Source organism: Klebsiella sp. 18074 (assembly GCF_902705905.1).
Lineage (GTDB): Bacteria > Pseudomonadota > Gammaproteobacteria > Enterobacterales > Enterobacteriaceae > Klebsiella > Klebsiella terrigena.
Map to the genome: position 1 here is coordinate 57,010 of NZ_CACSIS010000009.1, position 57,671 is coordinate 114,680.

At 58.0% G+C, this 57,671-nt stretch carries 51 protein-coding genes and 1 pseudogene (2 of these 52 only partly in view); 18 read left to right on the forward strand and 34 right to left on the reverse strand.

What is annotated here, in order from left to right; genetic code table 11:
• On the forward strand, nucleotides 1-843 hold the 3' portion of the coding sequence (gene tkt / locus GVK32_RS10970; RefSeq protein ID WP_159867820.1) for a transketolase. It extends 1,152 nt beyond the left edge of the window; 843 of the gene's 1,995 nt are visible here — the last part of the coding sequence; the start codon falls outside the window, past its left edge; it ends in the stop codon at nucleotides 841-843.
• Here the strand turns inward: tkt and GVK32_RS10975 are convergent.
• The 3 genes and pseudogenes from GVK32_RS10975 to aegA all read right to left on the reverse strand — a co-directional run bounded on the left by GVK32_RS10975 (nucleotide 833) and on the right by aegA (nucleotide 4,583).
• Complete coding sequence (locus tag GVK32_RS10975) at nucleotides 833-1,879, reverse strand: DUF1176 domain-containing protein (protein ID WP_159867823.1); 1,047 nt, start codon at nucleotides 1,877-1,879, stop codon at nucleotides 833-835. The genes tkt and GVK32_RS10975 overlap by 11 nt on opposite strands.
• Before the next feature lie 66 nt (nucleotides 1,880-1,945).
• Nucleotides 1,946-2,543 (reverse strand): annotated as a pseudogene (nudK, locus tag GVK32_RS10980) (GDP-mannose pyrophosphatase NudK).
• Nucleotides 2,544-2,600: 57 nt separating this feature from the next.
• Nucleotides 2,601-4,583 (reverse strand): formate-dependent uric acid utilization protein AegA, encoded by a 1,983-nt coding sequence (gene aegA, locus GVK32_RS10985; RefSeq protein WP_159867826.1) that lies wholly within the window; start codon nucleotides 4,581-4,583, stop codon nucleotides 2,601-2,603.
• 412 nt (nucleotides 4,584-4,995) lie between these two features.
• Between aegA and acrD the strand changes: the two genes are divergently transcribed.
• Nucleotides 4,996-8,109: a multidrug efflux RND transporter permease AcrD gene (gene acrD, locus GVK32_RS10990; RefSeq protein WP_159867829.1), complete on the forward strand. Its 3,114-nt coding sequence runs from the start codon at nucleotides 4,996-4,998 to the stop codon at nucleotides 8,107-8,109.
• A 134-nt stretch (nucleotides 8,110-8,243) separates the two neighbouring features.
• Here acrD and ypfM read toward each other — a convergent pair whose 3' ends face one another.
• Entirely contained in the window at nucleotides 8,244-8,303 is a 60-nt protein-coding gene (gene ypfM, locus GVK32_RS10995) for a protein YpfM (protein WP_115193902.1), read from the reverse strand.
• Nucleotides 8,304-8,777: 474 nt separating this feature from the next.
• Between ypfM and GVK32_RS11000 the strand changes: the two genes are divergently transcribed.
• The 3 genes from GVK32_RS11000 to GVK32_RS11010 are packed head-to-tail and all read left to right on the forward strand — an operon-like array spanning nucleotide 8,778 to nucleotide 10,516.
• Complete coding sequence (locus GVK32_RS11000; protein ID WP_045856235.1) at nucleotides 8,778-9,134, forward strand: ArsC family reductase; 357 nt, start codon at nucleotides 8,778-8,780, stop codon at nucleotides 9,132-9,134.
• 3 nt (nucleotides 9,135-9,137) lie between these two features.
• Nucleotides 9,138-10,265 (forward strand): succinyl-diaminopimelate desuccinylase, encoded by a 1,128-nt coding sequence (gene dapE, locus GVK32_RS11005; RefSeq protein ID WP_041146672.1) that lies wholly within the window; start codon nucleotides 9,138-9,140, stop codon nucleotides 10,263-10,265.
• 50 nt (nucleotides 10,266-10,315) lie between these two features.
• Nucleotides 10,316-10,516 (forward strand): YpfN family protein, encoded by a 201-nt coding sequence (locus GVK32_RS11010; RefSeq protein ID WP_128877456.1) that lies wholly within the window; start codon nucleotides 10,316-10,318, stop codon nucleotides 10,514-10,516.
• A 94-nt stretch (nucleotides 10,517-10,610) separates the two neighbouring features.
• On the opposite strand, the gene ypfH is transcribed toward GVK32_RS11010, so the two are convergent.
• The 6 genes from ypfH to dapA form a co-directional block, all read right to left on the reverse strand.
• A complete protein-coding gene (ypfH, locus tag GVK32_RS11015) occupies nucleotides 10,611-11,309 on the reverse strand; it encodes an esterase (RefSeq protein ID WP_159867832.1) in 699 nt (232 codons plus the stop codon).
• Nucleotides 11,310-11,385: 76 nt separating this feature from the next.
• Nucleotides 11,386-13,386: a tRNA(Met) cytidine acetyltransferase TmcA gene (locus GVK32_RS11020; protein ID WP_159867835.1), complete on the reverse strand. Its 2,001-nt coding sequence runs from the start codon at nucleotides 13,384-13,386 to the stop codon at nucleotides 11,386-11,388.
• Between the two features lie 12 nt (nucleotides 13,387-13,398).
• Nucleotides 13,399-14,271: a neutral zinc metallopeptidase gene (locus GVK32_RS11025; RefSeq protein ID WP_159867838.1), complete on the reverse strand. Its 873-nt coding sequence runs from the start codon at nucleotides 14,269-14,271 to the stop codon at nucleotides 13,399-13,401.
• Nucleotides 14,272-14,392: 121 nt separating this feature from the next.
• Complete coding sequence (gene purC / locus GVK32_RS11030; protein WP_041146677.1) at nucleotides 14,393-15,106, reverse strand: phosphoribosylaminoimidazolesuccinocarboxamide synthase; 714 nt, start codon at nucleotides 15,104-15,106, stop codon at nucleotides 14,393-14,395.
• Nucleotides 15,107-15,215: 109 nt separating this feature from the next.
• Nucleotides 15,216-16,250, reverse strand: a complete 1,035-nt coding sequence (bamC, locus tag GVK32_RS11035) for an outer membrane protein assembly factor BamC (RefSeq protein ID WP_123710318.1) — start codon at nucleotides 16,248-16,250, stop codon at nucleotides 15,216-15,218.
• A gap of 16 nt (nucleotides 16,251-16,266) precedes the next feature.
• Nucleotides 16,267-17,145: a 4-hydroxy-tetrahydrodipicolinate synthase gene (gene dapA, locus GVK32_RS11040; protein ID WP_041146679.1), complete on the reverse strand. Its 879-nt coding sequence runs from the start codon at nucleotides 17,143-17,145 to the stop codon at nucleotides 16,267-16,269.
• A 153-nt stretch (nucleotides 17,146-17,298) separates the two neighbouring features.
• On the opposite strand from dapA, the gene GVK32_RS11045 reads away from it, so the two are divergent.
• Nucleotides 17,299-17,868 carry a glycine cleavage system transcriptional repressor gene (locus tag GVK32_RS11045; RefSeq protein WP_041146680.1) on the forward strand — a complete coding sequence of 190 codons (570 nt, stop codon included), beginning with the start codon at nucleotides 17,299-17,301 and terminating at the stop codon, nucleotides 17,866-17,868.
• A gap of 3 nt (nucleotides 17,869-17,871) precedes the next feature.
• Complete coding sequence (gene bcp / locus GVK32_RS11050) at nucleotides 17,872-18,342, forward strand: thioredoxin-dependent thiol peroxidase (RefSeq protein ID WP_041146681.1); 471 nt, start codon at nucleotides 17,872-17,874, stop codon at nucleotides 18,340-18,342.
• A 79-nt stretch (nucleotides 18,343-18,421) separates the two neighbouring features.
• Here the strand turns inward: bcp and GVK32_RS11055 are convergent, their stop codons facing one another.
• On the reverse strand, nucleotides 18,422-19,489 hold the full coding sequence (locus GVK32_RS11055) for an AI-2E family transporter (RefSeq protein WP_041146682.1): 1,068 nt from the start codon (nucleotides 19,487-19,489) through the stop codon (nucleotides 18,422-18,424).
• Between the two features lie 225 nt (nucleotides 19,490-19,714).
• Between GVK32_RS11055 and bepA the strand changes: the two genes are divergently transcribed.
• Complete coding sequence (bepA, locus tag GVK32_RS11060) at nucleotides 19,715-21,178, forward strand: beta-barrel assembly-enhancing protease (protein ID WP_159867841.1); 1,464 nt, start codon at nucleotides 19,715-19,717, stop codon at nucleotides 21,176-21,178.
• A 9-nt stretch (nucleotides 21,179-21,187) separates the two neighbouring features.
• Nucleotides 21,188-21,547, forward strand: coding sequence for an arsenate reductase (glutaredoxin) (gene arsC, locus GVK32_RS11065; RefSeq protein ID WP_041146684.1), 360 nt, complete (start codon nucleotides 21,188-21,190; stop codon nucleotides 21,545-21,547).
• A 44-nt stretch (nucleotides 21,548-21,591) separates the two neighbouring features.
• On the opposite strand, the gene GVK32_RS11070 is transcribed toward arsC, so the two are convergent.
• The 5 genes from GVK32_RS11070 to bglK form a co-directional block, all read right to left on the reverse strand.
• Entirely contained in the window at nucleotides 21,592-22,293 is a 702-nt protein-coding gene (locus GVK32_RS11070; RefSeq protein WP_217698328.1) for a DnaA inactivator Hda, read from the reverse strand.
• A gap of 94 nt (nucleotides 22,294-22,387) precedes the next feature.
• Nucleotides 22,388-23,686, reverse strand: a complete 1,299-nt coding sequence (uraA, locus tag GVK32_RS11075) for a uracil permease (RefSeq protein WP_159867844.1) — start codon at nucleotides 23,684-23,686, stop codon at nucleotides 22,388-22,390.
• 95 nt (nucleotides 23,687-23,781) lie between these two features.
• Nucleotides 23,782-24,408, reverse strand: a complete 627-nt coding sequence (gene upp / locus GVK32_RS11080) for a uracil phosphoribosyltransferase (protein ID WP_041146687.1) — start codon at nucleotides 24,406-24,408, stop codon at nucleotides 23,782-23,784.
• 182 nt (nucleotides 24,409-24,590) lie between these two features.
• Complete coding sequence (locus tag GVK32_RS11085) at nucleotides 24,591-26,021, reverse strand: 6-phospho-beta-glucosidase (protein ID WP_159867847.1); 1,431 nt, start codon at nucleotides 26,019-26,021, stop codon at nucleotides 24,591-24,593.
• A 10-nt stretch (nucleotides 26,022-26,031) separates the two neighbouring features.
• The gene (gene bglK, locus GVK32_RS11090; protein WP_159867850.1) at nucleotides 26,032-26,925 is read right to left on the reverse strand and encodes a beta-glucoside kinase BglK; all 894 of its coding nucleotides are present in this window, start codon (nucleotides 26,923-26,925) and stop codon (nucleotides 26,032-26,034) included.
• A 264-nt stretch (nucleotides 26,926-27,189) separates the two neighbouring features.
• Here bglK and purM point away from each other — a divergent pair, with 264 nt between their 5' ends.
• The 4 genes from purM (at nucleotide 27,190) to ppx (ending at nucleotide 32,747) form a co-directional block, all read left to right on the forward strand.
• On the forward strand, nucleotides 27,190-28,227 hold the full coding sequence (purM, locus tag GVK32_RS11100) for a phosphoribosylformylglycinamidine cyclo-ligase (protein ID WP_159867853.1): 1,038 nt from the start codon (nucleotides 27,190-27,192) through the stop codon (nucleotides 28,225-28,227).
• Nucleotides 28,224-28,865: a phosphoribosylglycinamide formyltransferase gene (gene purN / locus GVK32_RS11105; protein WP_159867855.1), complete on the forward strand. Its 642-nt coding sequence runs from the start codon at nucleotides 28,224-28,226 to the stop codon at nucleotides 28,863-28,865. Before purM ends, purN begins: the two co-directional genes overlap by 4 nt.
• Before the next feature lie 285 nt (nucleotides 28,866-29,150).
• A complete protein-coding gene (gene ppk1, locus GVK32_RS11110) occupies nucleotides 29,151-31,211 on the forward strand; it encodes a polyphosphate kinase 1 (protein WP_123710323.1) in 2,061 nt (686 codons plus the stop codon).
• 3 nt (nucleotides 31,212-31,214) lie between these two features.
• Complete coding sequence (gene ppx, locus GVK32_RS11115) at nucleotides 31,215-32,747, forward strand: exopolyphosphatase (protein WP_123710324.1); 1,533 nt, start codon at nucleotides 31,215-31,217, stop codon at nucleotides 32,745-32,747.
• Nucleotides 32,748-32,787: 40 nt separating this feature from the next.
• Here the strand turns inward: ppx and GVK32_RS11120 are convergent, their stop codons facing one another.
• Nucleotides 32,788-35,025 carry an EAL domain-containing protein gene (locus GVK32_RS11120; RefSeq protein WP_159867858.1) on the reverse strand — a complete coding sequence of 746 codons (2,238 nt, stop codon included), beginning with the start codon at nucleotides 35,023-35,025 and terminating at the stop codon, nucleotides 32,788-32,790.
• A gap of 352 nt (nucleotides 35,026-35,377) precedes the next feature.
• Between GVK32_RS11120 and GVK32_RS11125 the strand changes: the two genes are divergently transcribed.
• Entirely contained in the window at nucleotides 35,378-35,569 is a 192-nt protein-coding gene (locus GVK32_RS11125) for a YfgG family protein (protein WP_072051827.1), read from the forward strand.
• Between the two features lie 32 nt (nucleotides 35,570-35,601).
• On the opposite strand, the gene GVK32_RS11130 is transcribed toward GVK32_RS11125, so the two are convergent.
• Nucleotides 35,602-36,486 carry a LysR family transcriptional regulator gene (locus GVK32_RS11130; RefSeq protein WP_159867861.1) on the reverse strand — a complete coding sequence of 295 codons (885 nt, stop codon included), beginning with the start codon at nucleotides 36,484-36,486 and terminating at the stop codon, nucleotides 35,602-35,604.
• Between the two features lie 98 nt (nucleotides 36,487-36,584).
• Between GVK32_RS11130 and GVK32_RS11135 the strand changes: the two genes are divergently transcribed.
• The gene (locus GVK32_RS11135) at nucleotides 36,585-37,775 is read left to right on the forward strand and encodes an MFS transporter (protein WP_159867864.1); all 1,191 of its coding nucleotides are present in this window, start codon (nucleotides 36,585-36,587) and stop codon (nucleotides 37,773-37,775) included.
• Here the strand turns inward: GVK32_RS11135 and GVK32_RS11140 are convergent.
• Nucleotides 37,739-38,557: an AraC family transcriptional regulator gene (locus GVK32_RS11140; RefSeq protein ID WP_159867867.1), complete on the reverse strand. Its 819-nt coding sequence runs from the start codon at nucleotides 38,555-38,557 to the stop codon at nucleotides 37,739-37,741. The genes GVK32_RS11135 and GVK32_RS11140 overlap by 37 nt on opposite strands.
• A gap of 89 nt (nucleotides 38,558-38,646) precedes the next feature.
• Here GVK32_RS11140 and GVK32_RS11145 point away from each other — a divergent pair, with 89 nt between their 5' ends.
• Nucleotides 38,647-39,363 (forward strand): class I SAM-dependent methyltransferase, encoded by a 717-nt coding sequence (locus tag GVK32_RS11145; RefSeq protein ID WP_159867870.1) that lies wholly within the window; start codon nucleotides 38,647-38,649, stop codon nucleotides 39,361-39,363.
• Nucleotides 39,364-39,515: 152 nt separating this feature from the next.
• Here GVK32_RS11145 and GVK32_RS11150 read toward each other — a convergent pair whose 3' ends face one another.
• Nucleotides 39,516-40,280 (reverse strand): SDR family oxidoreductase, encoded by a 765-nt coding sequence (locus GVK32_RS11150; protein ID WP_159867873.1) that lies wholly within the window; start codon nucleotides 40,278-40,280, stop codon nucleotides 39,516-39,518.
• 97 nt (nucleotides 40,281-40,377) lie between these two features.
• Between GVK32_RS11150 and GVK32_RS11155 the strand changes: the two genes are divergently transcribed.
• Entirely contained in the window at nucleotides 40,378-41,283 is a 906-nt protein-coding gene (locus GVK32_RS11155) for an AraC family transcriptional regulator (protein ID WP_159867876.1), read from the forward strand.
• A 269-nt stretch (nucleotides 41,284-41,552) separates the two neighbouring features.
• Here the strand turns inward: GVK32_RS11155 and GVK32_RS11160 are convergent, their stop codons facing one another.
• From GVK32_RS11160 to guaB, 4 genes are all read right to left on the reverse strand, one after another.
• Entirely contained in the window at nucleotides 41,553-41,885 is a 333-nt protein-coding gene (locus GVK32_RS11160) for a type II toxin-antitoxin system RelE/ParE family toxin (RefSeq protein ID WP_159867879.1), read from the reverse strand.
• A gap of 30 nt (nucleotides 41,886-41,915) precedes the next feature.
• The gene (locus GVK32_RS11165) at nucleotides 41,916-42,149 is read right to left on the reverse strand and encodes a type II toxin-antitoxin system Phd/YefM family antitoxin (RefSeq protein ID WP_004853132.1); all 234 of its coding nucleotides are present in this window, start codon (nucleotides 42,147-42,149) and stop codon (nucleotides 41,916-41,918) included.
• A 360-nt stretch (nucleotides 42,150-42,509) separates the two neighbouring features.
• Nucleotides 42,510-44,087 (reverse strand): glutamine-hydrolyzing GMP synthase, encoded by a 1,578-nt coding sequence (gene guaA / locus GVK32_RS11170; RefSeq protein ID WP_159867882.1) that lies wholly within the window; start codon nucleotides 44,085-44,087, stop codon nucleotides 42,510-42,512.
• A gap of 65 nt (nucleotides 44,088-44,152) precedes the next feature.
• Complete coding sequence (guaB, locus tag GVK32_RS11175; RefSeq protein WP_159867885.1) at nucleotides 44,153-45,619, reverse strand: IMP dehydrogenase; 1,467 nt, start codon at nucleotides 45,617-45,619, stop codon at nucleotides 44,153-44,155.
• 158 nt (nucleotides 45,620-45,777) lie between these two features.
• On the opposite strand from guaB, the gene xseA reads away from it, so the two are divergent.
• Entirely contained in the window at nucleotides 45,778-47,148 is a 1,371-nt protein-coding gene (gene xseA / locus GVK32_RS11180) for an exodeoxyribonuclease VII large subunit (RefSeq protein ID WP_159867888.1), read from the forward strand.
• Here xseA and GVK32_RS11185 read toward each other — a convergent pair whose 3' ends face one another.
• The 10 genes from GVK32_RS11185 to ndk all read right to left on the reverse strand — a co-directional run.
• On the reverse strand, nucleotides 47,149-47,364 hold the full coding sequence (locus GVK32_RS11185; protein WP_159867891.1) for a zinc ribbon domain-containing protein: 216 nt from the start codon (nucleotides 47,362-47,364) through the stop codon (nucleotides 47,149-47,151).
• 50 nt (nucleotides 47,365-47,414) lie between these two features.
• Nucleotides 47,415-48,506, reverse strand: a complete 1,092-nt coding sequence (locus GVK32_RS11190; protein WP_159867894.1) for a Gfo/Idh/MocA family oxidoreductase — start codon at nucleotides 48,504-48,506, stop codon at nucleotides 47,415-47,417.
• 131 nt (nucleotides 48,507-48,637) lie between these two features.
• On the reverse strand, nucleotides 48,638-50,116 hold the full coding sequence (gene der, locus GVK32_RS11195; RefSeq protein ID WP_159867897.1) for a ribosome biogenesis GTPase Der: 1,479 nt from the start codon (nucleotides 50,114-50,116) through the stop codon (nucleotides 48,638-48,640).
• Nucleotides 50,117-50,230: 114 nt separating this feature from the next.
• Complete coding sequence (bamB, locus tag GVK32_RS11200) at nucleotides 50,231-51,409, reverse strand: outer membrane protein assembly factor BamB (protein WP_041146707.1); 1,179 nt, start codon at nucleotides 51,407-51,409, stop codon at nucleotides 50,231-50,233.
• Between the two features lie 10 nt (nucleotides 51,410-51,419).
• On the reverse strand, nucleotides 51,420-52,040 hold the full coding sequence (locus GVK32_RS11205) for a YfgM family protein (protein ID WP_159867900.1): 621 nt from the start codon (nucleotides 52,038-52,040) through the stop codon (nucleotides 51,420-51,422).
• A gap of 34 nt (nucleotides 52,041-52,074) precedes the next feature.
• Nucleotides 52,075-53,349 (reverse strand): histidine--tRNA ligase, encoded by a 1,275-nt coding sequence (gene hisS, locus GVK32_RS11210; protein WP_159867903.1) that lies wholly within the window; start codon nucleotides 53,347-53,349, stop codon nucleotides 52,075-52,077.
• Between the two features lie 91 nt (nucleotides 53,350-53,440).
• Nucleotides 53,441-54,562 (reverse strand): flavodoxin-dependent (E)-4-hydroxy-3-methylbut-2-enyl-diphosphate synthase, encoded by a 1,122-nt coding sequence (ispG, locus tag GVK32_RS11215; protein WP_076947808.1) that lies wholly within the window; start codon nucleotides 54,560-54,562, stop codon nucleotides 53,441-53,443.
• Nucleotides 54,563-54,588: 26 nt separating this feature from the next.
• Nucleotides 54,589-55,578, reverse strand: a complete 990-nt coding sequence (gene rodZ, locus GVK32_RS11220; RefSeq protein ID WP_159867906.1) for a cytoskeleton protein RodZ — start codon at nucleotides 55,576-55,578, stop codon at nucleotides 54,589-54,591.
• Nucleotides 55,579-55,850: 272 nt separating this feature from the next.
• The gene (locus tag GVK32_RS11225; protein ID WP_159867909.1) at nucleotides 55,851-57,017 is read right to left on the reverse strand and encodes a bifunctional tRNA (adenosine(37)-C2)-methyltransferase TrmG/ribosomal RNA large subunit methyltransferase RlmN; all 1,167 of its coding nucleotides are present in this window, start codon (nucleotides 57,015-57,017) and stop codon (nucleotides 55,851-55,853) included.
• A 360-nt stretch (nucleotides 57,018-57,377) separates the two neighbouring features.
• On the reverse strand, nucleotides 57,378-57,671 hold the 3' portion of the coding sequence (ndk, locus tag GVK32_RS11230) for a nucleoside-diphosphate kinase (RefSeq protein ID WP_041146713.1). Its footprint extends 138 nt past the window's final position; 294 of the gene's 432 nt are visible here — the last part of the coding sequence; the start codon falls outside the window, past its right edge; its stop codon occupies nucleotides 57,378-57,380.

Genomic DNA, 57,671 nt, shown 5'->3' on the forward strand with positions numbered 1-57,671 from the left:
AACCTGACCATCTGGTCCGGGTCGACCTCAATTAAGGACGATCCCGCCGGCAACTATATCCACTATGGCGTCCGCGAGTTTGGCATGACCGCCATCGCCAACGGCATTGCCCTGCACGGCGGATTCATTCCCTACACCTCAACCTTCCTGATGTTCGTGGAATACGCCCGCAACGCCGCGCGCATGGCCGCGCTGATGAAGGCCAGGCAGATCATGGTTTACACCCATGACTCCATTGGTCTGGGGGAAGATGGCCCCACCCACCAGGCGGTTGAGCAGCTGGCCAGCCTGCGGCTGACGCCCAACTTTAGCACCTGGCGCCCCTGCGATCAGGTAGAAACCGCGGTCGCCTGGCGGGCGGCCATCGAGCGGCAAACCGGCCCGACCGCGCTGATCCTGTCGCGGCAGAACCTGGCGCAGATGGCGCGCACGCCGCAGCAGGTGGACGATATTGCGCGCGGCGGCTACGTGCTGAAAGATGCCGGAGGCAAGCCGGATCTGATCCTGATAGCCACCGGCTCGGAGGTAGAGATCGCCGCCCTGGCGGCGGAGAAGCTGCTGGCGAAAGGAGTCAACGTGCGGGTGGTGTCGCTGCCGTCAACCGACGTGTTTGATGCCCAGGATGAGGCATACCGGGAATCCGTGCTGCCGTCTGACGTCAGCGCCCGCATTGCCGTTGAGGCCGGGATTGCCGACTACTGGTATAAATACGTCGGCCTGAAGGGGGCCATTGTCGGCATGAGAAGCTACGGCGAATCGGCGCCGGCGGAAAAGCTGTTCCCGTTCTTTGGCTTTACCGTCGAAAATATCGTCAGCACCGCCGAAGGGCTGCTTAACGGGTGATCCACAGCGTAGGCCAGGCATCTGGCCTCTGCCAGTTATCGCACTGCGGCTGCTGAGCAAAACGCACCAGGCTAAATCGCTGGCCGTCATACCGCCAGCGGGTCTGGGTGCCGCAATCCCCCGGGCTGCGTCCCTTCTCAAGGGTCACCAGCTCGTGGCGCTGTTCGTCGATGCTGGCATTCATCAGCTCAATTTCTCGCCCTGCGCCGCCGGGCGGCTGGAAAGGCAGGGTCAGGCGCAGCGGACGCGCGACGTACGGCTGCTGGCGCGAAACCAGCCACGCCAGCCATACGGTGTTGTAGGCCCCCGCTTCGCAGCTGAACATCAGCAATACCTTCTCATCGGTCAGCGCGGTCACCCGCACTTCCCGCAGGGAGGGATCCAGCGAGCATGCGCTGTTGCTCATGCGCTCGTTGCCATAGTCCATGAGGTCATTCAGCTCATCGCGGCTCAGCGGTGATTGCGATACGTCAACTTTCGCCACCGTGCGCAGCGCCGGCGCCGGCGGGACGCTGAGCGGCGGCTCTTCGCCTTTGCCAATCCACGCCGTTTCGCTGCCGACTCGCTTCTGGCGGCTGTCGATAAACAGCAGCGCCGCCTTCAGGCCCTGCAGCGAAATGGTCTGTAGGCCGTCCACCAGGCTTATCGCCTGCCCTTCCTGCACCTGCTGAAGAAAAGCGTCGATGGTGGCGCTATCGCCGGTTTTGAGCAGCTTATCGGCAACCTGCCAGCGCTTGTCCACCAGCGCCAGAGGTTTACCGTCCAGCAGCAGACGAGGGCCGATCGGCGCCAGCGCCGCGACCGGATTGCCGACCCCGCCCAGCTCAATGCGCAGGCTGGCATCGGTTGCCGCACCGGCGCTGCGGCTGAGGGTCATCACCAGGCCATAGTGCAGCCCGACGTTGCGGGTTACGCAAAAGTTTTGATTATTACAGGTCACCAGCCAGTCGCTGAACGTCTGCTGCACTGGCACCGCCCACGCCAGCGAGGCGGGGAACAGACCGAAAAGCAGAATCAAGATAAGCCGATAAAACATGCGTGGTACAACCCCGGAAGCTAGCGCGAAAAACAGCCGCTATCTTCGCCAGCACCGGAGGTTTACTCAATCGGATTTATCAGATATCCCCGGCCATCAGCCCCGAAGCGTGGAGATACTGCAGGAGGATAACCGCTTTTCCGTCGCGGATCTCGCCGCCGGCCACCATCGCCAGCGCCTGGCTGAATGGCAGCTCCAGGACCTCAATCTCTTCATCATCCACCCCGCCACCGCCGTTTTTGCGCTGAGCATCGCTGTATTCGGCGATAAAGAAGTGGATAAGCTCGGTAACGCCGCCGGGAGACATATACAGTTCGAACAGCTTGCGAACCTCGCCCACCTCGTAGCCGGTCTCCTCGATCGCCTCCTTGCGAATGCAGGCTTCCGGCTCGTCGTTATCCAGCAGCCCGGCGCAGGTCTCAATGAGCATGCCGTCTTCGTTACCGTTCACCCAGGTGGCGACGCGGAACTGGCGCACCAGCACCACGCTTTGCTTACGCCGGTTGTAGAGCAGAACCGTTGCGCCGTTGCCGCGATCGTAAACCTCGCGCTTGTGGCGCACCACGCTGCCGTCACCGCGCGTCAGCTCATAGGTCATGTTGCGCAAAACGAACCAGTTTTCAGAGAGGATTTTATCTTTAATGACGTTGATATTGAGTGGCATACGGCCCCGCAGCAGAGAATGACGCAGTCATACTACGCCGCGGAGCGCGCTTTGTCGTTAACAGGGCGGAATCGATTTTAGGCCGAGGAAATCGACGATCCCCCGCGCGGCATGGCGGCCTTCCGCCATCGCCGTCACCACCAGGTCAGCGCCGCGAACCGCATCCCCGCCGGCGAAAATCTGTGGATGGCTGGTCTGATAGCGGTAGCCGCTTTCCACGTGCGCGCGGATCCGCCCGCGGCTGTCCAGCTGTACGCCGACGGACTCCAGCCACGGCATGCCGTGCGGGTGAAAGCCAAAGGCCATAATCACCGCATCCGCCGGCATCACGAATTCGCTGCCCGCAATCGGCGACGGCGCGCGGCGCCCCTGCGCGTCCGCTTCGCCGAGCCGGGTTCGCAGGAAGCGCACTCCGCTGACCCGGCCGTTGGCATCCAGCTCCAGGGTCACCGGCTGAACGTTGAATTCAAATATCGCCCCCTCTTCGCGGGCATTTTTGACCTCTTTTTTCGACCCCGGCATATTGGCCTCGTCCCGGCGATAGGCGCAGGTGACCCGCTTCGCGCCGTGACGCAGCGCGGTGCGCACGCAGTCCATCGCTGTATCGCCGCCGCCCAGCACCACCACCTCCAGCCCGTGGGTATCGATATAGGGCTCCGTCGCCAGCTCGCTCAGCCCCATCACCTGCTTAGTGTTGGCAATCAGAAACGGCAGCGCGTCGTACACCCCGGGAGCCTCCTCATTCGGCAAATCCGCCTTCATTGAGCGATAGGTCCCGGCACCGATAAACACCGCGTCGTAGTCGTTCAGCAGCGCGCTGAGGGGAATATCTTTGCCCACCTCGCAGTTCAGCTCAAAGCGCACGCCCATTGCGCTAAAGATCTCCCGCCGCCGGGAGAGCAGCGATTTATCCAGCTTAAAGGCGGGAATACCGAAGGTGAGCAGGCCGCCGATTTCCGGGTGACGGTCAAACACCACCGGCTGCACGCCGTTGCGTACCAGCAGGTCCGCGCAGGCGAGCCCGGCCGGGCCGGCGCCGACAATCGCCACCTTTTTGCCGCTGGCAACCACCTGCGACAGATCCGGCCGCCAGCCGCCCGCCAGCGCCTGGTCCGAAATATAGCGTTCGATATTACCGATGGTGACGGCGCCATGTTCATCATGCAGCGTGCAGGCCCCCTCGCACAGGCGATCCTGCGGACAGACGCGGCCGGTGATTTCCGGCAGGCAGTTGGTCTGGTGAGAAAGCTCAACGGCGGCGGCGATATCCCCGGCCTTTACCTTTTCAATCCACTGCGGGATATGGTTGTGCAGCGGGCAGGTCCATTCGCAGATGCTGTGCTCGCCGCACTTCAGGCAGCGCCGGGCCTCCTGCTGCGCGTGGGCCGCAGAAAGCGGCAGGTAGATTTCAGAAAAATGCGTTTTACGCAGCGCCGGCGCGAGCCTCTCGGCCTCCGCGCGCGGCGGCGTTGCCGCCATCTGCTCGACCTTATCGTTACGCTCTGCCGGCATGAGGTCTGCAGGATGGCTATGCCACGGCTGCGCCTCCATGCGGGCCGCCCGCAGGCGTCGTCGTTTCGCCAGGCCGAGCAGCGTTCCTTCGTCGGCCAGCTGCAGCGCCTGCGCCGGACAGTTTTGCACGCAGGCCGGACCCGCTTCGCGCTCTCGACACAGATCGCACTTGTGCGCGATGGCCTTGACTTTTCCCGCCGCCAGCGGCGTAAGCACGATTTGCATTACCCCAAACGGGCAGGCCACCATGCAGGATTTACAGCCGATACATTTTTCCTGGCGCACCTGTACGCTGCCGTCAACCCGGCTTATCGCACCGTTCGGGCAGCTGCGGGCACAGGGCGCGCCTTCACAATGGTGACACGTTATGGGGTTACATTTTTGCTCGCCTTTGATGAGCACAATCCGTGGCAAAAAACGCCGTTCGGTCAGGACGTGCTGCTCATCGTTATGCGCCATGACGCAGGCCACTTCGCAGGCCCGGCATCCGATGCATTGGTGACTATCGCTCAAAATAAAGTGGTTCATGACATCCTTCCGTCTTCCCGGTAAATAACCATGCGGTTAGCATAACTATTAATTACCGGACAAGATGGGGCGGAAACAATGTTCATTTGCCCAGAATAGCGCTTATATGGCGATAATCCGTTTTGGATCAAATTTTCTTGACTTAAATGAAATGATGTTTTACTTACTCAACAGATACTCAGGCCCGGCATAAAAGCGATAAAACATGTTTACTTCCGGCAGCAATTGCGAAAGGGTAACGCAATGAAGCGACCTTCGGTAAAGGGGCAGGACACTTCTTTACCGTGCCGTAAAAGGCACACGATAAATTACACTATCTCCTTAATTTCTCCACGATTGCCTGCAGGCTTACCGCTAGAGTGTCACAGGCTGCGCAATAACAAAAAATGTACAAAATGAGGTCCTAATTCTGATGGCGAATTTCTTTATCGATCGCCCCATTTTTGCGTGGGTACTGGCTATTATTTTATGCCTGACCGGAACGCTCGCAATTTTATCGCTTCCCGTTGAGCAATATCCCGAGCTGGCGCCGCCGAACGTGAGGATCTCCGCCAACTACCCCGGTGCCTCCGCGCAAACGCTGGAGAATACCGTTACCCAGGTTATCGAGCAGAATATGACCGGCCTCGATAACCTGATGTACATGTCATCGCAGAGCAGCGCCACCGGTCAGGCGACGGTCACCCTGAGCTTTACCGCCGGAACCGACCCCGATGAAGCGGTCCAGCAGGTGCAAAACCAGCTGCAGTCGGCGATGCGTAAGCTGCCGCAGGCAGTGCAGAATCAGGGCGTCACGGTGCGTAAAACCGGTGATACCAACATTCTGACCCTCGCTTTTGTCTCCACCGACGGCAGCATGGACAAGCAGGATATTGCCGACTACGTCGCCAGTAACGTCCAGGACCCCCTAAGCCGGGTTAACGGCGTCGGTGATATCGATGCCTATGGCTCCCAGTACTCGATGCGTATCTGGCTCGACCCAACGAAGCTCAACAGCTATCAGATGACGGCGAAAGACGTTACCGACGCCATCGAATCGCAGAACGCCCAGATTGCCGTGGGCCAGCTGGGCGGCACGCCGTCGGTTGATAAGCAGGCGCTTAACGCCACCATCAACGCCCAGTCGCTGCTGCAGACGCCGGATCAGTTCCGCGATATTACGCTGCGCGTTAATCAGGATGGCTCGGAAGTGACGCTCGGTGACGTTGCCAGCGTTGAGATGGGGGCCGAAAAGTACGATTACCTCAGCCGCTATAACCGCCAGGCGGCATCAGGGCTGGGTATTAAGCTCGCCTCCGGCGCCAACGAAATGGCCACCGCCGAGCGGGTCATCACCCGCCTGAACGAGCTTTCGCAATATTTCCCCCACGGCCTGGAGTATAAAATCGCCTACGAGACCACCTCGTTCGTTAAGGCGTCGATTACCGACGTGGTGAAAACGCTGATTGAAGCGATCGCTCTGGTGTTCCTGGTGATGTACCTGTTCCTGCAAAACTTCCGCGCCACGCTGATCCCGACCATTGCCGTCCCGGTGGTCTTAATGGGCACCTTCGCGGTGCTCTATACCTGCGGCTACAGCATCAACACCCTGACGATGTTTGCCATGGTGCTGGCGATCGGCCTGCTGGTGGATGACGCCATTGTGGTGGTGGAGAACGTCGAGCGGATCATGAGCGAGGAGGGACTTTCGCCCCGTGAGGCGACCCGCAAATCGATGGGCCAAATACAGGGCGCGCTGGTGGGTATCGCCATGGTGCTGTCGGCGGTGTTTATCCCGATGGCCTTCTTCGGTGGCACCACTGGCGCCATTTACCGTCAGTTCTCAATCACCATTGTGTCCGCGATGGTGCTATCGGTGCTGGTAGCGATGATCCTCACTCCGGCGCTGTGCGCCACCCTGCTCAAACCGATTCAGAAAGGTGAACTGCACGGTCAGAAAGGCTTCTTTGGCTGGTTTAACCGCATGTTTGACCGTAACGCCAGCCGCTACGAATCTTCGGTCGGGAAAATTCTGCACCGTTCGCTGCGCTGGATAATGATCTACGTCCTGCTGCTGGGCGGGATGGTATTCCTGTTTATGCACCTGCCGACCTCGTTCCTGCCGCAGGAAGATCGCGGAATGTTCACCACCTCGGTGCAGCTGCCCGCCGGCTCTACGCAGCAGCAGACGCTGAAGGTGGTGCAGAAGGCCGAAGACTACTTCCTTAAGAACGAGAAGACCAACGTCGAATCGGTGTTCGCCACCATCGGCTCCGGCCCGGGCGGCAACGGCCAGAACGTGGCGCGAATGTTCGTGCGCCTGAAGGACTGGGACCAGAGGGACCCTACCAGCGGCTCCGCCTTTGCCATTATCGAACGGGCGACCAAAGCCTTTAACAAGATTAAAGAGGCGCGCGTCTTCGCCAGCAGCCCGCCGGCCATTAGCGGGCTGGGCAGCTCCGCCGGCTTTGATATGGAGCTTGAGGACCACGCCGGCAACGGCCACGACGCGCTGATGGCCGCCCGCGACTCCCTGCTGGAGCTGGCCGCCAACAATCCTCAGCTGACCCGCGTGCGCCACAACGGCCTTGATGATAGCCCGCAGCTGCAGGTTGATATCGATCAGCGCAAAGCGCAGGCGCTGGGGATATCGATTGATGACATCAACGATACGCTGCAAACCGCCTGGGGCTCGAGCTACGTGAACGACTTTATGGACCGCGGCCGCGTGAAAAAAGTCTACGTCCAGGCGGCGGCAAAATATCGCATGCTGCCGAACGACATTAATCAGTGGTACGTGCGCAACAGCAGCGGCACGATGGTTCCCTTCTCGGCCTTTGCCAGCTCACGCTGGGAAACCGGCTCGCCGCGCCTGGAACGCTATAACGGCTACTCGGCGGTCGAAATCGTCGGCGAAGCCGCGCCGGGCGTCAGTACCGGTACGGCGATGATGATTATGGAAGAGCTGGCGCAGCAGCTGCCGAACGGCTTCGGCCTCGAATGGACGGCGATGTCCTATCAGGAACGCTTATCCGGCGCCCAGGCCCCGGCGCTGTACGCGATCTCCCTGCTGGTAGTCTTCCTGTGCCTGGCGGCGCTGTATGAGAGCTGGTCGGTTCCGTTCTCCGTGATGCTGGTGGTGCCGCTGGGGGTCATCGGCGCCCTGCTGGCAACCTGGATGCGCGGTCTTGAGAACGATGTTTACTTCCAGGTCGGGCTGCTGACGGTTATCGGCCTGTCGGCGAAGAACGCCATCCTGATCGTCGAGTTTGCCAACGAGCTCAATGAAAAAGGCGAGGATCTGCTGGTTGCGACGCTTTCGGCCTGCCGACAGCGCCTGCGGCCGATTCTGATGACCTCTCTGGCCTTTATTTTCGGCGTGCTGCCGATGGCGACCAGCACCGGCGCGGGCTCGGGTAGCCAACACGCGGTCGGCACCGGGGTGATCGGCGGTATGATTTCCGCCACCATTCTCGCTATTTTCTTCGTACCGCTGTTCTTTGTGCTGGTGCGCCGCCGCTTCCCGCTGAAAGAGCGGCCGCAATAAACCGCGGCCAGCGCGAGGGGTTATCGTCGCGCTGGAATAACAAAAAGGCGGCCACAAGGGTCGCCTTTTTTATGTGTTCAGATCCACTGCATCGTTATTTTCGCAGTCAGACTACCCTGCCCACATTGCGGAATTTATTTACGAAGCATGCCTTCGATAAAATCTTTCCAGTTCCCTAGTTCATGATCAATCATAATAGCCTCTCTTATTATTATGGGTGATTTTATGTAAATTCATCGGTGATGGGAAGTTGCCTGCCCCTATTGCTTTGATTACCTGATGGCCACTGTCAGGATAGCTATCGCTGATTTACCGCTACTATGGCCCTGCCACTGTCAATTTAATGTGATAGACAGCAACATTTTGCAACATTAGGTTCGTTCTTATGGGTTGACCGTCCACGGCAGAAAGGGCCAGGATTTCAGCATGCGAGCGCCGTCACAATCCTGCGGCGAGAGATGAATATTTAACCAACATATAAGCATGGTTATATATTCCCGGCAAAAAATTACATTTATTAAACCGATTAACGTATTATTCCCTATCGGCTTATATATCCCCGAAATAACTCAAGTTTCAGGATGCTAACGGACAGGCCGCCGGGTGCGTCGCGAGTATATTCGGAAAAATCTGCGTTCCGCGCTTAATTCAATGAAAAAGGTTTCATTATGCTGACCATGTACGGGATAAAAAACTGCGACACCGTTAAAAAGGCCCGCCGCTGGCTGGAAGCTAACCAGATTGAATACCGCTTCCATGATTATCGCGTCGATGGGCTGGAGCGTGAATTATTAGATACGTTTATTGCTGAACTGGGTTGGGAAGCCCTGCTCAACACCCGCGGCACCACCTGGCGTAAGCTGGATGAATCGGTTCGCGCCCGCATCGATAACGCCGATGCCGCCGCCGGGCTGATGCTCGAAATGCCGGCAATCATCAAACGCCCATTGCTCTGCGCGCCCGGTCAGCCTATGCTGCTGGGCTTCAGTGAACTCACTTATAAGAAGCTTGTTAACGAGGTATAGTCTATGTCTTGCCCGGTCATTGAGCTGGCTCAGCAGCTTATTCGCCGCCCTTCCCTCAGCCCCGATGATGCGGGATGTCAGGCGTTAATGATTGAACGTCTGCGGGCGATTGGTTTTACCGTTGAACCGATGGATTTCGGCGATACCCAAAATTTCTGGGCCTGGCGCGGACGCGGTGAAACCCTGGCCTTCGCCGGTCATACCGATGTTGTCCCGGCGGGCGATGCGGACCGGTGGATTAACCCACCGTTTGAACCGACTATTCGCGACGGCATGCTGTTTGGCCGCGGCGCGGCGGACATGAAAGGTTCGCTGGCGGCGATGGTAGTGGCCGCCGAGCGCTTCGTCGCCCAGTATCCGAACCATAAAGGCCGACTGGCCTTTTTGATCACCTCCGATGAAGAAGCCAGCGCCCACAACGGCACGGTGAAAGTCGTCGAAGCCCTGATGGCCCGCAAGGAGCGTCTCGACTACTGCCTGGTGGGCGAGCCATCCAGCACCGAAGTTGTTGGGGACGTGGTGAAGAACGGCCGCCGCGGCTCGTTAACCTGCAATTTAACCATTCACGGCGTGCAGGGCCACGTCGCCTATCCCCACCTGGCGGATAACCCGGTGCACCGCGCCGCGCCGATGCTCACCGAACTGGTGGGAATCGAATGGGACAAAGGCAACGAATTCTTCCCGCCGACCAGTATGCAGATTGCCAACGTCAAGGCGGGCACCGGCAGCAATAACGTCATTCCGGGCGACATGTTCGTGCAGTTCAACTTCCGCTTCAGCACCGAACTGACCGACGAGATGATCAAAGCCCGGGTTGTCGCGCTGCTGGAGAAATATCAGCTGCGCTACTCCCTTGACTGGTGGCTCTCCGGCCAGCCGTTCCTGACCGGCCGCGGTAAGCTGGTTGAAGCGGTGGTGAATGCCATTGAGCACTATAATGAGATCAAACCGCAGCTGTTGACCAACGGCGGTACCTCCGACGGGCGGTTTATCGCTCGCATGGGAGCACAGGTGGTTGAGCTGGGACCGGTGAATGCCACGATCCACAAAATTAACGAGTGCGTGAACGCCGCCGACCTGCAGCTGCTGGCGCGGATGTATCAACGGATCATGGAACAACTGGTCGCCTGACAACATCGACAGATACCCTGAACGATGACGGGTATGAAAGAGGAAGCAGCATGGAATGGCTAAGTAAATACTGGTGGATTCTGGTGTTAGTCTTTTTAGTGGGCGTCATGATTAACGTGATTAAGGACCTTAATCGCGTCGACCACAAAAAATTTCTCGCCAATAAGCCGGACCTTCCCCCTCATCGTGACTGCAACGATAAGTGGGATGATGACGACGACTGGCCGAAGAACGACCAATCGAAGAAGTAGGATTTATGCCCCCTCTCCCCGGTGAACGTCACGTCGCCGGGGAGTCTCCCGGATAACGGCGCTATGCGCCTTATCCGGGCCAGATAGCGCCTGATTACAGCAGTTCGATAATATCGTCATCTTTCGGCGTGCTGCCGCTTAGCGCTTCGTCAAAATAGTGCTTCGGCACGGTATAGCGCAGGCGTTCGAGCGCAAACTGCATGCTGCGATCGTCAATCGCGTGCCCCAACCCCTCAACGATATCCAGCGTCACGTCGCCGCCGGCCTGCACCAGCGCCTCCTGGGCGGAGACGGCCCACGCCAGATCGATAACCCGATCGTCGCCGCCGTGGATCAGGTGCACGGTGGTCGCCGTGGTCGCCGACTGCGGCAGCGTGGCGTATCGTCCGTTAAAGGCGATAACCCGCGAGGCCAGTCCCGGCTCGGCCTTGATGCTTTCCAACGACATAATAGCCCCCTGCGAGAAGCCAATCAGCGCCGTTGCCAGCGCGGACACGCCGCTGTGCTTCTGCCAGTAGCGCACGGTCTCAATAAAGGTCGGCATAATGGCGTCAATGCGCGCCTGCCGGTTCTCCTCGGTCACTCCCTGCACGGAGAACCACTGACGGCCGGGTTCCGGTCCGCACGGTTCGACGCCGCCGATGCTGACGATTAGCGCATCCGGAAACTGCGGCGCGAACAGGCTGCCGATTTGCCCCATTGAAACCGGGTTATCACCGACGCCATGAAACAGCAACAGCAGCTGTTGGGCAGGTGTCACGGGGCTTTGAACAATAAAGTGATCGTGTTTCATGGCTTTCTCCTTAGTCTACGCGGGCAGTGTACGCCGCCGATAAAATATGACCATGACATTTAACTGAATGAGTTAGTTAAAAAAATTGCAGTTGCTCAACCCGCTGGCGCAGCGCATCGGCGCGGGCCGCATCCAGGCTGAACAGCGCCTGCCCCGCCTCCTCGCGTAACCTTGCCAGCAACGCTTTGCGCCCGGCCAGCCGCAGCGAAGCGCAAAGCTCGGCCTCATCCTGCTGCCAAAGGCGGGCGCGCAGGGCCGGAAGCGCCAGATCGACCCGCAGCAGCAGGCGGTTCAGGCAGCCAATCGTCGCCAGCAGCGGGCGGTGGGCAAAGGCGAATCCGGCGGCCTCGAGCCAGTCCTCTTCCGTCAGCATAGCAGCCTCGACAACCGGCAGCGGCAGCGCCTCTTCCCGCCATTCGCGCAGCCAATACTCGTCGCGCTGCAGCCGCGCCAGCTCCTGCTGGCGTAAGCGGTGGCCCGCGGGCGTTAACGGATAGAGCGCCATCGCCGTATAGCAGCCGCTGCTCGCTTCACGGTGGGTACCGAGACGCACCAGGGTAAAGCCGCAGCGCTGCCAGAAGCGCCAGAGCTCGGCGGTATAGCCGAAGCTCACCGAGAGATAATCAAGCCCTTCCGCCTCGGCCACGGCCTTCGCCACCAGCGTCTGGCCTGCCCCTTCACGCTGGCGCGACGGATGCACGGCAATGCGGCCAATTCGTCGGGCCACTAGCGTAGCGGCCAGCGGAGCACCGCCGTGCGCCGCCAGCGACTGGGCCACCAGATTGCCGCGCGGGCGGCGGTATCCCGCCCACACCGCCTGACTGAGGGCGGGGGCAAGACCGCCCTCCTCCACCAGCCACAGCGCCCCGGCAACGTGGCTTCCGGCGCGCGCGCAGATAAACCGCTGCCCGGGAGCGTCCATCATCCGGCGTAAATCCAGCGGGGAGGTGCGATAGTGGGCGCCGGAAAGGAGCTGATACATCGCCTCCGGCAGGGCCGGCTGCCGCTGCCAGCTGGCCTGATGTACCGTTTCCAGCGTCACCTGACCCAGCGGTGGATGCCTAAAGGCCTCATCCCCAAACAGCAGCAGCTCGCTCACCAGCGCCTCCAGCGGGCAGCCCGGCGCCCAGCGAACGGGCGCAGAGAGGCTAAACTGGCGCAGCTGTGCGAAGCCTGAGCAAAACTTAAGCAGAAAGCCGCGACCGGTCCCTTCATAGCCCTGCACGGTGGTGGTCAGCAGCGTGCGCGGGAAGCGCGCCACCAGCCGACGCAGCAGCGGCCCGGGAATGGCTGCCGCTTCGTCAACGATCAGCCACGAGGCGTTAACCCCGGACGCCAGCAGCGCGTCCGGGGCCATAAAGCGAAAATCTTCCCCGGCAAAGGCGGCGATAACGTCCGTGGCGCCGCGGGCGGGCGCGGTAACAATCGCATCGCCCCTTAGCTGTCGGATAAGCATCCCCGCCAGCGCCGATTTCCCCCGCCCGCGCTCGGCGGTCACCGCGGCAATGCCGGGAGGGAAAGCGGCCAGCTCGGCAAGGATAGCCGCTTGTTCCGCCTGCGGGCGGCCGTCAGCGGGATACCACAGGGGCCGGGGCGCGGCATCCGACAGACGCGGCGCCTCACCCTGCTGCCAGACCAGCGCCTCTTTAGCCGCTGCGATCCGCTGGCAAAAACGCTGCACAAAGTTGGGGGTTGGGATAGGGTCAGGCGCATCGCTCCAGCGCAGCGAATCCGCGTCCGGCTGCGTCGGCCAGCGTGCAAAAGGAGGGGTCAGCAGCACCAACCAGCTTCCGGCGCGCAGCGTGCCGCAGAGGGCGGCAAACGCCGCCACGTCGAAGCCGCTGCGGGCGTCAAAAAAAGCGTGCTGGTATTCACGCCCGAGCAGAGACTTCAGGGCGCCGGGAGAGCCCGAGGGCGCCGGCATCGGCTGGGGGGAGATCCACAGGCCATCCCCGGCCAGCCGTTCACGCAGCGCCAGCGCCTGCTGCAGGCACCACGCCTCGTCGCCGCTGAGCACCAGCAGGCGACGAATGCCCTGCTGCGCCATCCGGGCCGTCAGGTTAAGGATTTCGTCCATCTACGCTAGCGGTCAGAGCGCATTACCAAACGTATTGCACTGCGCCGGATCTCCGCTGTCAAAACCGCGTTTAAACCAGGTATAGCGCTGCTGCGAGGTGCCGTGGGTAAAGCTGTCCGGGACGATGCGCCCCTGGCTTTGCTGCTGGAGGCGGTCGTCGCCAATGGCCTCTGCGGCATTCAGCGCCTCCTGCAGATCCCCGGTTTCCATCACGTCCTGATTCTGCATGCTGTGGCCCCAGACGCCGGCAAAACAGTCGGCCTGCAGCTCCATTTTCACCGACAGGCGGTTAACTTCAGCCTGTGACGCGTTCTGCTGCAGCTGGCGCACTTTGGATTCAATGCCCAGCAGCTTCTGTATATGATGCCCAACCTCGTGCGCAATCACGTAGGCCTGAGCAAAATCGCCGTCCGCGCCGAGCTTGCTTTTCATCTCATCGTAGAACGAGAGGTCGATGTAGACCGTGCTATCGGCCGGGCAGTAGAACGGCCCCATCACGGACTGGCCGGTACCGCAGCCGGTCCGCGTCGCGCCGCGATAGAGCACCAGCTTCGGCTGCGGGTATTGACGGCCCATCTTTTGGAAGATGGCGCCCCAGGTATCTTCGGTATCCGCAAGGATCACCTTAGTGAACTTCGCGGCCTGCTCTTCCTGCGGGCTGATGGAGCGTTGGGTGGTGGTTTGCTGCTGTGAAACCGGCTCCCCGGTCAGCATGCCGGTCAAATCCACGCCGTAATAGCCGGCTACCAGCACGATAATCAGCAGGACAATACCGCCCTTCCCGCTGGGAAGACGGAAACCGCCGCCACCGCCGCCGAGGGGGGAACCGGAATCATTACGTCGATCTTCTACATTGTCGCTTTCGCGACGCCCTTGCCAGCGCATAGGCACCTCAATTCATCAAGTTCTCGAATATGAGAGATCGTAGGCGGTTCGGCGCAGGATTACCACTGGAAACAACAAGAAGAGCGCCAGAAGATAGAGCTACCTTCTGGCGAAAGGAGGATTAGTCGAGCTTAACGCCAAGACGATGGGCCACTTCTTCGTAGGCCTCGATCAGGCCGCCGAGGCTCTGACGGAAGCGGTCTTTGTCCATTTTGTCGAGGGTATTTTTATCCCACAGGCGGCTACCGTCCGGCGAGAACTCGTCGCCCAGCACCACTTCGCCGTTAAACAGACCAAACTCCAGCTTGAAGTCGACGAGGATCAGGCCCGCGTCGTCAAACAGCTTTTTCAGCACGTCGTTCGCTTTGAAGGTCAGCTCCTGCATGCGGGCCAGATTCTTTTTATTCACCCAGCCGAAGGTTTCGCAGTAGGACTCGTTGACCATCGGGTCGTGCATCGCATCATTTTTCAGGAACAGGTCAAACAGCGGCGGATTCAGCTCAATACCTTCTTCGATGCCCAGACGCTTAACCAGAGAGCCGGCCGCACGGTTGCGGACCACGCACTCAACCGGAACCATCTCCAGCTTTTTCACCAGGCACTCGGTGTCAGAAAGTAGCGCTTCCATCTGGGTCGGAATGCCGGCTTCTTCCAGCTTGCTCATAATGAAATGGTTGAACTTGTTATTCACCATCCCCTTACGGTCGAACTGTTCGATACGCGCGCCATCCCCTGCTGAAGTATCGTTACGGAACTCGAGTATCAGCAGGTCCGGGTTCTCGGTGCTGTAAACGGTTTTCGCTTTACCACGATACAACTCAGCTTGCTTGTTCATCTTTGTCACTCCAGTGAAGATATAGACGATAAAAAAGGCGTTTCTGTGCCGACGCACACGTTTGCGTCACTATACAGAAAAAAGGGCTGGATTGCTCCAGCCCTGTTTATTACTTACCGAATGCGGCCTGGAATACGGCAACCAGCGCGTCGTTCTGCGACTGGGTCAGCGTATGACCTTTCGGGTCAATGAACTGCAGGCTGCTGCGGTTATCAAGGTCGCCAACCTGCAGCTTGTAGTCACCAGAGACCAGCTGCGGATCTTGGGCACCCAGCTCCTGCCAGCTGCTGTCAGACAGCGGCTTGTAGGTCAGCGCCATGCTGCCTTGAGAACGCGTGCTGTCGGTCACCTTCATGCCCGCTTTTTCCAGCGCGCCAGGCAGACGTTGCCACACGAGGTTAAACGGCGCGCGGACAACCAGCATCGGCAGACCGGTATCGTCGGCGGCGCTCTGCACGTCGAAGGTCGCACCGGCGTTTTTCTGCGCCGCGTTCTGCGCGCTGGTGGCGTTCATATCCAGACCTTCGGAAATGACGTTCAGCATAGAGGTGCTGTAGCGCTGCAGCGATGCCGGATCGGATACCGGTTTCCCGGCCTGCTCGAGGTTAACCAGCTTCACCACAACCGCCTGCTGATAGCCCTGCGGTTTAACTGAGATTTGATAGCGACCACGGTACTGCTGGTCTTCATCGAGGCGATTCCACTCCACCCAGTCGGTGCTCAGCGTCTGGCTGGCATCGTCACGTTTGGTGATGACGTAGTTTTTTGACTGCAGAATGCTGGTGACCTGCGCCCACAGCGAACCGCTGCGGCCGTTTTCCACCATCAGCGTCGAAGTGTCACCGTTAAACTGAGTGCGTGCGCCGTTTACCAGGGCCAAAGGCTGGGCCGGTGGACGAATGTCCAGAGCTTTACCCACCGCGCCGGTGCTGGTCGCAACCGGAATATTATAATCGCCAACCTGAACCGGCAGGATCATCCCCGCAGGCGCGTGAAGCTCGCTGAGCGGCGTAGCTTGCAGGTAAACCTCGTCACCGCCAACCTGACGCTTGTAGCGCGAATCCGAACTACAGGCCGCAAGAAGCAGGACCAATGAAACACCCGCAACCTTCGCCAGGCGCGACTTCTGTACTGAGTAAGCCATCAAATCTCCCTAAACTTTACAGCAAACCGGCATGCTTCAGCGCTGCGGTTACCGCCTTCTTACCGTCTTCGGTAATCGGCGTCATCGGCAGGCGCAGCGTATCGGTCGCCACAAGACCCAACGCCTTGCATGCCCATTTCACAGGGATAGGGTTGGGTTCGACAAATAATTTTGTATGCAATGGCATCAGACGCTGATTAATCGCCCGCGCTTCGGCAAACTGACCGGCCAAAGCCAGTCGGCACATATCCGCCATTTCACGAGCCGCAGCGTTTGCGGTAACGGAAATCACGCCATGACCGCCCAGCTGCATAAAGTCCATTCCGGTGGCATCATCGCCGCTCAGCAGAATAAAGTCGTCTGAAACCAGCTCTTTGATCTGATGAACGCGACTTAAGTTCCCCGTCGCTTCCTTAATACCGATAATATTTTTTACTTCCGCCAGACGACCGACGGTTTCCGGCAGCATATCGCAACCTGTACGGGACGGCACATTATACAGAATTTGCGGCAGGTCGGTGTGTTCTGCGATGGCTTTAAAGTGTTGGAACAGCCCTTCCTGGGTCGGGCGGTTGTAATAAGGGGTTACCGTCAGGCAGCCAACGATGCCGCTGTCGTTGAAACGCTGGGTCAGGCTGATCGCCTCTGCGGTTGCATTTGCACCGGTCCCTGCGATAACGGGGATACGCCCGTCGGCCAACTCAAGCGTCATCATCACAACGTCGCCATGCTCTTCATGGCTCAACGTCGCGGACTCACCGGTAGTCCCTACCGAAACGATCGCCGAGGTTCCGCTGGCGACATGGTAATCAATCAGTTTTTTCAGGCTTGTCCGGCAGACGTTACCGTTTTCATCCATCGGCGTGACAAGCGCTACAATACTTCCCGTGAACATGGGCCATCCTCAGAGCAGAAGTGCGACAAGATTCTCAATGTTACGTTTGGTGCCGTAATAAAAGCAAGAGACCCGATGCCTTCAGGGATGTTGTATGCCGGTTTTTTTTATGCTTTCCTAATGTTACCTCACCTTTTTAAAGGAAGAACAGGTTTGACCGCCTCATTACAACACTATCTGGTTATTACCGCTTTGGGCGCTGACCGTCCCGGCATCGTGAATACGATCACCCGCCATGTCAGCAGCTGCGGCTGTAATATCGAAGACAGCCGGCTGGCCATGCTCGGTGACGAATTTACGTTTATCATGCTGCTTTCTGGTACGTGGAACGCGATTAACCTGATTGAATCGACTCTACCGCTGAAAGGTGCCGAGCTGGATCTGCTGATCGTGATGAAACGGACGACCGCCCGCCCGCCTCAGGCCATGCCAAATACGGTCTGGGTCCAGGTTGAGGTACCTGACTCGCCGCATATTATCGAGCGCTTCACCGCCCTGTTTGACGCGTGGAATATGAATATCGCCGAGCTGGTTTCTCGTACCCAGGTCGGCAGTGATGACGATTCAGCCCAACTGTTCATCCAGATAACGGCGCACAGTCCCGCTACGCAAAATGCATCAAATATCGAACAAGCGTTCAAAGCCCTATGTACAGAACTCAATGCACAAGGCAGTATTAACATCGTTAATTATTCACAGCATGATGAACAGGATGGAGTTTGAGTAATGAATCCACTGAAAGCCGGTGATATTGCACCGAAATTTAGCTTACCAGACCAGGACGGCGAGGAAGTAAATTTGACCGACTTCCAGGGACAGCGTGTTCTGGTTTATTTTTACCCGAAAGCCATGACCCCGGGCTGTACCGTCCAGGCCTGCGGCCTGCGCGATAATATGGATGACTTAAAAAAAGCGGGCGTTGAGGTACTGGGCATCAGTACGGATAAACCAGAAAAACTCTCCCGTTTCGCCGAAAAAGAGCTGCTGAACTTCACGCTGCTGTCTGATGAAAACCATCAGGTCTGCGAGCAGTTTGGTATCTGGGGCGAAAAATCGTTTATGGGGAAAACCTACGACGGTATTCACCGTATTAGTTTCCTGATTGATACAGATGGCAAAGTTGAACACGTGTTTGATAACTTCAAAACCAGCAATCACCACGACGTGGTGCTGAACTGGCTGAAAGAAAACGGCTAACGTTTTATCGAACGCAGGACGCCGGGGCATTTCACCGCCCCGGCGTCCGTTTTAGCGCCTGGTTCGTCAAGCCGTCGCGCTATTTATCCTCTTCAACCACCAGTCCGTCCGGCCAGGCGTGCACCACCGCCTTGATTAACGTCGCCAGCGGGATGGCAAAGAATACGCCCCAGAATCCCCACAGCCCGCCAAAGATAACCACCGACAGAATAATCACCAGCGGATGCAGGTTTACCGCTTCCGAGAACAGCACCGGCACCAGCAGGTTACCGTCCAGCCCTTGAATAATCAGGTATACCGCAAACAGGCTCCAGAACTCGGTGCCCGCGCCGAACTGAAACAGCGCCACGCCCACCACCGGAATGGTGACTACGAAGGCGCCAATGTAGGGGATCAGCACCGAGAATCCGACCAGCACCGCCAGCAGCAGCGAATAGTTGAGCCCGAAGAGGATAAAGCCGATCCACGTCGCCACGCCGACGACGATCATCTCCAGCACCTTACCGCGAATGTAGTTGGTGATTTGCTGATTCATCTCCTTCCACACCTGCCCTGCCAGCCCGCGGTTACGCGGCAGCACGCGGCGTACGGCGTTGAGCATCTGCTCTTTGTCTTTCAGCAGGAAGAAAACCATCAGCGGTACCAGCACCAGATAGACCGCCAGGGTCAATAAGCCGACCAGCGAGGCCAGGGAGTACTTCACCACCGAATCGCCGACGGTCAGCATGCGGTTACGCATATTGTCCGCCATCGCGTCGATAATCCCGGCGTCCATCAGCGCCGGATAGCGGCGCGGCACGGTGGCGGCAAAATCGGAGAGCTTATTCAGCATGCCCGGCATATCGCGAATCAGATAGATCCCCTGCTGCCAGGCGACGGGCATCACTACGAAGGCCATCAGCAGCAAAATACCGACAAACAGTATCAGAACGAACGACGTCGCCCAGGTACGCGATAGCCCCACGCGCTCGAGCCTGACGGTCGGCCACTCCAGCAGATAGGCCAGCACGATAGCCACCAGTAACGGCGCCAGAAGACCGCTGAAAAAGAACATAATGCCGAATCCAGCCAGCAAAATAACCAGCAGCGCTATCGCCTCCGGATCGCTGAACCGGCGGCGGTACCACTGTATTAACATCTCAAGCATAAACCCTTCCCTGAAGCGCAAAACTGCAACAACCCGAGGAATTGTATCTAAACGTCACAAAAAAGACTTCGCTTTTTATTAGCAAAACCACAAACATGACTTCCCGCAGCAAGATCATATTTTCAACGGCGTCAACGACAGCTAAACTCGCAGGACGCGCGGAAATGGAACATTACGCCGCCCTACCGGTCAAACTGGCACACCCACATACACAGGACAGAGGTTATGTTCAGGCAGTTAAAGAAAACGCTGGTGGCAACCGTGATAGCGTCGCTGACGCTGGGTTCGATTTTACCTGCTTTTGCTGACTCCGCAGATACCCTGCCGGATATGGGTACCTCTGCAGGAAGCACGCTTTCCATCGGTCAGGAAATGCAGATGGGGGATTACTACGTTCGCCAGCTTCGCGGCAGCGCTCCGTTGATCAACGACCCGCTGCTGGTGCAGTACATTAACGGATTAGGTATGCGCCTGGTTGCGCACGCCAACTCGGTGCGAACGCCCTTCCACTTCTACCTGATTAACAACGACCAGATTAACGCCTTCGCTTTCTTTGGCGGCAACGTCGTGCTGCACTCGGCCCTGTTCCGCTACTCGGATACGGAGAGCGAGCTGGCGTCGGTCATGGCGCACGAAATTTCACACGTCACCCAGCGCCACCTCGCACGCGCGATGGAAGACCAAAAGCGCAACGCCCCGCTGACCTGGGTCGGCGCGCTGGGCTCGATTCTGCTGGCGATGGCCAGCCCGCAGGCCGGTATGGCCGCGCTCACCGGCACGCTGGCCGGTACCCAGCAGGGATTAATCAGCTTTACCCGCCAGAATGAAGAAGAGGCCGACCGCATCGGTATTCAGGTGCTGCAGCGCTCCGGGTTCGATCCGCAGGCCATGCCGGCTTTTATGAGCAAGCTGCTTGACCAGTCGCGCTACTCCACCCGGCCGCCGGAAATGCTGCTAACCCACCCGCTGCCGGAAAGCCGCCTGTCCGACGCCCGCAACCGCGCGAATCAGATGCGTCCGGTGGTGGTGCAATCGTCGGCCGATTTTTATATGGCCAAGGCGCGAACGCTGGGGATGTACAACTCCGGGGACAATAAGCTCGGCGACGATTTGCTGAACGCATGGGCGAAAGGCAATATCCGCGAGCAGCACGCCGCGCAGTACGGCCGCGCCCTGCTGGCGATGGGCAACAATAGCTACGATCTTGCGCGTAAAACCCTGCAGCCCCTGTTGAGCGCCGATCCGCAAAATGCCTGGTATCTCGATCTGGCAACCGATATTGACCTTGGCCAGAAAAAAACGGCCGATGCGATTAACCGCCTGAAGAACGCCCGCGAAATCCGCACCAACCCGGTACTGCAGTTGAACCTCGCCAACGCCTACCTGCAGGGCGGCCAGCCGGCCGACGCGGCGAATATCCTTAACCGCTACACCTTTAATAATAAGGACGATGGCAACGGCTGGGATCTGCTGGCGCAGGCGGAAGCGGCCCTCGGCCATCGCGATCAGGAGCTGGCGGCCCGTGCGGAAGGTATGGCGCTGGTCGGCCAGCTTGCACAGTCGATTTCGCTGCTCAGCAGCGCCAGTTCACAGGTGAAGTTGGGCAGCCTGCAGCAGGCTCGCTACGATGCGCGCATCGATCAGTTGCGCCAGCTGCAGGAACGCTTCCGCCCCTATCAAAAAATGTAAGGAGACCCCATGTCTGACGCGGTAAAAATCTACCATAACCCTCGCTGCTCCAAGAGCCGCGACACCCTCAGCCTGCTGAAGGCGAACGGTATCGACCCTGAAGTGGTGCTCTATCTGGAGACGCCGCCGGATGCGGCGACGCTGCGCCAGCTGCTGAAAATGCTGGGTATGGTGAGCGCCCGCGAGCTGATGCGCCAGAAGGAGGATCTGTATAAGTCACTGGAACTTGCCGATCCTCAGCTCAGTGAAGATGCGCTGATTCAGGCGATGGTCGACAACCCGAAGCTGATTGAACGCCCTATCGTCGTCAGCCACGGCGAGGCGCGGATCGGCCGACCGCCGGAACAGGTGCTGGATATCGTGAATTAAGCAGGATGCGCCATCGTCATGATGGCGCCGATCCCAATGGCTCGCTAGAGCTTAAGGATCTCTTTAACGAAGGGAATGGTCAGCTTACGTTGGGCGGTAATAGAAGCGCGATCGAGCTGATCGAGCGTCATAAACAGCGAGCGCATTTCGCGATCGAGGCGCTTGAGCAGGAAGCGGCAGACGTCTTCCGGCATCTCAAACCCGCGCAGCCGCGCGCGCAGCTGCAGCGCCTGCAGCTTGTCTTCATCGGACAACGGCTGCAGCTTGTAGATTTGTCCCCAGTCGAGGCGCGATGCCAAATCCGCGAGGCCAAGATTGAGCTGGCGCGGAGGGCTATCACCGGTGATCAGCAGGCGGGTTTTACCCGACTCCAGGATGCGGTTGTAAAGGTTGAAGATCGCCATCTCCCACGGCTCGTCGCCGGCCGCGCATTCGATATTATCGATACAAACCAGCGAAAGCTGTTCCATCCCCTCCAGCACTTCCGGAACAAACCACGTACGCTTATCCAGCGGCACGTAGCCCACCGCATCGCCGCGCTGGGAAAGCTCCGCACAGGCGGCATGTAGCAGGTGACTGCGCCCCGCGCCTTCACGCGACCAGATATAGATGTACCCACTATGCTCCTGCCGCAGAACGTTCTGTAAGGCAGCGAGAAGAGAAGGATTACCACCCGGCCAAAAACTCGCAAAAGTTTCATCGTCAGGAAGGTACAGTGGCAAGGAGAGCTGTGCCGGTGCGTTCAGATGGACCTCATCATAGACTGACAGAAAAACGCGGAGAGTTTATCACGAAGTCTGCCGTGAGAGAACCGGGCGGGATCGCCGCCCGGCTGGAGGATCAGCGTTTTGCCTCGGCGTCATCAGCCGTATCAGCCGCGTCGAGAACCACCTCTTCCGGACGCAGGACGCTAATTAATTTGAAGATCAGGCTCAGGGCGACGCCAACGATAGTCGCCAGCGCCATGCCTTTCAGCTCCGCCGCGCCGATGTGCACCTTCGCGCCGCTGACGCCAATGATCAAAATCACCGAGGTCAGAATCAAATTCTGCGCCTTGTTGTAATCGACCTTGGATTCAATCAGCACGCGGATACCCGATGCGCCGATCACGCCGTACAGCAGCAGCGATACGCCGCCCATTACCGGTAGCGGAATGATCTGAATCGCCGCTGCCAGCTTGCCGACGCAGGAGAGCAGAATGGCGATAATCGCCGCCCCGCCGATAACCCAGGTACTGTAGACGCGGGTAATCGCCATCACGCCGATGTTTTCACCGTAGGTGGTGTTGGGCGTCGAGCCAAAGAAGCCGGAGATCATCGTCGACAGGCCGTTGGCAAACATCGAGCGGTGCAGGCCGGGATCGCGAATCAGATCCTTTTTAACAATATTCGCCGTCACCACCAGGTGCCCGACGTGTTCGGCAATCACTACCAGCGCGGCGGGCAGGATGGTGAAAATCGCAAACCACTCAAAGCGCGGGGTGTAGAAGGTCGGCAGCGCAAACCAGTGCGCCTCGGCGATAGGAGTGGTATCGACAACGCCCATCACAAAGGAGAGCGCGTAGCCCACCAGCACGCCGATAAGAATCGGGATGATGGCGAGGAAGCCGCGGAACAGCACCGAACCGAAGACAGTCACCGCCAGCGTCACCATCGAGATAATAATGGTTTTGCTATCGGGAGACTGCCCGTCGGCGGGCAGCAGGCCGGCCATATTCGCCGCGACGCCGGCAAGCTCAAGACCGATAACCGCGACGATAGCCCCCATGGCCGCCGGCGGGAACATCACGTCCAGCCAGCCGGTGCCGGCCTTTTTAACAATAAAGGAGACGATGCAAAACAGCACGCCACACATAATAAAGCCGCCCAGCGCGACCTCATAGCCCAGCGGCAGCAGCAGCAGAACCGGGGAGATAAACGCAAAGCTCGACCCCAGATAGGCCGGGATTTTGCCCTTACAGATAAACAGGTACAGCAGCGTGCCGATACCGTTAAACAGCAGCACGGTAGCCGGGTTAATGTGAAACAGGACTGGCACCAACACCGTTGCGCCAAACATAGCGAACAGATGTTGCAAACTTAGCGGGATTGTCTGTAAAAGCGGCGGTCTTTCACTCACCCCGATTGCGCGGCGCGTCATAGTGTTTTCCTCTGAGTGTCGTTATTAGTTGCTGTTGGCGTGTTTTATTCAAAAAAAAGCCGACTCTTAAAGTCGGCTTCTTATTAATGCTGCAATTATTTAGTACCAAAAATCTTATCGCCGGCGTCGCCGAGCCCGGGAATAATATATCCGTGCTCGTTGAGGCCCTGGTCAATGGACGCGGTGTACATCTCGACGTCCGGGTGCGCTTTCTCCAGCGCGGCAATCCCTTCCGGAGCGGCAACCAGCACCAGCACCTTGATGCTTGAGCAGCCCGCTTTTTTCAGCAGGTCGATAGTGGCGATCATCGAACCGCCGGTTGCCAGCATCGGGTCAACCACCAGCGCCATACGTTCGTCGATATTGGAGACCAGCTTCTGGAAGTAAGGCACCGGCTCGAGGGTTTCTTCATCGCGGTAGATGCCAACGACGCTGATGCGCGCGCTCGGGACGTGTTCCAGAACGCCTTCCATCATGCCGAGGCCGGCGCGCAGAATAGGCACGACGGTAATTTTCTTACCTTTGATCTGCTCAACTTCAACCGGGCCATTCCAGCCTTCGATGGTGACCCTTTCGGTCGCCAGGTCGGCGGTGGCTTCATAAGTTAGTAAGCTACCAACCTCTGAGGCGAGTTCACGGAAGCGTTTGGTGCTGATGTCGTGCTCGCGCATCAGGCCCAGCTTGTGTTTGACGAGTGGGTGTTTCACTTCCACAATCTTCATTCTCTTTCTCCTCTGAGGGGCAGCCACAAAAAAAATCGCGGGATTATACCGCTTTTTCCCATTTGCGCCATAGCCGATATGTTTGACCGGGATCAACCAAAATGCTTTGCGCTGCCTGAGCCAGTATAAATCAAAATAAAAAAACCCCGCGCAGGCGGGGTTTCACGGGGCTTTCGGGCAGTTTAGAGGGTTTCGCCGTTACTGCCGATAACCTGCTGATACCATGCAAAAGATTTCTTGCGGCTGCGGGCCAGGGTGCCGTTACCTTCGTTGTCTTTATCGACGTAGATAAAGCCGTAACGCTTTTTCATCTCGCCGGTTCCGGCAGAGACCAGGTCGATACAGCCCCACGGGGTGTAGCCCATCAGGTCAACGCCGTCTTCCACCACCGCTTTTTTCATTTCGGCGATATGGGCGGAGAGATAATCAATGCGGTACTGGTCGTCCACCGTGCCGTCAGCTTCGCGCACGTCGATAGCGCCAAAGCCGTTTTCAACAATAAACAGCGGCAGCTGGTAATGATCCCAGAACCAGTTCAGGGAGTAGCGCAGCCCAACCGGGTCAATCTGCCAGCCCCAGTCTGATTTCTGCACGTACGGGTTGGAGACCAGACTTTTCGTCTCATCATAATCCAGCTGCGGATTATCTTCGGTGGCCTTGGTGGCGAACGACATATAGTAGCTGAAGCCAATATAGTCGACGCAGCCTTCGCTTAACGCCACGCGATCTTCTTCGGTGATATCCAGCGCAAAGCCGCGGCGCGCAAAGTAGTTGAGCAGGTGCTGAGGGTACTTACCGCGCACGTGAACGTCGGTGAACCAGTAGCGGCGGTGCATGGCGTTCATCGCCATCATCATATCGTCAGGCGCGCAGGAGAGCGGGTAAATGGGGCACATCGCAATCATGCAGCCAACCTGCAGCGCCGGGTTAATCTCCCGCGCGGCTTTCACCGCCAGGGCGCTGGCAACCAGCTCGTAGTGCGCGGCCTGATACATCACCGGCTCGCGATCCTCATCCGGCAGGAACTTCAGCCCCGAGTTGGTGAACGGCGCAAAGTCTTCGTGGAAGTTTGCCTGGTTGTTGATCTCGTTAAAGGTCATCCAGTACTTCACTTTATGCTGATAGCGCTTAAACACCACCTGCGCAAAGCGCACGAAGAAATCAATCAGCTTACGGTTACGCCAGCCGCCGTATTCGCTCACGAGGTGATAAGGCATCTCGAAGTGGGAGAGCGTAATAACCGGCTCAATCCCGTGCTTCAGGCACTCGTCGAACAGATCGTCATAGAACTGCAGCCCGGCTTCATTCGGCTCCTGCTCGTCGCCCAGTGGGAAAATACGCGTCCAGGCAATAGAGGTACGAAAGCATTTGAAGCCCATTTCCGCAAACAGCTGAATGTCATCTTTATAGCGATGATAAAAATCAATCGCCTCATGGTTAGGGTAATTTTTACCCGCCACCACGCCGTCGGTAATTTCACGCGCCACGCCGTGGGCGCCTGCGGTCATCACGTCGGCAACGCTCGCGCCTTTGCCGCCCTCCTGCCAGCCGCCTTCCAGCTGATGCGCCGCGACCGCGCCGCCCCACAGAAAACCTTCTTTAAATCCAGACATGTTCTCTTCCTTATGAGCGATCGCCCGTCGGCGACCGGTATTGCTGATTGAAATGGTAAACGGCGCCAATCAGCCCGGCGTCGTTGCCGTGGCTGACGGTGTCGATATAGTCTGCAATGCCAAACCAGGCCAGATGTTCACGCAGCAGCATCAAAAAACCCGGACGTTCCACAATGCCGCCGCCGATGAGGATAGTCTGCGGATCGAACACGTTGACGAGGTTATAAAGGCCGGTACCAAGGCCGTTAAAGAATTCGGCCACCAGCCGATGGCAGGTCGCATCGCCCCTGTCGTAGCGATCGAATATCTCTTCCCCGGTCACCTCTTCCAGCGTTTTGCCGAAATGCTCGGCGTAGCGCTGGCGCAAAATACGCAGCGTGCAATTCTCATTCATTGAGTAGCGACGAACGTCGCGGGTGCCAGGGCGCTGGGTCTGCATATAGCCAAATTCGCCGGCGCGAAAGCTCGCGCCATGCACCAGTCGGTTATTACAGAAGATCGCCCCGCCGATCCCGGTGCCAATCGTCAGGACCAGAAAATCACTTATATTGGCGGCTTTGCCCTGCCAGCGCTCGGCCAGCAGCACGCAGTTAGCGTCGTTTTCAATGGCGACAGGAAGTCGGGTCCGTTGTTCAAGCCAGGTTTTGATAGCGAAATTATCGAATCTACGGATAGCGCCGCCCATTTCGATATAGCCGGTGTGCGGATTAACGTAGCCGGGCACGCTGATCGCCACCCCTTCGCACTCCGGGTGCGCGGCAATCCACGCCAGCATGGCCTGCAAAATTTGCTCGCCGTCGCTGTCGCGAATCGGCTGCTTTCCCTTCTCCAGCAGTTCGCCGGTGCTGGTCATCGTGCCCATTTTTAGCGCCGTGCCACCAATATCAAATGCGGCAATGCTCATCCTGTCCCCCCTCCTGAATCCCCTCGGTACCGTCGTTCGGCTCGCTTAAACAAAAAGAGAAACCGGTTTCAGTGGCATAATGGTCATTCTGGCTCACAGAGGCAAGCACAAGAATGTACCCGGTTTCATTTTCGTGAACAGTATCAAATTTGTCCATCTCGCCGCCGATTAACGCCGACTGTAAAGCAGGCTCGCAAACGTTTGCTATCCCTGTTAGAATTGCGCCGATTTTTCTTGCTACCGCAAATGTGTGGAGACTTCGCAGTGACCGATAAAACCTCTCTCAGCTATAAAGATGCCGGCGTAGATATTGATGCAGGCAACGCGCTCGTCGACCGTATTAAGGGTGTGGTGAAGAAAACCCGCCGCCCGGAAGTGATGGGTGGACTGGGCGGATTCGGCGCACTGTGCGCATTGCCGCAGAAATACCGCGAGCCGGTACTGGTCTCCGGCACTGACGGCGTCGGCACCAAGCTGCGTCTGGCAATGGACCTCAAGCGTCACGACACTATCGGTATCGACCTGGTGGCCATGTGCGTAAACGACCTCGTGGTTCAGGGCGCTGAGCCGCTCTTCTTCCTCGACTACTATGCGACAGGAAAACTGGACGTCGATACGGCGGCCAGCGTTATCAGCGGCATCGCCGAAGGCTGCCTGCAGTCAGGCTGCGCGCTGGTTGGCGGCGAAACTGCAGAAATGCCCGGCATGTACCATGGCGATGATTATGACGTCGCGGGCTTCTGCGTCGGGGTTGTAGAAAAATCAGAAATTATCGACGGCAGCAAAGTTGCCGACGGCGACGTGCTGGTCGCACTGGGTTCCAGCGGCCCGCACTCCAACGGCTACTCGCTGGTGCGTAAAATTATTGAAGTCAGCGGCGTCGACCCGCAGACCACCGACCTAAACGGTGCGTCGCTGGCCGACCATCTGCTGGCGCCGACCCGCATCTACGTAAAATCGGTGCTGGACCTGATCGCTAACGTTGAAGTTCACGCTATTGCTCACCTGACCGGCGGCGGCTTCTGGGAAAATATCCCGCGCGTTCTGCCGGATAACACCCAGGCGGTGATCGACGAATCCTCCTGGCAGTGGCCGGAAGTCTTCAAATGGCTGCAAACTGCCGGCAACGTCAGCAGCCACGAAATGTATCGGACCTTCAACTGCGGCGTCGGCATGGTCATCGCGCTGCCGCCGGAAGCCGTCGATAGTGCCATCGCTCTGCTGAACGAAAAAGGTGAAAACGCGTGGAAAATAGGCTATATCAAAGCCTCTGATTCCGAACAGCGTGTGGTCATTGAATGAAAAACATCGTGGTGCTGATCTCCGGTAGCGGCAGTAACCTGCAGGCAATGATTGACGCCTGCGCGCGGCAACAGATCGGCGGCACCCTGCGAGCGGTATTTAGCAATAAGGCCGATGCCTTCGGCCTTGAACGCGCGCGTGAGGCCGGTATCCCGACCCATGCGCTCACCGCCAGCCAGTTCGCCAATCGTGAAGCGTTCGATCGCGAGCTGATGCACGAGATCGACGCCTACGCGCCGGATGTGGTGGTGCTTGCGGGCTACATGCGCATTCTGAGTCCGGCGTTTGTTGCCCACTATCAGGGGCGGCTGCTGAATATCCACCCTTCCCTGCTGCCTAAATATCCCGGGCTGCATACCCATCGCCAGGTGCTGGAAAACGGCGATGAGGAGCACGGAACTTCGGTGCATTTTGTCACCGATGAGCTGGACGGCGGCCCGGTTATTCTGCAGGCCAAAGTGCCGGTTTTCGCCGGCGATAGCGAAGATGACGTTACCGCCCGCGTGCAGGCCCAGGAACACGCCATTTATCCGCTCGTCGTCAGCTGGTTTGTCGACGGTCGTCTGCGCATGGAGGGCGGTCAGGCCTGGCTTGACGATGCGCCTCTGCCGCCGCAGGGATATGCGGCAGAAGAGTAATAGATAGCGCCTCTCACATCCGTCAGAGGCGTTTTTTTTGCCCCCGCTGCCACCGCTTATCTGCGCCAGAAGACCGGGCGACGGATGCATTTTTGCGCCCGGCGTACGGCAGCAAGCATCAGAATCAGCGTCTTTTGCACACAGAATGAGCAAAGGAAAGCGACCGCCTTTTCTTCGCAGCGCATTGAAAGAAAACTGTCATACTTCTTTGACATAGTTGGACATTCAATGGCAAAGCTCGCCATAATGAAAAAGCAACATCAATCAACCGGAGTGTGAGTTGTAATGGGCCAGGAAAAGCTATACATCGAGAAAGAACTCAGCTGGTTATCCTTTAACGAACGCGTACTTCAGGAAGCGGCGGATAAGAGCAACCCACTGATTGAGCGCATGCGTTTTTTGGGCATTTACTCCAACAACCTCGATGAATTTTATAAAGTGCGCTTCGCTGAACTTAAGCGCCGCATCATCATCAGTGAAGAGCAAGGTAGTACCGCCCATTCTCGCCACTTATTAGGTAAAATCCAGGCCAGGGTGCTGAAGGCCGACCAGGAGTTTGACAGCCTCTACAATGAGCTGCTGCTGGAGATGGCGCGAAATCAGATCTTCCTGATTAACGAACGTCAGCTGTCGGTCAACCAGCAGTCCTGGCTGCGCAACTACTTTAAGCAGTACCTGCGCCAGCACATCACCCCTATTTTGATTAACCGCGAAACGGACCTGATCCAGTTTTTGAAAGATGATTACACCTATCTGGCGGTGGAAATCATTCGCGGCGACACCATTAACTACGCCCTGCTGGAAATTCCGTCAGACAAAGTTCCGCGCTTTGTTAACCTGCCGCCGGAAGCCCCGCGTCGCCGCAAGCCAATGATCCTGCTCGATAACATTCTGCGCTACTGCCTGGATGACATCTTTAAAGGCTTCTTCGATTACGATGCGCTGAACGCCTACTCGATGAAAATGACCCGTGACGCCGAGTACGATCTGGTGCACGAGATGGAATCGAGCCTGATGGAGCTGATGTCCTCCAGCCTGAAACAGCGCCTCACCGCCGAGCCGGTGCGTTTTGTTTATCAGCGCGATATGCCGGACACCATGGTTGAAATGCTGCGGGCCATGTTCTCGATTTCACGCTATGACTCGATGCTGCCGGGCGGCCGTTACCACAACTTTAAAGACTTTATCGGCTTCCCGAACGTCGGCAAAGCTAACCTGGTCAACAAGCCGCTGCCGCGCCTGCGCCACACCTGGTTTGATAAGTTCCGCAACGGTTTCGACGCCATCCGCGAACGCGATGTGCTGCTCTACTACCCGTACCACACCTTTGAGCACGTGCTGGAACTGCTGCGCCAGGCCTCCTTCGACCCCAGCGTGCTGGCGATCAAAATCAATATTTACCGCGTCGCTAAAGACTCGCGGATCATTGACTCCATGATCCACGCCGCCCACAACGGTAAAAAAGTCACCGTGGTGGTCGAGCTGCAGGCGCGCTTTGACGAAGAGGCCAATATTCATTGGGCGAAGCGCCTGACTGAGGCCGGCGTGCACGTTATCTTCTCCGCCCCTGGGCTGAAGATCCACGCCAAGCTGTTCCTGATTTCGCGTAAAGAGGGCGACGAGGTTGTGCGCTACGCCCATATCGGCACCGGTAACTTCAACGAAAAAACCGCGCGCCTGTATACCGACTACTCCCTGATCACCGCGGATGCGCGCATTACCAATGAAGTTCGTCGCGTGTTCAACTTTATCGAAAACCCATATCGTCCGGTTAGCTTTGACTATCTGCTGGTGTCGCCGCAGAACTCGCGCCGCCTGCTGTATGAGATGATCGATCGCGAAATTGCTAACGCCCAGAACGGCCAGCCTTCCGGGATCACCCTTAAGCTGAACAACCTGGTCGATAAGGGCCTGGTTGACCGCCTCTACGCGGCCTCCAGCTCCGGCGTTCCCGTTAACCTGCTAATCCGCGGCATGTGCTCCCTGATCCCGGGTCTTGAGGGGATTAGCGACAACATTCGCGTTACCAGCATCGTCGACCGTTTCCTTGAGCATGACCGCGTCTATGTCTTTGAAAACGGTGGTGATAAGCAGGTCTGGCTCTCTTCCGCTGACTGGATGACGCGCAATATCGACTACCGTATCGAAGTCGCCGCGCCGCTGCTTGACCCGCGCCTGAAACAGCGGGTGCTGGATATTTTTGACATCTTGTTCAACGACACGGTGAAAGCACGCTATCTTGATAAAGAACTGAGTAATAGCTACGTGCCGCGCGGCAACCGCCGTAAAGTTCGCGCTCAGATGGCGATCTATGACTATCTCAAATCACTCGAACAGCCCGATTAACCTATGCCTATAAACGAAAAAGCCCCTCGGCCCCAGGAGTTTGCTGCGGTCGACCTTGGTTCAAACAGTTTTCATATGGTGATCGCCCGTGTCGTCGACGGGGCAATGCAGATCATCGGCCGCCTTAAACAGCGGGTTCATCTGGCCGATGGCCTGGATGAAAACTCCGTGCTCAGCGAAGAGGCGATCGCGCGCGGGCTTAGCTGCCTGTCGCTGTTTGCCGAACGCCTGCAGGGCTTTGCGCCCTCCAGCGTCTGCATCGTCGGGACGCATACGCTACGCCAGGCGGCGAACGCGGCCGAGTTTCTCAAGCGCGCCGAGCAGGTTATCCCCTATCCGATTGAGATAATCTCCGGTAACGAAGAGGCGCGCCTGATTTTTATGGGCGTCGAGCATACTCAGCCCGAGCGTGGCCGCAAGCTGGTGATTGATATCGGCGGCGGCTCAACCGAGCTGGTCATCGGCGAGGATTTCGAACCGCGTCTGGTCGAAAGCCGCAGAATGGGCTGCGTCAGCTTCTCGCAGATTTACTTCCCTGGCGGCATCATCAACAAAGAGAATTTCCAGCGCGCGCGCCTGTCGGCGGTGCAAAAGCTGGAAACCCTGGCGTGGCAGTTCCGCATCCAGGGCTGGACCGTAGCGCTCGGCGCTTCCGGGACCATTAAGGCCGCTCAGGAAGTGCTGATCGCTATGGGCGAGAAGGACGGCTTTATCACCCCTGAACGCCTTGAAATGCTGGTCGCTGAGCTGCTGAAGTATAAAAACTTCGACTCGCTGAGCCTGCCGGGCCTCTCTGAAGAGCGCAAAGCGGTATTTGCTCCGGGGCTGGCTATTCTGTGCGGCGTGTTCGATGCGCTGGCCATCAAAGAGCTGCGCCTGTCGGACGGAGCGCTGCGCGAAGGCGTGCTGTACGAGATGGAGGGGCGTTTCCGCCATCAGGATATCCGCAGCCGCACCGCGCAAAGCCTGGCAAACCAGTACAATATCGACCGCGAACAGGCGCGTCGGGTGCTGGAAACGACCACCCATATCTTTGAGCAGTGGCAGGATCAGAACCCTAAGCTGGATAACCCGAACCTCTCAGCGCTGCTGAAATGGGCGGTAATGCTGCACGAAGTGGGGCTGAATATTAACCACAGCGGTATGCATCGCCACTCTGCGTATATCCTGCAGAACAGCGATTTGCCGGGCTTCAATCAGGAGCAGCAGATGCTGATGGCCACGCTGGTGCGCTATCACCGTAAGGCCATCAAGCTCGACGATTTGCCGCGCTTTACCCTGTTTAAGAAAAAGCAGTTCCTGCCGCTCATTCAGCTTTTACGCCTCGGCATTCTGCTGAACAACCAGCGCCAGGCGACGACAACGCCGCCGACGCTGACGTTGAAGACCGAAGCCAACCACTGGACGCTGGTGTTCCCGCACGACTGGTTTAGCCAAAATGCGCTGGTGCTACTCGATCTGGAAAAAGAGCAGCAGTACTGGGAAGGCGTACCAGACTGGCTGCTGAAGATTGCCGAAGAAGAGCCTGATAGCTAGTAGGCAGGCCGGGCGCTCTGCGTCCGGCCTGTTTTATCCGTCAAACCGCCTTCGGCACTTCCACGTTAGCCAGCGTCTCCAGCGGCACGGGCTCGCCAATCTCGTAGCCCTGCATGTAGTCGATACCCAGCGACATCACCGCCTGGCGAATCTCCTCCGTTTCGACATACTCAGCCACTACCTGCATATTCTTCATCCGCGCCAGATGGCAAATCGAGGCCACCACCTGGTAGTCGAGGTTGCTGGTGACCAGATTACGAATAAAGCTGCCGTCAATTTTCAGCAGATCGACGTTGAGGTTTTTCAGCCGCGCGTAGCTGGCATAGCCGGTACCGAAATCATCGATCGCCACGCGGCAGCCGAGCGCTTGTAAATGGGCCAGCGTTTGTCGCGCCTGCTCCGGGTTGGTTAACGAGTGATTTTCGGTCAGCTCGAATATCAGTTGCCAGGGCTCAATCCCGTGGCGCGCCAGCCGCAGTTCCACTTCTTCAGGAAACTGACTGCGGCTCACCGACACCGGCGAGAGATTAATCGCCAGCCGCAGGCCGGGCAGCATCTGGCGATGCTGGTTCATAAAAGAGAGCGTATTTTCCAGCACCCAAAGATCGATCCGCGAAGCAAGGCCAAACTCATGGGCTACCGGAAGGAAGCTATCCGGATTGATGATTTCGCCATTCTCACCCACCATCCTCAGCAGCACTTCATGGTAGCTATCGCCGCGGATCCCGACTATCGGCTGCGCCATCAGGCGAAAGCGGTCCAGCTCCAACGCCTGCAGGATCTGATTCATCATCGCCACCTTATCCTTTAGCCCATGCTGGACGTGGATCGCACCCCGACGCTGCATATTTTCCGGGTGACCGCTGGTTAACGACATATCGGCAATGGTATTCAGCTCGCCTAAGAGCAAATACAGATGCTTCACCGGCGATCGCACGCTGCAGTAGCTCAGGCCCACCGCGGGCTGCAGCGGCATCCCGTCCCAGACAAAGCGAAACTGCTTCAGGTGCTTATCCAGCGCGTCGATTCGCGCCTTGTGATCGTCGCAGTTCATACGGATTACCAGGTCGTGGCCTGAGAGGTGGTGAACGGCCTCATTCGGCTGCAGCAAGGCGCTAAGGTGTTCCGCCAGATTTTGCTTGTATTGAATGCGCAGCATCACCCCATAGTGCCGTCCCAGCAACTCCAGTTCAGGGATGAGCAAAAAGCACAGCACCGACCACGGCGAGCTTTCAAGGGCCCGGCTTAGCGCGCGTAAATTCGGCATATGCACCACCGGGTCGAGAAACGCCATTCGCCGCACGCGGGCGTGGATCAGCCGCTGCTGCGTCGCCAGCATGGCCATATAGGCGATAATAAACGAGGACACCAGGTAGCTGGATGAGGCGATAGCCAGCTGATTATTGCAGCCCATCAAGAACGGCAAATAGCGGTAATGAAAATGGATAATAAGAATTAATACCGGCGTCCAGACCATCGCGATAAAGCGATAGCCAAAGCGCATTGCTCCCCACAGCATCACCGGCATAAGTAATGATAATGTATAATTTGTGCTAAATATCGTACTGGTATTACTCAAGGGTATTAATAATAGTACTAATAACATTAACAGCGTGAGTGCCCAGAAAATAAACTCCATCCGCTTTATTTTGGGGTCAATTTGCAGGCGAATTTGCGAAATAAATCCGCGTATATGTAATGGATTGCGAATAATGCGCAGCAGGAAATAGCACAGCGGTACGCCGGTTAAACACCCGACCATCAGCGCCTGGAAAGTGATTAGCGATCGTAAACTAAAGGGGTCAATGCCGATCAGGCCCGTGGCGCGAGGATGCAGGCCAAGATACTCGGCAAACTGGGAAAGCACGAGGAATATAGCCGACGGCAGCAGCATTTGCCAGAACAGCCTCTGCGGCATCAGGCCGACGTTACCGTGCGAGATCTGCTGCCTGCGCGGGACAAAAATACGGTAGCCGCCCCAGCACAATACCACCGGGATCAGAAAGTGGAAGATAACGCCGACCGCCTCTTCCGGAGACATACGACGGGCCACGGTGCACCACAGTCCGATGATAATGCCGGGCAGCGCGTTCCAGCCAAAAAACAGCATCAGGCTCAATACCAGCGCCAGCGGTAAATAGTAAAGAGAAACTTCATTACCGTTCAGTTCAGCGTAGGTATTTGTCCATCTCGCCAGGGGAAGTAAGAGAATGGGTAACACCAGCGGCAGCGCCCACCACTTGTCCCGATACTGTCTGTACAGATTAATTATGCTCATAGATGCTCTACGGATAACCCAAACTCCAGCAGGGTATATTCAGGCAGGCATCCAACCCAACCATCTCAACCGCGTAAGGAATAATGATGCGGAACTGGCTGGAGATTCTAGTTACCAACGAAAACAGACAGTTGATATAAATCAAGAAATCATTTAGCTAATATTAATAAAACTTATTTTTTTGCCATTGGCCGCTGGAAAAAGAAACCATGTAAATGCAATGATTATATTATATAACATTAAGTAATGTTTGGCTGAGGCACTTTTACATCCTCATCAATTGACCCCGCCCCTTTCCTGTGCCTTAATACGCCTAACGCCCATGTTATGGGTATACTTTAAGGAACCTTTTGTGAGTCAGGCACCCAGTATGCGTAAACGACATCGATTTAACCGTCGCATGACCCGTATCGTACTGCTTATCAGCTTTATCTTTTTCTTTGGACGTTTCGTCTACTCCTCTATCGGTGCCTGGTACCATCATCAGGACAAAAAAGAGTCGCAGCAAACCACCGCTCCGGTTGTCACGCCGACCCGAGAATAGCCTCGCCGTCACCCGCCGTATCCGATGTCCGTTCAGCTTCCGAGTTGCCGCAGCAGGCGCAACATTTCAGCGATCCCTTTACTGAGGATTTTATCCTGACGCATCACCACGCCAAGCTGGCGATGAAGGTATGGCGTCAACGAGTGAACGCTTAGCCCGCGACGATCCTCGGCGTCGTCCACCGCCATACGCGGCACAATGCTGTAGCCGAGCCCGGCGCGCACCATGCGCTTGATCGCCTCGATACTCCCCAGCTGCATCACCGGCGCAATCGTCAGGCCCGCGGCATGAAACCATCCGTCAATCAGCGCCCGGGTGCCGCTTCCTGCCTCAAAGGCAATCAGCGGCAGGGCCTGCAGAACGTCCGGCGTAAGCCGCGGTGGCGACTGGCCGTCGCTGGCAAAAATAAACACAAACTCCTCATCGATAACCGGGGTGACCGCCAGGCAACGCCCGTTCGCCGGCAGCGTCACCAGCCCAAGATCGAGCCGGTTTTCTTCCACCGCCCGCACGATGTCGAGGGTATTTCCGGTGGTCACGCCTACCGTCAACAGCGGGTGACCCTCGCGCAGCTGCTGCAGGATTGGGGGTAAAAGATGAATACAGGCCGTCGCCCCGGTACCGAGGGCAATCGCACCGCTGACCTCATGGCTAAATTCGCCGACCGACCGCAGCGCCGCGCTGACCGCCTGCTCTATATGTTCGCCGTGGGCCAGCAGCATCAGGCCGGCCGCCGTCGCCTTCACGCCTCGCCCGGTGCGCTCCACCAGCCGGGTCTGAAGAAACTGCTCCAGCTGGCGCACCTGTAGGCTGACGGCCGGTTGCGATAGCCCCAGCGCGTCGGCGGCGGCGGAAAAGCTCCCCCGCAGCACCACCAGCCGGAAGGTCGCCAGGTTTGCCAGATTCAGCGTCATCATCGCAAAGTTTCTCTTATAAGGGTCATAAACGGACGGGTCTGCCAGCACAATAGCCTGCGGGATATGCTGTCGACAACCGTATCACTGAACAGAAGACCATGAAAGCAACCACGAAATCGCCCTCAGCCCCGGCCCTGCTCACCTTTTCCGCCGGATGCAACCAGCTTATCAACTGGGGCATTTCATTTTATATGCCCGGCACCTTCGCCCGGTCCATCGCCCAGGATACCGGCTGGTCTGCGGCGCAAATCTATCTCGGCCTGACTCTTGCAATGCTGATGATGGCGATAGTCTCCCCCTTCGTTGCCCGCCTGCTGGCCCGCCTCGGCGGCCAGCGTGTGGTGATGTCCGGGACGCTGATCGTCGCCGGCGGCTGCTTAATAATGGCGAACGCCCATACTCTGCCGGTCTGGTTTAGTGCCTGGCTGCTGACCGGCATTGGTATGCGCCTGGCGCTGTATGATGCGTTGTTCGCCGCGCTGGTAAACCTTTATGGACAAGGTGCAAGAGTGACTATCTCGCGGGTGACGCTGGCGGGTGGCCTGGCCTCCGCCGTCTTCTGGCCGCTTGGCGCCTGGCTGCTGGCGACGATCGGCTGGCGTCACGCGCTGCTGGTCTATTCGCTGTTCGGCGTGCTCAGCGCGCTGCTGCTGTGCAAAATACCGAATATCCGGCTGCCGACGCCGCCGCAGCGCAAAGCGCGCCGGCCAGCCTCGCGCCACGACCGACGCGTTGGCCTGCTGTATGCGGCGCTGATCGCGCTGGTGACCTTTGTCTCTAACGGAACCTCGACCCATCTGCCCGAGTTTATCGCCAGCTACGGCCTGCCGGTGGCGGCAGGCATGCTGTGGGGAGTCGGACAAACCGGCGCCCGTTTTCTGGAAGTGGCTTCCGGCTCCGCATTAACGCCGCTAAAGCTCACGCTGCTCACGACCCTGCTGATGCCGCTGTGCTTTGCGCTCGGCCTGAGCAGCCCCTATTTCGCGTGGGCCGCCGCCGGGTTTGTTTTGGGATATGGCGCGATTAATGGCTTAACCACGGTATTCAAGGCCACGCTACCGCTGCAGCTGTTTGCCGCACAGGATTACGCCCGGCGCACCGGAGTTTTGCTGATCCCCGCCCAGCTGCTCGCGGCCGCCTCGCCGTTTGCCTACGCCTGGCTTAACCAGCGTCTGGGCATCGAGGGAGGTTTAGCGGTGTCTGCGCTGCTCACGCTGGTCGTCACCGCGCTGGCGATTGCCCTGCACCAACGTCAGCTCCCAGCGGCAGCGGTTAGCGAGCCCGCCTGAACCCGTCCGTCGCTCTCTTCCTCCCGCCCTTTGTCCTGCACCGGGGAATAGCCGAACTTACGCGAAAACGCGCGGGAGAAGGCGGCGGCGCTGCCAAAGCCAACCGCGGCGGCGGCGGATTTGATGCTGGCTCCGCAGCGCAGTTTGCTACGCCCAAGGGCCAGCCGCCAGCCGTTGAGGTAGGCGGCTGGCGGCTGGCCAACGGTTTTGCGAAAGAGGGCGATAAACTGTCCACGCGACATGCCTGCGAGGGCCATCAGCTCGGCGATCTGCCACTTCCGCCGCGGATCGTCGTGCATGGCAACAAGACACACGTGAAGCCTGGGGTGGGCCAGCCCCGCTAATAAGCCGGCATCAACGGTCCCCGCCGCAATAGCTTTACGGATAGCCAGCACCACGATGACCTCGCACAGACGGTTGCGGATCGTCCCGCCGCCGCAGCGCGCCACCTCAACCTCAGAGACAATTAAGTCTGCCAGGCCATGCAGTGCCGGTTGTTCCGCCAGCGAAAAGCTCAGCTCATCAGGCAGGGCGCCAACCAGCGGATTTTCACTGCCGCCAAAATCAACTCTGGCCGCGGCGCAGAGCATCACCCCGGGTGGCAGCTTTGCCGTCGTTCTGGCGCGGTACAGCAGATGCGTCGGCTCACCGGCGCCGTCGGCATCGACGATTAAAAGATTCGCCGGCGCGGCTGAATCGCACAGCGTGGCGCTGAGGCCAAAGGCTTTCAGGAAAGCCGATAATCGATCATGCCTTAGCGGGATATTCGTACTTTCAATCATGCTTTACCCAAACTTCGTGATTATAAATCTCTTACCATAGTGTAAAGGGGGCGCATCGCCCGCCGCCAGAACAATTAACAGGAGCTTGTATGACCCAAAATAGCGCCAGAAAATTCGATGCCTCCCGCGCGGGAGAATATGCCAGGCAGAGCCGGATCGCGCTCGCTGGCTACGATGCCTGCCACGAACTCTCCGCATGTATGCTCTCTGCCGCGCTGGGTGAAGACGTCCCGGCGCGCGTTCTGGTCGTCGGTGCGGGTGGGACGGCAGGTGAAATCATAGCCGCCGCAGCGCTGGAGCCACAGTGGTCCTTCGTCGCGGTGGATCCGTCGCCGCCAATGCTGGAACTTGCCCGCTCCGCTATCGCTGAGGCGGATCTCACGGATCGGGTAGAAACCGTTCCCGGCGGCGTCGTCGATCTGGCGGCCGCCCCGCTCTTTGATGCAGGGATCATGATTGGCGTGCTGCACCACCTGGCCGGCGATGCGGAGAAACTGAATATCCTGCAGCAAATCGCCGCGCGGCTGAAGCCCGCCGCGCCGCTGGTCGTGGCGGGTAATTATCGGCCCTACGCTTCGCAACCCTTATTGATAAAGGCCTGGGAGAATCGCTGGAAAATGAGCGGAGCGGGAGTCGAAGAGCGGCAGGCAAAGATGGACAAAATTCTGCAAGGCGCGCAGCCGCCGCACTCAGAGGAGGCCGTGATGTCCCTGCTCGCAGGAGCCGGTTTTGACCAGCCGGTGAGGTTCTTTTCCAGCCTGTTCTGGGGAGCATGGCTGGCCCGACGGCTGCCGGAGACGACATGAACGACGCGGCGCCGTGATAACAAATAGCGCCCTGCCGTGCCTCCGCGTGCCCAAAAACCTGCCAAGACCGAGCATCCGGACAGGTTTTGCTGCCAGATAAGATTAACCATCTGATCGCCGCAGCGCGGCTGAAAGACGGCCCCTTGCGGCCGTTAATATCGCGATGACAGACCCGCCTCATTCATCCAAAGCTCGGCATCTGCCCCGGCGGGAATACGTAGCGGAGCGGCGGGATCGGTCGCTGCCCGCCAAACCGCTTGCGCCACATCGGACGCATGGGTGATAGGGCCGGCGTCTTCCTGCACGCTGTGGATGAACTGCTGCAGCATCGGGGCATAGTCCGCTTCGTCCATACCGCGCACGTGCGGACGGGCATTAGCGCCGAAGCGAGTTTCCGGCGAACGACCGGGCAAAACGATGTGTGTGCGGACGCCAAAGGGCGCCATCTCCACCGCCAGCGACTCGGTGAAGGCGTTTACCGCCGCCTTGCTTGCCCGATAAATCCCGACGATCGGCAATGGCTTGAGCGTAACCGTCGAGGTGACGTTGATGACCACGCCGGCCCGGCGCTGGCGCATTTGCGGCACGACGGCCTGAACCATTGCCAGCGTGCCAACGGCGTTGGTCTGAAACAGAGCGTGGACGGTTTCCGCCGCCGTAAGCTCAACCGGAGACGGCGCCCCGAAACCGGCATTATTGACCAGAACGTCGATTGGACCTGCCGCCGCCACGACCCGGGCGATGCTGGCGGGATCGGTGATATCCAGCGCCAGCACCCGCAGTCGTTCAGAGGCCGGGAGCAGATCCTCCGTCGGCGTGCGCATCGTGGCAATCACCTCCCAGCCCCTGGCAAGGAACAGCTTTGCGGTTTGCAGGCCGAAGCCGGACGAGCAGCCGGTAATCAATATCGTAGACATAGGCACCTCCATTAAAAATGAACGATCTCATGGTAGCGATGCCACAGAGGACTTAATATAGTCTTTAGTCGCCAAAACTTTAGAGATAGTCCTGTTTATGCCCGTAGATCCTCTTGCCGATATCGTCACTCTGCTGCAGCCTGCCGCCCGCTTTTCAAAGCTGGTGGAGTGCGCCGGTTCGTGGCGCATTGAGCGTGAGGCTACGGGCGAGCCCTTCTACTGCGCGATACTTGAGGGGAGCTGTCGCATCACCTTCGACGGAAATCAGCGGTTTATTCTCCAGGCCGGCGACTTTGTTCTTGCTCCCGCGATGCGGGATCTGGTCAACGACAGCCTCGATGCGCCGGACGACATGCCCGCCACGCTGCCTGTCCAGGTCGCCGAAGGGCATTTTCGCGTCGGGCGCCGCGACGGCCCGGCCGATCTGCGCATGCTGATCGGCCATTGCAGCTTCGGCACGCCCGACGCCACCCTGCTGGTTTCGCTCCTGCCGGATATCGTTCTGGTGCGCGACCGGCCCCGCCTTGCCACGCTGATACAGCTGATCGGCGAGGAAACCCGTGAACGCCGCGCGGCCCGCGGGCTGGTGCTGGAGCGGCTGCTTGAGGTGCTGCTGATCGAGGCGTTGCGCTCGGCAACGGAAACGGCATCCGTGCCGGGTTTAAGCTGCGGCCTGGCTGACGAACGCCTCGCCGTCGCGCTGCGCGCGATCCACGCCCGTCCCGAACATCCCTGGAGCGTCGTCGAGCTGGCGACCGCCGCGGCAATGTCGCGTTCGGCCTTCTTTGCGCGCTTCAATCGTATCGTTGGCCAGCCGCCTATGGCGTATCTGCTGGCCTGGCGGATGGCGCTGGCAAAGCAGCTATTGCGGGATCGAGAGAGCGGAGTCGAGCAGATTGCGGCGCGCGTGGGCTACGGGTCGGCAAGCAGCTTCAGCGCTGCGTTTACCCGCTATGTCGGCATGCCCCCGGCCCGCTACGCGCGCAAGCAAACCGCGGGCTAAGCCGAAAAACAAAAAAGCCCGCAGTTACGCGGGCTTAAAAGGGATGGCATCGGCGCCGGGCGCCAGAGGCTAAATCATTCCCCACTCAATGGTTTAGAAACCATCTAATTCTTTGTTATAAAATTATTTTATGGTAACTCTTTCCAGACAACACTGTAATAAACATCGTCTGGATGAGAAAATTTGTTATATAAATCATTTCGTTATAATGGTTTACAAAGACGCTCTTTAGATTCGTATTATTGCCGGACAACACGTATTTAGGGTTATCAGGCCATTATCAGACGCTTAAACAGCAGCTGCTGAACGTCCTGCTGATGTGCCAGGATCGCATGCGCGGTCACTAAGGTTCCGTCTACGGAATACAAAACCCGGTAGCCTTCAGCGTGATTAAACTCCCGGTATTTGGCGCAACCAATTTTCAGCAGTTCAGGGCAAATCTGGCATCCCAGCGGAAACTGACCAACGGTACGCTCGAACTGCGTGAGTATATCTGCGATAACCGGGCGCGGCTCAACGTCAACACGGCGCAGGAAACCCGTTATTGTGTCGATGCAGTGCTTTACCGTCAGCGTGTACTCAAAGGTCACCTGCTGTTCCATGGAAATCCCTTAACGTTGAGCGCGCTGCGTTTAATCCGCAAGTCCATCCAGCAACTGGTCTTTCGAGAAGACGCGCCCTTCCGCTTTATCTTTCTCTGACAGGGTAAGTAACTTCAGCAAAGCAATGGCGTTTTCCCGTTCCTGCTGCTGATCATAGGACTCTATAACATAAGCAGGTACACCATTTTGTGTGACCAGGATCGGTTCTGACAGATCAAGCGTTGCTGCGTTTTTTTTAACGTAGCTGATTGTCTCTACTTTCATAGTGCGTTCACCTAATGGTCATTGATCATGCATCGGTTTTAATATAGACCATATATAGACCACCAACAAGATGCATGAGGGCTGATATCTGCCTGGCGAGCGCCTTAGACTATCGAGGACTTATCTCAGCACCGTCCTGTTCGGTCAAAAGTAGCTCAACTTGCTCAAGAGCAGACATTAATGCACCTTCTTTACCTGTATGCTTCGATCGCCATTCATCTTCTGGTCTAAATACAACCAGCCTATACGCCTCTTGTGATAAATGCTCCAACTCGGTATTAACAAAGAAAAGCCCTCTGTATTAACAGAGGGCTAGATAAGTATTTGAGTAGATGTGATTAGCTATGAACTAGCTGTAAATCATTCCCACTCGATCGTTGCCGGCGGCTTGCCGCTGATGTCATACACCACGCGGGAGATACCGTTCACTTCGTTGATGATGCGGTTGGAGACGCGGCCGAGGAAGTCGTACGGCAGGTGCGCCCAGTGAGCGGTCATGAAGTCGATGGTTTCTACCGCGCGCAGGGAAACAACCCAGTCGTATTTACGGCCATCGCCCATCACGCCGACGGAACGAACCGGCAGGAACACGGTGAACGCCTGGCTAACCTTGTTATAGAGGTCGGCTTTATGCAGCTCTTCGATGAAGATAGCGTCCGCGCGACGCAGCAGGTCGCAGTACTCTTTCTTCACTTCGCCCAGCACGCGAACGCCAAGGCCCGGACCCGGGAACGGGTGACGGTACAGCATGTCATACGGCAGGCCCAGCTCGAGGCCAATTTTACGCACTTCGTCTTTGAACAGCTCTTTCAGCGGTTCAACGAGGCCCATCTTCATCTCTTTCGGCAGGCCGCCCACGTTGTGGTGAGATTTGATAACGTGTGCTTTACCGGTCGCGGAGGCCGCGGACTCGATCACGTCAGGGTAGATAGTTCCCTGCGCCAGCCACTTCACGTCTTCCAGCTTCAGCGCTTCTTCGTCAAATAGCTCAACAAACACGCGGCCGATAATTTTACGTTTCGCTTCCGGGTCGTTCTCACCGGCCAGCGCGCCGAGGAAACGATCTTCCGCGGAAACGTGGATGATGTTCAGGCCAAAGCGGTCGCCAAACATGTCCATCACCTGCTCGGCTTCGTTCAGACGCAGCAGGCCGTTATCAACGAACACGCAGGTCAGTTTTTTGCCGATCGCACGATGCAGCAGCATAGCGGTGACGGAAGAGTCGACGCCGCCGGACAGGCCGAGGATCACCTTATCGTCGCCAACCTGCTGACGGATGCGCTCAATGGCATCATCAATAATCTTAGCCGGCGTCCACAGCGCTTCACACTGGCAGATATCGCGCACGAAGCGGTCCAGCATACGCAGGCCCTGGCGGGTGTGGGTCACTTCCGGGTGGAACTGCACGCCGTAGAAGCGTTTTTCTTCGTTAGCCATAATGGCGAACGGACAGGTCTCGGTGCTGGCAACGGTAACGAAGTCAGACGGGATGGCGGTCACTTTATCGCCGTGGCTCATCCAGACGTCGAGCAGCGGCTTGCCGTCGGCGCTGAGCGAATCTTCAATCCCGTGGATCAGCGCGCTGTCGGTTTGTACTTCAACCTGCGCGTAGCCGAACTCACGCTCGCTGGAAGCCTCAACGTGGCCGCCGAGCTGCATTGCCATGGTCTGCATGCCGTAGCACACGCCAAAGACCGGCACGCCCGCTTCAAAAACGTATTCCGGCGCGCGCGGGCTGTTATCTTCAGTGGTGCTTTCCGGGCCGCCGGAAAGAATGATGCCGCTTGGGTTGAATTCACGGATTTGAGCTTCAGTCACGTCCCAGGCCCACAGTTCGCAGTAAACGCCTAATTCACGTACGCGACGCGCAACCAGCTGGGTGTACTGAGAACCGAAGTCGAGGATAAGAATGCGATGTTTATGAATGTTGTCCGTCATTGACGTTTATTCCAGAGCAGTAGCAATTAAATAAAATCGCCCGGCGCATGGCCGGGCGATGAAAATCAGGAGCCCATGCGGTAGTTCGGGGATTCCTTGGTGATCGTCACGTCGTGAACGTGGCTTTCCTGGATGCCAGCACCGCTGATACGCACGAATTCCGCTTTGGTACGCAGGGTGTCGATGGTACCACAGCCGGTCAGACCCATACAGGAACGCAGGCCGCCCATCTGCTGGTGAATGATCTCTTTCAGGCGGCCTTTGTAGGCTACGCGGCCTTCGATACCTTCCGGTACCAGTTTGTCAGCCGCGTTATCGCTCTGGAAGTAGCGGTCGGAGGAGCCTTTGGACATCGCGCCCAGGGAGCCCATACCGCGATAGGATTTGTATGAACGGCCCTGGTAAAGCTCAATTTCGCCCGGGGACTCTTCGGTACCCGCCAGCATCGAGCCAACCATCACCGCCGCTGCGCCCGCGGCAATCGCTTTCGCAATATCGCCGGAGAAGCGGATGCCGCCGTCGGCGATAACCGGGATCCCGGTGCCTTCCAGCGCTTCGACGGCGTCAGAAACGGCGGTAATCTGCGGAACGCCTACGCCGGTAACGATACGCGTGGTGCAGATAGAGCCGGGACCAATCCCGACCTTCACCGCGCTCACGCCGGCTTCAGCCAGCGCGCGTGCGCCGGCACCGGTCGCCACGTTGCCGCCGATGATTTGCAGGTTCGGATATTTTGCCCGCGTTTCGCGAATGCGCTGCAGAACGCCTTCCGAGTGGCCGTGGGAGGAGTCGATCAGCAGAACATCAACGCCTGCGGCAACCAGCGCATCAACGCGCTCTTCGTTACCGGCGCCAGCGCCAACCGCCGCGCCGACGCGCAGACGACCGTGCTCATCTTTACAGGCGTTCGGTTTACGTTCTGCTTTCTGGAAATCTTTAACGGTAATCATGCCGATCAGGTGGAAGCTCTCATCCACTACCAGCGCTTTCTCTACGCGCTTCTCGTGCATTTTAGCAAACACGACTTCGCGGGTTTCGCCTTCACGCACGGTCACCAGACGCTCTTTCGGGGTCATATAAACGCTAACGGCCTGGTTCATGTCGGTAACGAAGCGCACGTCGCGGCCGGTGATGATCCCGACCAGCTCGTTATCTTCGGTAACCACCGGATAGCCGGCGAAACCGTTGCGCGCGGTCAGCTCTTTCACTTCGCGAAGGGTGGTGGTTGGCAGTACGGTCTGCGGGTCAGACACCACGCCGGACTCATATTTCTTCACGCGGCTAACTTCTTCCGCCTGGCGCTCGATGGACATGTTTTTGTGAATAAAGCCGATGCCGCCTTCCTGTGCGAGGGCAATTGCCAGACGCGCTTCCGTCACGGTATCCATAGCCGCAGAGAGCATAGGAATATTCAGACGAATTGTTTTCGTCAGCTGAGTGCTGAGATCGGCGGTATTCGGCAGAACGGTAGAATGAGCGGGAACGAGGAGAACGTCGTCAAACGTCAGAGCTTCTTTAGCGATACGTAGCATGGGCAATATCTCGACCAGGGTGGATAAATATTGCCGTGGCATTATACAGAGCGTAATCGATTGCATCTACCCTTTTTTGCAAATAATACTTGCTATCGCCTCCCGGCAGGTTACTATCGACTGATTAACCTGCTGATTTAAAGTTTGATCTTGCTCACATGTTACCATCTCAATCCCCCGCAATTTTTACGGTCAGCCGCCTAAACCAGACGGTTCGCCTGCTGCTGGAACAGGAAATGGGCCAGGTCTGGATCAGCGGCGAGATCTCCAATTTAAGCCAGCCCTCTTCCGGCCACTGGTACTTCACCTTAAAAGACGATAACGCCCAGGTGCGCTGTGCGATGTTCCGCAACAGCAACCGCCGCGTCACCTTCCGCCCGCAGCACGGGCAGCAGGTGCTGGTGCGCGCCAATATCACGCTCTACGAGCCACGCGGCGACTATCAGATCATCGTCGAAAGCATGCAGCCCGCTGGTGAAGGGCTGCTGCAGCAGAAGTACGAACAGCTGAAAGCGCAGCTGGCGGCAGAAGGCCTGTTCGACCAGCAGCACAAGCAGCCGCTCCCCTCCCCGGCCCACTGCGTGGGGGTCATTACCTCCAAAACCGGCGCCGCACTGCACGATATTTTGCAGGTCCTCAAACGCCGCGATCCCTCTCTGCCGGTTATCGTTTATCCAACGACGGTGCAGGGTGACGACGCGCCGGGGCAGATCGTTCGCGCCATCGCGTTAGCCAACCAACGCCAGGAGTGCGACGTACTGATCGTCGGCCGCGGCGGCGGTTCGCTGGAAGATCTGTGGAGCTTTAACGATGAGCGGGTGGCGCGGGCAATTTTTGCCAGCCGCATTCCGGTCGTTAGCGCTGTCGGCCATGAAACCGACGTGACGATTGCCGATTTTGTCGCCGACCTGCGGGCGCCTACGCCCTCTGCGGCGGCCGAGATCGTCAGCCGTAACCAGCAGGAGCTGCTGCGCCAGCTGCAGTCAGGGCAGCAGCGTCTGGAAATGGCGATGGACTACTTCCTCGCTAACCGCCATCGCCGGTTTACCCAGCTTTTCCACCGCCTGCAGCAGCAGCATCCGCAGCTGCGCTTAGTGCGTCAGCAGACGGCGCTTGAGCGGCTGCGCCAGCGGATGCGTCTGGCGCTTGATACGCAGATGAAACGCGCCGATCAGCGCCAGCAGCGCGCCCTTCAGCGCCTGAACGCGCACAATCCGCAGCCGCGTATTCATCGCGGCCAGTCGCGTATCCAGCAGCTGGAGTATCGCCTCGCCGAGAGCATCCGCGCGCGACTAAGCGAACAGCGCGAGCGTTTCGGCAATACGGTAACCCATCTCGAAGCCGTCAGCCCGCTGGCGACCCTCGCCCGCGGCTATAGCGTCACCTCCGCCAGCGACGGCAGCGTCCTGAAACAAACGAAGCAGGTGAAGGCGGGCGATCTGCTAACCACCCGCTTAAACGACGGCTGGGTCGAAAGCGAAGTGAAGGCGATAACGCCGGTCAAAAAAGCGCGCGCGAAGAAGAAATAGCTACGCCTGGTCAGGCAGCACGAACTCAACGCGCTTCTTCGAAATCAATCCGTGCCCGTTCTGGCAAAAATAATCGATCGCCCCGCAGGCTTTTAAGACCTCCAGCGGCCGGTGGCAATCCGGGCAGAGGGCCTGCAGAGTAAACTCTTTTTCGCAGCGCGCGCTGCCGGCCTGCACCTCCAGCGGCGCGTGGCAGAGAGGGCAATCAGGTTGCATAGTCATTCCTTACGATGTTTTAGTCAGCTCAGCTTACCACGATAGACTTTTCAGTGCGGCCCGCGTATTTGCTGCTGAAGCTGCAGCAGTAGAGCCACTTCGTCAATGCGCCGCCGGGTCAGCCGCGCGACCTCATCGGGCGCGCGCACAAACAGGCTGCCCTCGCCGAGAATATGCTCCCCCAGGCAGTGCTCGTAGATCGCACCGGCCCGCCGCCAGCGCTGCACCTGCCCGCCGGCAACGAGCTCAACCACTTCGCTATTCTCACGGCGGTCGAGGTTGATAATCCGCCCGTCGCGCAGCGCTATCCGCATGCCCTTCTGCCCTCCCGCAGGACCAGCATACTTGTTGAGCCAGATATTGAGCGGGATCCCGCTCAGCTCCCCCTGCAGATGCGCCTCCCCCTCCGCAGTTTGCGTATCGCCGGGCGCAATAGCCTGGCCCAGACGATCTTTCGCCTGCCGCACCCTAAGCTCAATGCGATCGTCGCCGCCGCAGGAGCGGATCGTTTCCCGCAGCATCGCCAGCACGTGGGTGCCAATATCAAGGATCACCCCGTCGGGATGCCGCAGCCGGCGCGTATCCGCCCTGCCGGTAGCAAAATTCAGCGCCACCGGGTCGCCCCGCTCGTCAAATCCACTGGGCTCCTGGAGAAAACCGTCAATACGCACAATATCCTGCGGCGAAGAGAGCAGCGGGTGGCAGGCCTGTACCCCGCTTTCCGGCTGCCAGCGGGCATCGATCTGGCCCAGCGCCAGCTTTAGCGCGCCGTCGCGCGCCATCCAGTGGTCCAGCGCCAGCACCCGGCGAGCGTTTTCCGGCGCGCGCAGCAGCGCGCGTAGATGCGCAATCTGTTGCACCGTCGCGACGATCGGCTTTTCCACCACGATTCGCGGGCAGGAAGAGGCGAGCGCCGCTTCCAGCACCGGAAGATGCTGCAACGATGCGGTGGTAATAAACAGCATGTCCAGCGGCTTTGCCAGCAGCGCGGCCAGCGAGCCGCAGCGGCTGACGCCCTCCGGCATCCGCTGAGGATCGCTATCAAAACCCCAGCACGCCGCCAGCGGTATCGCCAGGTTTTTCAGCGCCGGCAGCCAGGCCGTCTCCACCACCGCACCCAGCCCAATAAATCCTGCCTGCATCGTTCCCCCTCTCGTTAGCACAAAGTAATCCGCTGAAATAATAAGGGAATTATGGCGGAACGGCGGGTAGATTGCGCGGTGAATGCTGCGCTCTGCGGCAATAAAAAACCCGCCAGCGGCGGGTTTATCTCTTACTTTCCTTTCTTGATGTGCTTAATCAAGCGCTTACGCTTACGCATCTGGTTCGGCGTCAGGGTATTGCGTTTGTTGGCAAACGGGTTCTCGCCCTCTTTGAACTGGATACGGATCGGCGTACCCATAACTTCCAGCGATTTGCGGAAGTAGTTCATCAGATAGCGTTTGTAGGAGTCCGGCAGGTCTTTGACCTGGTTACCGTGGATCACCACGATCGGCGGGTTATAACCACCGGCGTGGGCATATTTCAGCTTCACGCGACGGCCGCGTACCAGCGGCGGCTGATGGTCTTCCGCTGCCATGGTCATAATGCGGGTCAGCATCGCCGTGCTCACGCGACGGGTCGCGCTGTCATAGGCTTCACGTACCGATTCAAACAGGTTGCCGACGCCGCTACCGTGCAGGGCAGAGATAAAGTGCACGCGAGCAAAATCGATAAAGCCCAGACGGAAGTCGAGGGTCTCTTTCACCTGCTCTCTGACTTCCTGGCTCAGGCCGTCCCACTTGTTGACGACGATCACCAGCGAGCGGCCGCTGTTGAGGATAAAGCCCAGCAGGGAGAGATCCTGATCGGAAATACCTTCCCGCGCATCGATAACCAGCAGCACCACGTTGGCGTCTTCGATCGCCTGCAGGGTTTTGATAACCGAGAACTTTTCTACAACGTCGGTAATTTTACCGCGCTTACGTACGCCCGCGGTATCAATCAGGACGTATTCGCGCTCATCGCGCTGCATCGGAATGTAAATGCTGTCGCGGGTGGTACCCGGCATGTCGTAGACCACGACGCGATCTTCACCGAGAATACGGTTAGTCAGCGTTGACTTACCGACGTTCGGACGACCAACGATAGCCAGCTTAATCGGCAGATCCTGCGGATTAAAGTCATCCTCCGGCTCTTCCGGCAATTCGCCGTTCTGCTCGGCTTCAAACTGCGCCCAGTAGGCGGCGTCTTCGTCAACTTCTTCCGACGGATCGATCTCTTCCGCCCACGGCAGCAGCACGTGCTCCAGCAGGCTGGTCACGCCGCGACCGTGCGATGCGGCGATCGGGTGGATGTCACCGAGGCCCAGCGTCCAGAAGTCGGCAATGGCCTGATCGGCATCGATGCCGTCAGTTTTGTTCGCCACCAGGAAGGTTGGCTTCTCACGAGAGCGGAGGTGCTTGGCGATCGCCGTATCCGCAGGCATCAGGCCGGCGCGCGCATCAACCATAAACAGCACCACGTCAGCTTCTTCAATCGCCAGCAGCGATTGTTCAGCCATGCGTGTTTCAACGCCATCTTCCGTGCCATCGATACCGCCGGTATCGATACAGATAAATTCACGTCCTTCTATTTCAGCACGACCGTACTTACGGTCACGAGTCAGCCCCGGAAAATCCGCGACCAGCGCATCACGAGTGCGGGTCAAGCGGTTGAAGAGCGTGGATTTTCCAACGTTAGGGCGCCCGACAAGCGCGACCACAGGTATCATGTTAAATGCCTCATACAAATTACTATGCAACGTCGTTTTTCACGACGCTTTTAAAAACAGGAAAACGGCCCCTGTATACCAGGGGCCGTTTCTCAATCCTGACTACCGCGCAACTTAACGCGTAATCGAGTACAGCGTACCGTCCGTTGCCTGGATTAGCAGGCGACCGTCAGCCACGATAGGGTCAGTACGGAAGCCGGAGCTGTCAACCTTCTGCTGAGCCACAAAGTGCCCATCTTCCGGGTTCACCCAGTGCATATAGCCTTCGCTATCGCCGACGACCAGATTACCATTATACAACACCGGAGCGGTCAGTAGACGATGCAGTAAATCGCTTTGCGTCCACAGCGTCACGCCGCCTTCGGTGGTCAACGCCAGCAGGCGATCGTTCTGATCGACCAGGTAGATACGATTGCCGTCAACGATAAAGTCGTTCACCGAACCCAGCTCGCGTTTCCACATGATCTGGCCGCTGCGCAGATCCAGCGCGGTCAGGTTGCCGTTGTAGGCAAGCGTATAGACCACGCCGTTGACGATAACCGGAGTGGTATCAACGTCGTTCAGGCGATCGATTTCAGTCGGGCCAGTGGCCTGAGAGATGCGCTGCTGCCAGATGATCTGACCCTGCTGCATCAATACCGCGCTAACGCGACCGTTATCGCCGCCAACGATGGCCGCGCCATAGGCGGTCGCCGGTGCGGATTCACCGCGCAGAGAAAGCGCCGGCATATCCAGGTTGACGGTCCACTTCACCGCGCCGTCGGCTTCGTTCAGCGCCTGCAGCTGGCCGTTACTGGTGTGAACCAGCACCATGCCGTCGCTGACGACCGGGCGAGAAATCGCTTCACCGGCTACGCGGGTCTGCCATGCCACGGTACCATCGCTGGTATTCAGAGCAAACAGCTGCGCTTTTTCACTGCCGATATAGACGTGGCCGCCGGAGACGGTGACGCCGCCGGAGAGCAGCGCAGGCGTGCGGGAGAACCAGCCGTCTTTCTCGGCCAGGTTCACCGACCACACCTCTTTCCCGTCGTCAGCACCCAGCGCTTTAACGGTGCCTTTACGGTCGGCCGCATAGACCACGCCGTCGGCAAAGGCCGGATGGAGGTTAGAGTAAAATTCGCCGATACCATCGCCAACTGAGGTGCTCCAGGACGTGGACGGCGTAAACTGATTTTCCACCGTCGGCAGTGGTGACATTTTCACCACATCTTCTTCGCTGTTAAACAACGAACAACCGCTTAATAAGGTAACGGAAAGCAGCCCTGGCAAAAGTAATTTACGCAATTGCATCGAGTCCCTCTCAGATGGACAAATTATTTATTTTCATACGCATCATTTCGCTGAGCGCCGGTGAAGCATCGCTTTTCACGCCCGCTTCCCACGCCGCGCGAGCGCCCTGCTTGTCGCCTTTATTCAGCAGAATCTCACCGCGAAGATCGGCAACAATAGCGGTCCAGCCTTCGCCTTTGATCCCCTCAAGGGTTTTCAGCGCCGCATCAGGATTTTTCAGCTGCAGCTGCACGCGAGCAAGACGCATGTTGATAACCGACTTCAGATTATCATCCGGGGCGGCGGCTAATCCCTGCTGGAGCTGCTTTTCAGCGCTCTGCAGATCGTTTTTCTCAACAAAGCGCTGCGCCAGCTCCAGGGAGGCAAACGCCCCGTAGGCATTTTTGCTGTCAGCGGCGAACTTCTGCGCCGAATTCAGCGCTTCAGGCTTGTCCGATTTAAGCGCGGAAATGGCATTCTCATAGGCTAAAGAGGAGTCTCTGGCCGTATCCTGCTGATGAGAGCTCCAGTAGCGCCAGCCAACCAGCGCCCCAATTCCTAAAATCACCCCAACGGCCAGCGCTTTGCCATTTTCGGCAAAGAAACGCTTGAGCGCATCGACCTGATCGTTTTCGTTGTTATACGTTTCCACGCAGTCCTTCTCCTGACTAATGATTCCCGGGAGATTAACCCAGAAGTGTGCGCAAATGCGCGGCAACGCTATCCTGCGTTACGGTAGTTTGCTCACCTGAGCGTAAATCCTTCACTACCACGTTTCCGTCAGCAATTTCTGATTCACCAACCACCAGAGCAATGCGAGCGCCCCACTTATCAGCACGGCCGAACTGTTTCTTAAAGTTGCCGCCGCCGTGGTTGGTCATCAGCTTAACGCCGGGCAGCTCATCGCGAACCCACTCAGCCAGACGCATTGCTGCGGACTGGGTATCGGTTCCGGAGGCTACCAGGTATATATCGACAACAGGATCGGCTTTAAATTCCGGATTAACGGCCTGGACCAGTAAAACAAGACGTTCCAGCCCCATCGCGAAGCCGACTCCCGGCGTTGCACGCCCGCCCAGCTGCTCGACCAGACCGTCATAGCGGCCGCCTGCGCAGACGGTTCCCTGCGAGCCGAGGCTGGTGGTTACCCACTCAAATACGGTGCGGTTATAGTAATCGAGCCCGCGCACCAGGCGCTGGTTAACGGTATAGGCGATGCCCGCGTCGTCTAACAGCGCGCACAGGCCGGCAAAATGCTGTTTGGACTCTTCATCGAGGTAGTCGCCCAGCGCCGGCGCATCGTTCAGCAACGCCTGCACTTCCGGGTTCTTAGAGTCCAGAACGCGCAGCGGATTGGTGTACATGCGGCGTTTGCAGTCTTCGTCGAGCTTATCTTTAAACTGCTCAAGATAGGCGACCAGCGCATCGCGATAGCTGGCACGCGCTTCCAGCGAACCGATGGAGTTCAGCTCCAGCGCGACGTGCTCAGAGATACCCAGCTCGCGCCACCAGCGGGCGGTGAGCATAATCAGCTCGGCGTCGATATCCGGTCCCTGCAGACCAAAGACTTCAACCCCCATCTGATGGAACTGGCGATAGCGGCCCTTCTGCGGACGCTCATGGCGGAACATCGGCCCGACGTACCACAGACGCTGTTCTTGATTGTACAGAAGACCATGCTCGATGCCGGCACGTACGCAGCCCGCAGTCCCTTCCGGACGCAGCGTCAGGCTATCGCCATTGCGGTCCTCAAAGGTATACATCTCTTTTTCAACCACGTCGGTCACTTCGCCGATCGCGCGCTTGAATAACGGGGTCTGCTCTACAATCGGCAACCGAATTTCGCTGTAACCGTAGCTGCCGAGCACCTGTTTCAGTGAGCCTTCAATGCGCTGCCAGAGAGCGGTCTCGCCCGGCAGATAATCGTTCATGCCACGGATGGCTTGAATGTTCTTTGCCACGTTTATTCTCTTTATATATATACAAAAATGAACCCCGGCGCGTTGCGCCCGCGGGTCCAATCATACACGGGAAGTCTTACGCTGCCCCGGATTATTTCTCTTCAACCTGCTGGACGTCAATACGGCGCGCTTCATCAAGCATCGAGGCTTTCGCACGGATACGCGCCTCCAGCTGATCGATCATATCGTCGTTATCCAGCCGGTCTTTACGCACGCCGTCTTCGTACAGGCCGCTCTTCTTATTGCCGCCGGTGACGCCGAGCGTCGAAACCAGCGCTTCGCCTGGGCCATTCACCACGCAGCCGATGATCGAAATATCCATCGGGGTAATGATATCTTCCAGCCGCTGCTCCAGCGCGTTGACGGTCCCGATCACGTCAAACTCCTGACGCGAACAGGTCGGGCAGGCGATGAAGTTAATCCCGCGGGCGCGAATGCGCAGAGACTTCAGGATATCGAACCCAACCTTGATCTCTTCAAGCGGATCCGCCGCCAGCGAAACGCGCAGCGTGTCGCCGATCCCTTCATTAAGCAGCAGGCCGAGGCCGATCGCCGATTTTACCGCGCCGCTACGGGCGCCGCCGGCTTCGGTGATCCCAAGATGCAGAGGCTGATCGATCTGTTTCGCCAGCAGGCGATAGGACTCCACTGCGAGGAACACATCCGACGCCTTGACGCTGACCTTGAACTGATCGAAGTTCAGCCGATCGAGATGATCGACGTGGCGCATGGCTGATTCCAGCAGCGCCTGCGGCGTAGGCTCACCGTACTTTTCCTGCAGATCTTTTTCCAGCGACCCGGCGTTAACGCCGATGCGGATAGGAATATTTTTATCACGGGCGCAGTCAACAACCATACGAATGCGCTCTTCGTTGCCGATATTTCCCGGGTTGATGCGCAGACAATCCACCCCGTACTCCGCCACTTTCAGGGCGATACGGTAGTCAAAGTGGATATCAGCGACCAGCGGTACGTTGACCTGCTGTTTGATGAGCCTGAACGCTTCCGCCGCATCCATCGTCGGTACGGAGACGCGGACGATATCCGCGCCAACGCGCTCCAGGGCTTTGATTTGATTTACGGTCGCGGCCACATCGGTGGTGCGCGTGTTGGTCATCGACTGGACGGCGATGGGGGCCCCATCGCCAATCGGCACATTCCCAACGTAAATTCGTTTCGATTTTCTACGTTGAATCGGAGCCTGGTTATGCATGAAAAATCTCCCGCGTTACCCGTCTGTTACTGCGCCGGTGATGTTTCGGCATTAAGGGTCAGACGCGCAACCTGGTTAGTTCTGATAAAACGACTCAAATCGACTGGTTTACCCAGATACTGAATCTGTACCGCAGCCGGCGCACCAATTTTCAGCTTATAAGGTGCCTGGCCGCTTAAGTTCAGGTTACCGCCTTTGCGTTGCAAACCGCTGAACAGCTTCTTGCCGGTTGCATCGCTAACTTCCAGCCAGCAGTCGGCAGAGAAGTTCAGGACCAGATCCTGAGCCGCAGCGGCTGCGGTCACGTTCGCCTGATCGGTTGGCAGCGGAGAGGCCGGAGCCGCAGCGCCTGCTGCGGTATCGACCTGCGCCTGAGACGGAGCAACAACGGCGTTATTATTAGCCGGCGTCGGTACGGACGCCGCTGGCACCGGAGCCGGCGCGGCTGAGGTATCCACAGGCGCGCTGTTCGCCACGTTGTTGGCGGCGTCCGGTGCCGTACTATCGGCACCGTTATCTAAGGGAATGCTCTGGCTGCCGCTGTCGCCCGCATTCAGTTCGGCGGTTGACTGGTCGGCCATCGTGGTAATCTCTTCCTGCTGCGCCTTATGGTCTTGCCACCACCAGGCGCCGCTCAGGCCAATCACCACAAACAGCACCAGCCAGGTGAAGCTCATCAGCCAGCCATCGCGCTTTTTACGGCGTTTGCCCAGAGAGAAGCTCTGCATCGGCGCAACTTTCGCCGCGCGGATAGGTGCCTGTTTTGCCATCATCGGCAGCAGCTCTTCTTCCGGAATATGCACCAGACGCGCATAGGAGCGGATGTAGCCGCGCAGGAAGGTTGAAGCGAGGTCGGCTGGCGCCTTGTCGTCTTCGATATCACGAACCGTGGAAACCTTCAGGCATAAGCGCTCAGCCACAGCTTGCTGGCTGAGTCCGAGTTGTTCGCGGGCATTGCGCAGACGCGTGCCCGTAGTATTTGCTTCTTGATGATCTTGAGTGGCTTCAGTATTCATTCGACAACTACTGGTACGTGAAATTTAAAGTTCAGCGCCGGTAAACCCCGCGCCGCGAAACATCTGCAAAGCGTCAAACAAACAGTATAAGTCCGTATGGCGAACTATCACAGATACTTATCAATATTGAATGCTAAGCGGTTGTTGTGCCGCTACATACTGCCTCAAAGTCGACAAAAACGCACCGTAATTATTGGCCGAATCAGCCTGGTTCGCCTGCCGGGGAAACATAATGATGCAGCGCGCGTGAAATATTGCGCGCTGCGCATTTGTCAGATCGCTTTCACGTCAATCGTTTCGCCCTGCATACGCTTGCGCAGCGTACGTTTGGTACGGTCGATAACGTCACCGGCAAGCTGTCCGCAGGCGGCGTCGATATCGTCGCCGCGCGTTTTACGCACGATGGTAGTGAAGCCATAATCCATCAGCACCTTGGAGAAACGGTCGATGCGGCTGTTGGAGCTGCGGCCATACGGCGCGCCCGGGAACGGGTTCCATGGGATCAGGTTGATCTTGCACGGCGTATCCTTCAGTAGCTCTGCCAGCTCATGCGCATGCTCGGTACCGTCGTTGACGTGATCGAGCATGACGTATTCGATGGTCACCCGGCCCTGGTTGGCGTTGGACTTAGAAATATAGCCACGCACCGAGTTCAGGAAAGTCTCGATGTTGTACTTTTTGTTGATCGGCACGATCTCATCGCGAATCGTATCGTTCGGCGCATGCAGAGAGATGGCCAGCGCGACGTCAATCATATCGCCGAGCTTATCCAGCGCCGGGACCACGCCGGAAGTGGAGAGCGTCACGCGACGCTTGGAGAGACCAAAACCAAAGTCGTCGAGCATAATTTCCATCGCCGGCACGACGTTGGTCAGGTTCAGCAGCGGCTCGCCCATCCCCATCATCACCACGTTGGTGATCGGACGCTGGCCGGTAATTTTTGCCGCGCCGACGATTTTCGCCGCGCGCCAAACCTGGCCGATAATTTCAGAGACCCGCAGATTGCGGTTAAAGCCCTGCTGCGCCGTTGAACAGAATTTACACTCTAACGCACAGCCAACCTGAGACGAAACGCACAGAGTCGCGCGATCCTCTTCCGGAATATAGACCGTTTCAACGCGCTGATCGCCGACGGCAATCGCCCATTTGATGGTGCCATCGCTGGAGCGCTGCTCCTCGACGACTTCCGGCGCGCGGATTTCCGCGACTTCCTTCAGCTTATTGCGCAGGACCTTGTTGATATCGGTCATATCATCAAAGTCATCGCTGCAGTAGTGATACATCCATTTCATCACCTGATCGGCGCGGAAGGGCTTCTCGCCCATGTTTTTGAAAAACTCGCGCATCTGCTGACGATTCAGATCCAGCAGATTAATTTTGGCATCTTTGTTCGGCACCGTCAGAGCGGCGTTATCAGGCGTGACAATATGTTCAGACATAATCTATTCCGGCCTCGTTGTTACACGTTATGGCCCCAGGAGGGTTGAAAAAAAGAAGCGCCCCAATGAACGAGTGCTCGTCCAGGGGCGCTGCATTGTACAAATTCTGGTGTATCAATACCACGTTTGCACGCGGCAATGATCAAAAAATCTGTTACTGCGTATTTAATCCTCTACGGCTCTCCGATTGTCGAAAAGACGACGAGGCGATAAAAAAGTCTGTTGCCGCATACTTAATCCTCTATGGCTTTTCGATTGTCGCAAGGCGGCGAGCAAGTAAATCCCCGGGAGCATAGATAACTATGTGACCGGGGTGAACGCACGAAGCCAACGTAGCGACGGTCGAAAAGACGACGAGGATTAGCGAGTGCGCGGGCAAACCTCGCCTTCAGCGAAGAAGAATGCGATTTCGCGAGCAGCAGATTCAACGGAGTCGGAACCATGGGTGCCGTTCTCGGTGAAGCTGTCAGCGTAGTCTGCACGCAGGGTGCCGGCCAGCGCGTTGTCCGGGTTAGTTGCGCCCAGCAGGTCACGGTGACGCTGCACGGCATTTTCGCTTTCCAGAACGGATACCACGATCGGGCCGGAAGTCATGAACTCAACCAGACCGTCAAAGAACGGGCGACCTTCGTGCTCGGCGTAGAAACCGCGAGC

Bases quoted from the DNA above. Each gene is read 5' to 3' on its own strand.
- GVK32_RS11055 (WP_041146682.1), bottom strand. From the start codon at position 19,489: ATGCTTGAGATGTTAATACAGTGGTACCGCCGCCGGTTCAGCGATCCG.
- ypfH (WP_159867832.1), bottom strand. From the start codon at position 11,309: ATGAAACACGATCACTTTATTGTTCAAAGCCCCGTGACACCTGCCCAA.
- GVK32_RS11085 (WP_159867847.1), bottom strand. From the start codon at position 26,021: ATGTCTGGATTTAAAGAAGGTTTTCTGTGGGGCGGCGCGGTCGCGGCG.
- GVK32_RS11135 (WP_159867864.1), top strand. From the start codon at position 36,585: ATGAAAGCAACCACGAAATCGCCCTCAGCCCCGGCCCTGCTCACCTTT.
- ppx (WP_123710324.1), top strand. From the start codon at position 31,215: ATGCCTATAAACGAAAAAGCCCCTCGGCCCCAGGAGTTTGCTGCGGTC.
- GVK32_RS11225 (WP_159867909.1), bottom strand. From the start codon at position 57,017: ATGTCTGAACATATTGTCACGCCTGATAACGCCGCTCTGACGGTGCCG.
- der (WP_159867897.1), bottom strand. From the start codon at position 50,116: ATGATACCTGTGGTCGCGCTTGTCGGGCGCCCTAACGTTGGAAAATCC.
- GVK32_RS11010 (WP_128877456.1), top strand. From the start codon at position 10,316: ATGGAATGGCTAAGTAAATACTGGTGGATTCTGGTGTTAGTCTTTTTA.
- GVK32_RS11000 (WP_045856235.1), top strand. From the start codon at position 8,778: ATGCTGACCATGTACGGGATAAAAAACTGCGACACCGTTAAAAAGGCC.
- acrD (WP_159867829.1), top strand. From the start codon at position 4,996: ATGGCGAATTTCTTTATCGATCGCCCCATTTTTGCGTGGGTACTGGCT.
- dapA (WP_041146679.1), bottom strand. From the start codon at position 17,145: ATGTTCACGGGAAGTATTGTAGCGCTTGTCACGCCGATGGATGAAAAC.
- bamB (WP_041146707.1), bottom strand. From the start codon at position 51,409: ATGCAATTGCGTAAATTACTTTTGCCAGGGCTGCTTTCCGTTACCTTA.
- GVK32_RS11150 (WP_159867873.1), bottom strand. From the start codon at position 40,280: ATGTCTACGATATTGATTACCGGCTGCTCGTCCGGCTTCGGCCTGCAA.
- guaA (WP_159867882.1), bottom strand. From the start codon at position 44,087: ATGACGGACAACATTCATAAACATCGCATTCTTATCCTCGACTTCGGT.
- GVK32_RS11145 (WP_159867870.1), top strand. From the start codon at position 38,647: ATGACCCAAAATAGCGCCAGAAAATTCGATGCCTCCCGCGCGGGAGAA.
- GVK32_RS11130 (WP_159867861.1), bottom strand. From the start codon at position 36,486: ATGATGACGCTGAATCTGGCAAACCTGGCGACCTTCCGGCTGGTGGTG.
- bglK (WP_159867850.1), bottom strand. From the start codon at position 26,925: ATGAGCATTGCCGCATTTGATATTGGTGGCACGGCGCTAAAAATGGGC.
- GVK32_RS10975 (WP_159867823.1), bottom strand. From the start codon at position 1,879: ATGTTTTATCGGCTTATCTTGATTCTGCTTTTCGGTCTGTTCCCCGCC.
- GVK32_RS11020 (WP_159867835.1), bottom strand. From the start codon at position 13,386: ATGGACGAAATCCTTAACCTGACGGCCCGGATGGCGCAGCAGGGCATT.
- GVK32_RS11185 (WP_159867891.1), bottom strand. From the start codon at position 47,364: ATGCAACCTGATTGCCCTCTCTGCCACGCGCCGCTGGAGGTGCAGGCC.
- guaB (WP_159867885.1), bottom strand. From the start codon at position 45,619: ATGCTACGTATCGCTAAAGAAGCTCTGACGTTTGACGACGTTCTCCTC.
- dapE (WP_041146672.1), top strand. From the start codon at position 9,138: ATGTCTTGCCCGGTCATTGAGCTGGCTCAGCAGCTTATTCGCCGCCCT.
- ispG (WP_076947808.1), bottom strand. From the start codon at position 54,562: ATGCATAACCAGGCTCCGATTCAACGTAGAAAATCGAAACGAATTTAC.
- purN (WP_159867855.1), top strand. From the start codon at position 28,224: ATGAAAAACATCGTGGTGCTGATCTCCGGTAGCGGCAGTAACCTGCAG.
- purC (WP_041146677.1), bottom strand. From the start codon at position 15,106: ATGAACAAGCAAGCTGAGTTGTATCGTGGTAAAGCGAAAACCGTTTAC.
- GVK32_RS11120 (WP_159867858.1), bottom strand. From the start codon at position 35,025: ATGAGCATAATTAATCTGTACAGACAGTATCGGGACAAGTGGTGGGCG.
- uraA (WP_159867844.1), bottom strand. From the start codon at position 23,686: ATGACGCGCCGCGCAATCGGGGTGAGTGAAAGACCGCCGCTTTTACAG.
- bcp (WP_041146681.1), top strand. From the start codon at position 17,872: ATGAATCCACTGAAAGCCGGTGATATTGCACCGAAATTTAGCTTACCA.
- xseA (WP_159867888.1), top strand. From the start codon at position 45,778: ATGTTACCATCTCAATCCCCCGCAATTTTTACGGTCAGCCGCCTAAAC.
- aegA (WP_159867826.1), bottom strand. From the start codon at position 4,583: ATGAACCACTTTATTTTGAGCGATAGTCACCAATGCATCGGATGCCGG.
- GVK32_RS11155 (WP_159867876.1), top strand. From the start codon at position 40,378: ATGCCCGTAGATCCTCTTGCCGATATCGTCACTCTGCTGCAGCCTGCC.
- ppk1 (WP_123710323.1), top strand. From the start codon at position 29,151: ATGGGCCAGGAAAAGCTATACATCGAGAAAGAACTCAGCTGGTTATCC.
- arsC (WP_041146684.1), top strand. From the start codon at position 21,188: ATGTCTGACGCGGTAAAAATCTACCATAACCCTCGCTGCTCCAAGAGC.
- GVK32_RS11025 (WP_159867838.1), bottom strand. From the start codon at position 14,271: ATGCGCTGGCAAGGGCGTCGCGAAAGCGACAATGTAGAAGATCGACGT.
- GVK32_RS11140 (WP_159867867.1), bottom strand. From the start codon at position 38,557: ATGATTGAAAGTACGAATATCCCGCTAAGGCATGATCGATTATCGGCT.
- GVK32_RS11165 (WP_004853132.1), bottom strand. From the start codon at position 42,149: ATGAAAGTAGAGACAATCAGCTACGTTAAAAAAAACGCAGCAACGCTT.
- upp (WP_041146687.1), bottom strand. From the start codon at position 24,408: ATGAAGATTGTGGAAGTGAAACACCCACTCGTCAAACACAAGCTGGGC.
- GVK32_RS11190 (WP_159867894.1), bottom strand. From the start codon at position 48,506: ATGCAGGCAGGATTTATTGGGCTGGGTGCGGTGGTGGAGACGGCCTGG.
- bamC (WP_123710318.1), bottom strand. From the start codon at position 16,250: ATGGCTTACTCAGTACAGAAGTCGCGCCTGGCGAAGGTTGCGGGTGTT.
- GVK32_RS11160 (WP_159867879.1), bottom strand. From the start codon at position 41,885: ATGGAACAGCAGGTGACCTTTGAGTACACGCTGACGGTAAAGCACTGC.
- bepA (WP_159867841.1), top strand. From the start codon at position 19,715: ATGTTCAGGCAGTTAAAGAAAACGCTGGTGGCAACCGTGATAGCGTCG.
- rodZ (WP_159867906.1), bottom strand. From the start codon at position 55,578: ATGAATACTGAAGCCACTCAAGATCATCAAGAAGCAAATACTACGGGC.